This is a genomic window from Clostridium beijerinckii, from assembly GCF_008705175.1.
Lineage (GTDB): Bacteria > Bacillota > Clostridia > Clostridiales > Clostridiaceae > Clostridium > Clostridium beijerinckii.
In genome coordinates this window covers 5,573,258-5,630,928 of the sequence record NZ_CP043998.1, presented here as the reverse complement: position 1 = coordinate 5,630,928, position 57,671 = coordinate 5,573,258, and the positions used below count along the sequence as shown (strand labels likewise).

The following is a 57,671-nucleotide window of genomic DNA, read 5'->3' as shown; positions in this document are numbered from 1 at the left end:
GTGTTCAAGGAATAGCTTTTAGAAACTAGTGTAATAATATTATAATTTTCAAGTCGCTGGTAGTGAAAATAAGAGGTGAAATATGATGGAGTATATAAAAGCACATAAATATTCATCTAATCACAGAAATCAATTGTTAAGAGATAAAAAATGTGGTTGCTTTTATTGTTTAAAAATTTTTAGTCCAAAAGAAATTGTAGATTGGGTTGAGGATATTGGTGGTACAGGTATTTGTCCGTATTGTGGTACAGATTCTATAATTAGCGAAAGTTCAGGATATCAAATAACAAAAGAATTCCTAATAGAGATGAAAAACTATTGGTTTAATAAAAACAATAATGAATAATATATTTAATATAGTACATTATCTTAAAGAAAGTCTGATATTTACATAATAGTTATAATTTAAAAAAGATAAATTTTGATTTATAAGGAAGGTGAATCATGAAAATATTTTTACGTATGCACCCAAAGAATCGTTTATCCTCTGTACAACCAAAAAATTAATTTTGTACAGAGGAGTGTATATTAAATGAATAGATTAAATAAGCCAGTTATTACGAAAGAAACAATCAAAGCAATGGAGGACATGTCATTTTTTACCCATGCTATGATTTTTGACGATTTACTAATTGTTGCACAAAAAGAAACAAATTGCTTTGTATTAAAGACAAGTGATGGGCTAATAGTAATAGATGCTATTTGGCCAGCAAAGGAAGCTTTTGATGCAATAGTAGCTGCGATTAAAGATGTAGGTTGGAATCCTTATACTATAAAAAAGCTGGTTTTAACTCATGGACATGTTGATCATACAGGCTGTGGAAAATGGTTTGTTGAGAAATACCATGCTTACACATATCTTTCTAAAATAGATGATATTTTTTGGGAGGAACATCCTACTAAGCCTGATAGACCAGAAACGTGGAAAGATTATAAAATTGATGTTTATGTTCAAGATGGTGATACCATAATATTGGGTGATAAAACAATATATGTTTATGGTACTCCTGGTCATACTCCAGGAGGATTAAGCTATATATTCCCTGTAAAAGATGATGGTGAAATCCACATGGCAGCATTATGGGGGGCTACAACTCCACCATGGACAAAAGATGAAGTACAACAATATCTTAAGTCCTTAGATTATTTTATTAGTGAAGCAATTAGTAAAAAAGTAGATGTGGCTTTAAGTAATCATACAGCTATAGATAATGGTTTGGAGCGTATTATGTATTCAAAAGTAAGAATGGATTATATGCCTAATATTTATATTATTGGACAAGATGGATTTCAAAAATATTGTCAGGTGTTTAGGACATTGAGTTATGATCTGTTGGAAAGATTATAAGTATAACACCAGGTCAAGAAAGTTCAATTTTGCCATATTGCTGTCACAAATCTCTTGCAATATATAAACACAAAGTAGTTAAACATTATTTATCCCCTATTAAATAAATATTAACCAGTATTCAGAATGGTCTATTCACAATAATAGATCATTCTTTTTTTATTATAATAAAGTTAAATCAATGTATAATTTTTATATATGTAAGTAAAGCAATATGATAACTACAAAGTTGCAATTGAAAATATTAAGTTATACAATAAAAAAATAAATATTGAAGAAAAAATTAGAGTAATTGTACAGTTATAGCATGTTTTATTATTGGAAGAGTTGGGGGAAGATTAGATTGAAAGGTATTTGTACATTAGAACAATTACAAGATGAAGCTAGAGCGGATTTGGGATACAGAAATGCAAATAAGGTTCCATTTCTTAAGACTAATGTTTATAAGGTAAGAAAGAGGATGGAAAAGAATAAGTCAGGAGGTTCAAAAGTAAAAGAATATGTATGGAATCACAATTTGAGGAAAAAAAATTTATCTTCATTAATCAGAGAGATCTATGATTGTGAAGAGCATTGCTTTTTGTATAAAATCTTTGGAATAGAGCAAACCAAGTTAAAACTTGAAATTTCATTTGCTGGAGTAAAGTTGCCTAAAGAAGCATACAGTGCTTCTTTTAGTGATTATCTTGAAGTTGAAAATTTGAAATTGCTTTCTTCAGTTGAAGATTTTGAAATAGTAATACAACCCGATTCTATTGATGAGCCTGTAAATATTGCGAGAGAATGTAATATGATAGGCGATATTATTACAATAGATCATTTTGCACCTGGAATCTTTTTTAAATGTGACTTTGATTATGTACCCAATATAGATGGTTGGACTATTATTGAGTTTTCAGAACGAACATTAGAGTGCAATGCATATGGATTACCAATAGACAATGATTATCCCATGTGGGTAGAATATTTGCTTACAAGTTATGTTATGTACAACATTGGAAATGAAAGATTGGCTTTTTTTTCTGCTTTTGCGGCACTAGACCAATATATAGAAATGCTATATGCAAATCTAGAAACTGCGTATTATAACTTACTGCCAAGAATAGGAAATGCTGAAGTATTTGATAAATACTGTGATAAAATTGAAAGATATCAAAATATGAATAGGCGAATTATAGATGAGAAATTTAAAGATGTAATACACGAATGTGTTGTAGATTTTGAGAAATATGGTTATTTGTATAATAAGCTATATGACTATGAGAAAATGCGGAACAAAGTTGCTCATTGCGAAGAAGGGTATTCAGATGGTAATTATTTAGATTTAGTGTTTGTTATTATTGAGATTATTTATTTGACAGGGACAGGAACAGAATTAGTAGATAATATTTTTGAGATATATGAGTAAGAGCACCTTCGGGTGTTTTTTTAATATCTATGGATTTTGTGTCTTTAAAACCAATTATATCAATAGTTAAGAGGCTGTTGGCTTATAAAAATATGATTAGGAATGAGCATGCGCAGCCACTTTGTTCTCTATAGAGCTAGATAATTTATGGTATATGGAAGTGCCAAAAAGGAAATTTTAAACAAGCTCCATTAATAAAAATAATTTCAATAAATGGATATAGCGTTGAATAAAGAAAAGTTGGATTTTAAGATTATAGTAATGGAACTTATCTAAAATAATGTTTTTTGGGAGAGCAATTATACCAATAGAAAATAAATATTGTAAAGGGGAAATTCGCTGCGCTCACCCCTGTACAATATTTATTTTCTATGGAGCTTAAGTATTTGCTAAAAAAACAACATAAGCTTGTCCTATAATTTTAGCAGTTAATTCTGTAGTTTGTGGAATATTAAAAGAAATAAAATAATCCTGGAGAGGACCTCTCCAGGATTATTTTATTTCAATTTCAAGCTGCATTGGTCTTGTATCAAGATAATGTTCATATTCTATTTTATAGTATATGATTAACTTTCTTCTGCCCTCATATGGTAGTGTATTTACAAGTGAATCAAATTGAGCTTTTGATACAAAGCCTTTTTCTTTTATAAGCCATGTTGCAAATGTCATTAGATTTAATCCTTTCATATAGAAACTTTTAGAAGGGGATAGAGATGCGTATTTCTCTAATCCCATTCAGTCTGTAGGTAATTTATAAAGTATTGATATTTTTCGTGATAATATAAATCAGTTCTTTTAGATTCTTCTTTTGATAAAATAGAAAGCCATTCTTTATAGTGTCCGTAGGAATTAAAAGCTTCTTTAGTAGTAAGCCATTTTGTAAATGTGAAGTTTCTCATATTTTTTCAAATCCTCTCTTAACCTTATATTATAATTATTGCCAATTACGCGAACAAATATTCGTATGCGTTTGTACTTATTTGTATATATTTTTTAACTATTTAAGTATAAGAAATTTGATTGTTGGCTAGAATATTTTACAGATAAGGAGTGGAATAATAATGGAAAATAGAAATAGAATAAAAAAAGAAAAACCACCAACAAAGCAACTTCATGTGGAATGTGAAATCAAGTTATATGAAGACTTTGAGGCGTATTGTCATAGGAATGGAAAAGATGTTAGTAAAGCGATAAGAGGGTATATGAAACTATGTATTGGAGAATAAATTATAAATAATGAAAGTACCTGAAAAGGTGCTTTTTTTGTACATAAATAATGTCTAAAATTTATGTAAGTGGGCATAATAAAAATATGGTAGGAGAGGAACTAAAAAGAAAAGGTGGCCATAAAAGTGGAAAAGAGAAAATATGAATCAAAAACATTAATAGCAGAGTACAGATATTTAAGCGAAAATAAAGAATTCAGATTTTCTGAAACAGCGTATAGACTAAAGAATGGATCAATAATTATTGAGTATAATGGTGAGCCATTAAGTCTTTATGGATTGAAATTAAGTTATAACAAGAATATAGCAAGAAAAGGAATATTCAGTGTTACAAGTGATGATTATGAATTTTGGAAGTCATTTAGAGGCAAAATTGAGGGTAACAGTTTTGTAGATTATGAAGCTGAAAGAAATGAAGATATAGAAAAAGCCAGGGAAGAATATTATAAACAAGTAAATGCAGAACATGAAAATATATTAGAAAGTTTATCATGCGAGGAGCTGTCATACTAAATACATAAGGGGAGAAATCCCCTATATATAAAGAGATAATAAGGACAAGCACTTAGCACTAGGAACCTATGATTAAAGAAAATAATATAAGCTATATTCTTAAAGGTTCAACCGATAAATTAAAAACAGCATGTCCAATCAAGCGGTATAATATCACATAGATTTTTCATATTAACTTTACCTATTTATTTAAAAGGCAGGTCAAGACCAAAAGCGAAGCGTGTCTTGAGCTACATTTTAAATAAATGTACCATGTTATATGAAAAAACTATATAAAATGTATAATCTAGAGTTTATCAATGGGGGCGGTCTTGGACTGGCTTTTCTAATACTTCTGCATAATTAGATATAGGTAACAGCTCTGAAAATCGTATCATTAAAAATAATTTCCATGTAATATAATTTATTATTTTTAGTGATTGGATTTTTAGAGCGGAAAGACAATATAATCAAACATTATAGTAATGAACTTAAGCCAGTACAAGATAGGCATGCCGTCACATTACTAATACTTTCTTATATAATTGTGATGGCATGTCTAAGCCCCCAAAAATTCTTGTCAGATTGTCTGACCAACTAAACCCGTAATTTATATTTTCCAAACCAGGCGCAATAATTTTATAATGAACTAAAAAAGAACCATAAACAAAAATTCCATTCAGAGGGATGGATCCGTATTCTTATACTAATTTTTAATGAAACAATCCAGTTACATATTCATACATTTGGATATAGTCATTCAAATATCCATCCCGAAGCGCCCCACCGGGAACCCAAATAAAGGACTAGTCTAATGTATAGAGATACTTAGCTTATAAGAGTCTCCGATTTTTGAGGAGACTTTTATAAGCTTTAGTATCTCATGCTGATGACATGTCCTTTTTTGGGTGGTGGTTAAGGCGTTCAAGTGATTATTAGATAAAAGACCTTGTCCTTTAGAAAATACGTATATAGGAATACATGTAATAACTATACAGTCTATAATATAAAAATATAATTATTTAGATATATAAATATTCAGCTTAAATACTATATGTAGAGATATAACAAAAACTAATGGAGTGGTGTAGCTACAAGGAGCACGCAGTGCTCCTTATATATTTATTCCTTGCTGCCGCAGGCCATGTAATCCATGAGAAGTGCAAGCTGCATACCTATCACTATCGTTTATATACATAATGAATACACTGAAAAATAATTAATAAAAACTATATGCAGCTTGCACTTCTCTTCATTTGTTTAAGCGCAAGCGAGTTATAATTTAAGGTAATAGAAAAGCTTTATAGTAGATACTTTGGTTTGATTTATACCATATCAACATACTTCTCTATAAATATTTTAAATAAGATTATAAGCCTGTCTATTACTTCCTTTGACTTGAAAGCGGAGCCTTGAAGTCTAGCTGCACTCTAAATTAATATTGGAATAAAGGAACAATGCAATGGCTTGGAGCGGAGCTTTAAGGTGTTGCGTATTGTTTCTTTTTGGCCTTTGAGTTTAGAAGTAAATTTAGAGTTAAGTGAGAGAAGAAAACATTAAAATCCGAGCAAAGCGAGAGCTAATCAAAAGATATTAATTACTTCAAGCTGAAGATATAAGCTGCAAAGAGGGAACTTTAATTTTTAGAAGTCATTAAAATCGTATCTAGAATTTTGGATTGAGGAGTATTAATATCTTCTTTTTTAACAGAACTTTACTAACAACAATGTTAACGTATATAAAAAAAATGTAATTATAGTTATAATATATTTATAATATGCGACAGAATAGTAAATTGTTATGAAAGTAATATTTGTTTAAAATTTAGAAATAAGATTGAGATGGTGAGCATAGTGGGAATATTTGATTTTCTTAAATATGATAAGGATGGATATGATAGAAGCGGATTTAATAATAAAGGAATTCATAAAAATGGAACAAAATACGATAATAACGGATATGATATAAATGGTTTCTCGGTACTTGGAATTCATAGAAACGGTACAGCTTATGATAATAATGGATATGATAGAAAAGGATATGACAGAAATGGAATCCATAAATGTGTTACAAAAAGTAATCAAGATGGAATAAGTAAATCGGGATATGATAAAAACAGATTTAAGGGTAATGAGGTTCATATAAATGGTACAAGGTATAATAAAGATGGTTATGACGGATATGGGTATAATCAAAATGGATTTAATACATGCGGATATAATGAAAAAGGTTATGGTAAAGATGGGTATGATAGAAATGGGTATAATGAAACAGGTTATAATAGAGATGGATATAACAAGGATGGACTTAATATAAACGGAACATATTTTGATGATGAAGGATTTGCTATTGACGGATATAATCGAAAGGGATTCAATAGACATGGTTTCAATCGTGGTGGTTATGATAATGATGGATATAATAAAGAGGGTTATGATAAATTGGGCTATAATAAAAATGGAATAGATATGGATGGCTTTAATCGTGATGGGTATGATAAATATGGATTTGATAGGCAAGGGTTTAATTCAAATGGTATAGATAGAGCTGGTTACGATACTGAAGGATTTAATTCTGATGGATATAATAGAAAAGGCTATGGAAGAGATGGATTCAATAAAGAAGGATATGATATTGCAGGATATGATAGATTAGGATTTAATAAAGATGGTTTTGATAGAGCTGGTTATGATAGAGATGGATATGATGCTAGAGGATTTGATGAAAATGGTTTTGATATGGAAGGATATAATATTAATGGTGAATTTAATGAATATATAGATTCATATTTAAGTAAGAATAAGGATATCAAAAAGCAAACTACAAATTTAATTTATACGATAGAATATAAGGATATAATGCTTGATGTAACGAGAACAATGAAATTTATGAGACAAGGTGAATATAAAGCTGCAAGTAATAGCTTAAGGACGGCAAGTGAACAATTAGTAAATGTAATCTTAAAGAAAAATAATGACTTACCTCAAATAAGAAATAGTGATTTATTTTCTAAACTAAATTATATTGAAGATAATGGATTGCTTGATAATAATTATTTACAAGCGTTACATAATATTAGATTGCTTGGAAATAAAGGTTCACATGCAGGAGAAACGACAACTAGAGAGGAAAATGAATTATTATTAAATGATTTTAAGAAAGTACTTAATAGTTGGATTAATAATGTTTCTTAGAGATTTCTATTACTAGTAGAGTTAGGCAATAAACATTCAAAATTAATGTTTATTGCCTTTTTACTCATGCCACTTTATGAGAATCATCAGTAGAACTCTCTGTATCAATAGCTACTCCAAGTTTAGCTGATATTATGGTATTTAACTTATTAATTGATGAAGATAGGTTGGCAATTTGTTTTTCTAAGCGTATTAGCAGATATGCTGCTACAGCAATAGCAAAGCCATTGTTAACTATAAGATTAATTAAATCTGTTAATTCCATAATCACATCACCTCCTACAAAGGATATATGAAATAAAGCATATTAGTTCATGTTAGAGAACAAATAATTATCTGAAATTAAAATAGATAAAATAAATTATTGAGTGCCGCCTTCATTTACGATATGGTTATGATAATGTTCTATAGCAATATCAACTATGGTACTGACACATACATTGATATCTGGATGTATGCTCTTTAATTCATTAATTTTTCTTATAGTAGAACTTCTAAGGGTGTAGCTTCTTTTAATATTCGGAGTTTCACCATCAATGGCAGGAGTGGCACCATTAGGAAGAGGAGTTTTTCTATTATCAAATAAGTCTTTTACAGAGTTTAAATTATTTTGAAAATTACGGCTACTAGTTAAGGTAGTATTAGTTTGAATATTATTTTTAGGATTTTCTTGAATAGTAGTATTATGGGATTTATATTCAGAATTAGTTTGAATAGTATCAGAATCATCATCAAAAGAGAAGGAAAATATGCAGTCACCAGCTATAGGAGTTTCGCTAGTAAATCCATATACTTCACCTTCATCATATTCAAAATCATTTTTAGGAACTTTTGATGTTTTTCTTCTAGCCATAAATTATATACCCTCCGTAACAGTATTTTTATGTATCCTCGTAAAGGATATATGGTTATTTATTAGAGATTCTAAAATTCTAAAGAATTTAGGAATATATATTTTTTAGAATTTAAGAATATTAGAACCTAGGAATATAAGAATTTGCTTGTAAAATGCGGGATAAGAGATTAGGCATACAAATTTAATCATGATTTTAATGTTATGTTACAGTATAAAACATATATCAATAATAGCAGCCGCTAAATTCTAAAGCTGTAAATAAATTATTGGAGTGTGTTGTAAAAATGATTAGAAATGAAATTAAACTTAATTCAGAAGAAGTAGAGTGCTTTGATAAAAAGCAGATTGCTTTAGCAATTAGAAATTCTACTTTTAATGATGAACTTCAATGTTCTTTAATTACGGAAGGGATACTTAATAAATGTGAAGGATGTTCTCTAAAATATATTTGTGATGGAATAGATCAAGTTGTTGATAATTATGTGGAGAAAACTACAGAGGTTGTGAATAATTTTAATTTTGAGTAGGTAAATGAAATATTGTATTATAAATAAAGATAACAGCTCCAATGATTAAGCTTAGAGCTGTTAGACTTTTAAGCTTAATAATAGAATGAAATATTATTAAGTATTTTCATTAAAATGTTTTTCTTTTTTTGAATAGCAGTAGAGTAACACATATTTTTAAAATAAGCATATTCTTTTACAGTGTAATTTTTGTAAAATACAAAATCTATAAGTTCAAGTTCCTCTTCGTTTAAATTCTTAAGGGCTAATTGTAAATCTTCATAATCACACATTTCACATAATGAAGTTTCAGTTGAGAGTTCAAGTTCGGGAAAATTATTTTCCACATCATCATGTAGGCTTAATGCATTACTACCTTCAGTAGATCTTCTAGTTTTAGTTCTTTTTATTAAATCACTCATATTATTTTTAATAGCATTAGTAGCATAGGCAACAAATCTATGTTTTTCTGAATTGTACATAGAAACTGATTTGAAGAGTGAATGGTAGCATTCCTGTATAATATCATTAGCATTATATCCATCAATGAAAGTCCTTTTAGAAATATTATAAATAAAAGGTTTAAACTCATAAGCTAATTTTTCTTTTGCTTCTTCATCATTGTTATTACATCTGGTAACTAAAGTTTCGACATAATCAAAATCCATATAAACCTCCATCTTCAATATAAGAGTTATGAATTAAAGTAATTATTTTACATATATTGTGTTTTGTATTAAATTTACCTCTATATATAGTATATATGGCTAGATTACATATAACTTATATATGATTATAAAAATAATTAGATTTATGTTGTTACTTATGTTTTTGATATTGAAGTTCTTGGTTGCAGCATAGCTGCTTTTTTCATAAGTGTATAACTTATATGAAAAGTAAAAGAAATTAGAAATTATGGAGAGGATGGTGTAAAAAATGAGTGATTTTATAATAGCTGTCGGTCATACTGCTAGTGGGAATGTTGGATGTGGAGTTGTTGATAGGCTTGATGAGAGCAATTGTACCAGAGTTATAGGGGCTTTAGTTGTAGAGTATTTGCAGCAGAGAGGACATGAGGTTAATTTACTTAGAATTGATAAGAGTAATAGTTATAACTGTGAAGATTGTTATGAAAGAGCAAATCAAGCTAATGAAATAGCAAAGACACAAGATATAAATCTTTATGTAGAAATTCATATTAATGCAGGGGGAGGGACTGGTCCTGAAGTATTAGTATTTGGAAAATCAGAAGTAGCTAATCAATATGCTACAAAAGTATGCAATGAATTATCAAGTATTTTGAATCTACCTAATAGAGGAGTAAAAACAAGAAATCTTATTGTCCTTAATAAAACTATTATGCCTGCAATTTTAGTTGAATGTTTATTTGCTGATAGTGATGATGCTGATGTTTACAATGCAGAAGTAATTGCTAGAGCTATAGTTAATGGATTGGTCGGAGCAGATGGTTCTAGTAATGGAGAATGGAAACTTGGGTGGAATTGTAATGATGTTGGGTGGTGGTATTGCACGGATATAGAGAATAAATACTATTATACATCGCAAAATGGCTGGCAGGAAATAGAGGGAGAGTGGTATATCTTTGATGAGAGGGGATATGCTTTGCAGAATCGTTGGTATCAGGATAAAAACAATAACGTCTGGTATTACTTGGATGAAAATTGCAAGATGGTTAGAGGAAGCAAAGAGAAACCTTTGTGGAAGTGGATAGATGGAAAGTGCTATGTTTTTAATGAGCGTGGGAAGAAGATGTGTAGGGATGGTGTTGCTATTAATTAGGAAAGGTGGGATGAAATGAACATATCTATGGAATAAATAATTAAATATGGCTTTAAAACAAACTAGATTCTTAAATTTTAATAGATACAAGAATTTAGTTTATTTATTATATAAAATGTTTAAATAAATAGGAAATGATTTAAGTATGGTTATTTTTGGTTTATAAAAGTAATTACATAAGATATAATTATAATATAAAGTGATGAAATAATTGGGAAATATGATTAATATAGTCATATTTAACGTAATAACGGATTGAGGGGAGCGAAATTACAAGTATATGTTTAATAAAGAAAGTATTCCGTTTGCACCAATGTTAATTGAATCAATGAGATCATTGGGATATTCTTTCCAATCTGCTATAGCTGATTTGATAGATAATAGCATAAGTGCAGGTGCAACTAGAATTGATATAAGGTTATTACCAACAGAAAATCCTTATTTAATAATTTTGGATAATGGATGTGGAATGAATTCTTCTGAAATTGAAGAAGCGATGAGATATGGTAGCAAAAATCCTCTTGATGAGCGTAAAAAGGATGATTTGGGTAGGTTTGGATTAGGCTTAAAATCTGCATCTCTATCGCAATGTAGAAAGTTGACAGTAGTAAGTAAGAAAGATAATACAATGTCATCATATTCATGGGATTTAGATTATATTGCACAACAAGAAGCTTGGTTGCTACAAGGGTATTCAAAAGAAGAAATAAATGAACTTCCTGAAATCAATTTATTAGATGGAATTAAAAATGGTACATATATATTATTACAAAATTTTGATCGGATAAAAGAATCAACTAATGATTTAAATACAACATTAACTAAAAGTATGGATGATACAATAGAACATCTTTCTTTAGTATTTCACAGATTTTTAACGAGTGGTCTCGATATTTATGTTAATAATTCTAAAATAGAAGATAAAGATCCATTTTTATTAACAAATAAGAAAACACAGTTTAAGAGGGAACAAAAATTCAGTATAAACGGATCAAATATAACAGTAAAGCCATATATATTACCTCATATATCTGCATTGACTAAAGAAGATATAAAGAAAGTTGGAGGTAAGGAAAGATTAAGAAATGAACAGGGATTTTATGTATATAGAAATAAAAGACTTATTATATGGGGAACATGGTTTAAGCTTGGAAGAAAAGAGGAACTCAGTAAATTAGCACGAGTGAAAGTAGATATCCCAAATGATTTGGATTATATGTGGAATATAGACATAAAAAAAAGCTCAGCTAAGTTGCCGGATATAATAAAAAGAAATTTATACAACTGTGTAGAACAGTCTATATTTAGTAGTGAGAATGTACATAAATATAGAGGCAGAAAAGAAGCAAATAAGGATATAAGTTACATATGGGAAAGAAATAACATTAGGGGTGAAATTGAGTATAAGATAAATAGAGATATTCCTCAACTTAAATTATTGCAAGAGTCATTAAATGATAAAGAATTAAAAGTTTTAGAAAGTTTATTAGAAAAATTGGAAGAATCACTTCCTATAAATGCGTTATATGTGGATGCATGTAATGGAAAGGTTAAAGATGATAATAGCAATGATACAGAAGAATTGTATGCAGATGTAATGGAACAAATTGAATATGCAAAAATTCAAGGAATGGATTATAAGATGTTATTGAAGGCTTTTTTAAAAACAGAACCATATTGTAATAATAAAGAATTAACAAAGAAAATTCAGGAGGTTTTAGAAAATGAATGATTTATGCAATCAACTTTATAATTTATTAATATCAACAATAGTGGATGAAGACATACAGGATGAAAAAGATATAGATGAAAATATAGAGCAGTTTAGGATGCTTCCTAAATTTAAAAGTATCAGTGAAGAAGACATAGTTAAAATTAGGAATAGAATAAAATCAGAAAGATCAATTAAACTTAATTTAGGCTCACTGCTAGAAAGTGAAGAAAAATACGAAAAGTGGTTTTTAAAAGCAAAATCAGAACTGGACATGCAGTACTGGGAAAGATATAAAAAATATTTGTTACAAGATCAACATTTTGCTGTAACTGTAGTGAATACTATGGATGTTATGTTAGATACTTTAACTGATCTATTAGGAAATCCAAATTTAGAAGGGCATTTTCAAAGAAGAGGATTAATAATAGGTGATGTACAATCAGGAAAAACTTCAAATTATACTGGATTAATATGTAAAGCAGCTGATTCTGGATATAAGGTTATTGTGTTATTAACAGGAACAATTGAAAAATTAAGAAAGCAGACACAGTTACGTATGGATGAAGGATTCGTAGGAATGGATAGTGCGGCTATGATTAAAAAGAAACCTAATAATATTATAGGTGTTGGTAAATATGATCCTAGCATTCATCCAATGGTTTTAACATCTACAATGAACGATTTTAAAAAGACAATTGCAAATAATTTAGGATTCAATTTAAAAACGATTAACCAGCCAGTTATTTTTGTTATGAAGAAAAATGTTTCAAGTTTAAATAATTTAAATGAATGGTTAAGAACTCTTAATCAAAAAGAATCAACAGATATTATTGATACTTCTTTACTAGTTGTAGATGATGAATCAGATAATGCTTCAGTTAATACAAATCCCGAAGATAAAGATCCTACATCTATTAATTGCCAAATTAGAAATTTATTAGGATTATTTAAAAGAGCAAGTTATGTTGGTTTTACAGCAACACCATTTGCAAATATATTTATTGATCCAGATACAAATGACGAAATGCTTAAAGAGGATTTGTTTCCTAAAGATTATATATATTCACTTGATGCACCATCAAATTATATTGGTGCAAGAAATATATTTAGTGATGCAGGCAAGCATACAGAGATGCTAGTGAAAATTAACGGAAAAGATATAGAAAAGTGTTTGCCAAGTAACCACAAGGGAGATTACGTAGTAACATATATTCCAGATGATTTAAAGCAAGCTATTAATTCTTTTTTAATAGCTAATGTAATCAGAGATTTAAGAGGAGATATTAATAAACATAGATCTATGCTTATTAATATAAGTAGGTTTACAAATGTTCAGGAACAGTTAGGTAATATTGTTAATGACTATTTAAAAGAGATGCAGTCAGCAGCAAGAGTTTATGGAAAGATGACTGTAAATGAAGCTTTATTGGATAAAAACATTTCGTCATTGCATGAAACATATAATCAGACATATAGTAATATAGAATTTGAGTGGGATATAATTCAAAGAAATTTATATAAATCAATAGTGCCTGTTGTGGTAGCAGTAGTCAATCAAAAACATAAGAACGGTCTTAACTATGAAGAATATGAATCAGATGGATTACGAGCAATAGCAGTTGGAGGATTAAGTCTGTCACGAGGACTAACATTAGAAGGTCTTGTTATAAGCTATTTTTATAGAAATTCAAAGATGTATGATACGCTTATGCAGATGGGAAGATGGTTTGGGTATAGAAAAAATTATGAAGATCTCTGCAGAATATGGATGTCTGACGAGAGCATAGAGTGGTATGAACATATTAGTATGGCAACTGATGAATTAAGAAGAGAAGTAAAAAGATATGAAAATTCAGGTCTTACTCCAAAGGATTTCGGATTAAGGGTAAGGTCAGATATAAATTCACTTATTGTGACAGCAAGAAATAAAATGCGTACAGCATCTTCTATGGTGGTAAGTATAGCATTAAGTGGTGAAGTCATTGAAACTCCTAACATATTTAACAGCGTGAATAAAAATGACAATAATTTAAATACGATTAATAATTTTAAAAAAGATATGAAGCAAGAAAAAATAGTTAAGTATGGGAAAAAGAATTATGGATATAAAGATGTAAAAAAGGAAAATATAATAAATTTAATTAAAAAATTTGAAATATCATTATTAAACAATGCTTTTGATGTTGAAAGTGTTACAGAGTTTTTGCAGCAATATGAAGGTAATGAATTGGATAAGTGGGATGTTGTATTCTTATCGGGGGAATCAGGTAAGACTTACAAAATTGACCATAGTATTGAGACACATTTGGTAGAAAGATCTTTTTCGGTGGAAAAAGATGGTAAGATATTAAGAATGTCAGGAAAGAAAAATAGACTTGGAAGCGCAGGAGATGGCAGATATGGATTATCAGATCTACAAATAGAAGAAGTTAAAAAGCTTCATAGTATGGAGTCTGATGGCAAAAAGAGTATTAGTCAAAAATATTATTTTCAGTCAGTCAATAGAAAGCCACTATTATTAATTTACATGATAAGTTTAAAAGATGCTACAGGTGAGAATAGCGAAATAATTGAAAAATTTAATAATACACCGTTAGTTGGTCTTGGAATGGGAATACCTAAATTAAAAAACTCATCAACAAAATTTGCAAAATACACTATTAATAAAATCCAACAGGAATTATTAAATGATTATGATATAGGGGAGGAAGAATAGTGGTTAAAGCTAAATTTGAAAATGAGAAAAAAACTAGGACTTTTAGAAGAATAGATGATGAGCATCAGCTCGATATATTTTTAGGATACAATGAAGAAGGCAAACCAACAATGATAATAATAGTTGGTGAAAAGGAAGTAACTATTGAATCTTCTCGTTCAATTGAAGTGAAGTTATTTAAGAGGGATGATTCAAGACTGAGTATATCATTTTCACTGCTTGATATTTCAATGGAAGCAATTTTTTATAAATTCTGTGAAGACATTATTGAAAGCAGTAGAAGTATAAATAAATTAAATGCCTTAAATTATATAGTAGGGCGTTGGAATTCTTGGAGATTAATGTTCAAAAAGAATGCAAATGAATTATTAAATGAAAATCAAATTTCTGGATTATTAGGAGAGCTAATTTTTCTTAAAGAGTATATGATTCCAAAGTATGGAGAAAGTGTTGCAATAAAATCATGGATGGGGCCAGAAAAAAGCCATAAGGATTTTGAAGTCGAAGACACATGGTATGAAATTAAAACAATAAGAAGTGGAGCATTAACAATTAAAATAAGTTCTGTTGAGCAGCTAGATTCTGAAAGTTTAGGACATCTAAATGTTGTTATTTTGGAGAAGACAAATGAAAAATGCAGAGAATCAGTTTCACTGAACAACTATATAAATGGGTTGCAAGAAATGTTAGATGAGTTTGAAAATGAACTTATATTTAGAAATAAACTTGGACAAGTTGGCTATTGCTATGATGAAGAATATGATAAATATAATTATAGATTTATAGAAAATAAAAGATACGCTGTTAATGAAAACTTTCCAAGAATAGAAAAAGAGAATTTACCAAATGCAATAGTAAAAGCAAGTTATGATATTTTGATCAATGAAATTCAGGAGTATATAGAAATGGGTGATTAATTTGGATTTGAATGAGTATAGGGAGACAGTATTAGAAGATGTGAGACTTGCATCAGAAGCTGAAATGAATGATGTTACTAGTGAGTTCAATAAATATATGACAAATAATTTGATAGAGGCTGAGGAATTCGAAGATTTTACTGAATGTTATTTTGAAGGAGTAGGAAAACGTAATAAAAAAATTCAGATTGACGGATATGATTTTGATGAAGTAGATAAAAGCCTGATATTAGTAATAAGTGATTTTTCAAATGAAAAAGATATAGCAATAATAAATAATACACAGATAGATAAATTATTTTCTAAAATGGAGGCTTTTTTAGAGAATTCTGTTAATGATTATATAATTGATAATTATGAAGAAAGTAACATGGGATATGAATTGGCATATTTGATAAAGGAAAGATTGGATGAAACAGTAAAGTTTAGATTTTATATTATCACTGATAAGCTAATGAGTGATAGAGTAAAATTGGTGAAGAAGGGTGAAATTCACGGAAAGCCCGTGGAACTAAATATCTGGGATATAAACAGGTTTTTCAATCTTTCGCAGGCAAATATGAAAAAAGAGAGTATAGAAATAGATGTGACTAAATATTTAGATAAAGGTCTTCCATGTATTTTAGCAGTAGATTGCAGAAATGAACAATACAAATCATATTTAACAATGATGCCAGGAGATATTCTTGCTAAACTTTATATAGAATATGGAGCAAGATTGTTAGAGGGAAATGTAAGATCTTTTTTAAGTATTAGAGGAAAAGTTAACAAACAGATAAGAAATACAATATTAAATCAGCCTGAAATGTTTTTTGCATACAATAATGGGATTGCAGCAACAGCAACAGTAGCGGAATGTGAACAAAATGATGGAGGATTATTTATTACAAAGCTTATTGATTTACAGATTATTAATGGTGGACAGACCACAGCATCTATTGCAAATGCAGTGTTACAGGACAAGAAGGATGTTTCTAATATTGTTGTTCCAGTTAAGCTTTCAATTGTGGACAATGATAAAGCTGAAGAGATCATACCAGTTATTTCAAAATGTGCAAACAGTCAAAATAAAGTTGATGAAGCTGACTTTTTCTCAAATCATCCATACCATATACGAATGGAAGAGTATTCAAGAAAAACATTTGCTCCAGCAACAGGCGGAAAGCAATATCAGACAATCTGGTTTTATGAACGTGCAAGGGGACAGCATACGCAAGAACAGATGAAATTATCAAGAACTGAAAGAAACAAATATTTATTAAAAAATCCAAAATCACAATTAATAAAGAAAGTAGATTTAGCTAAATATGTTAATACTTATAATGGATATCCGCATGTTGTGAGTAAGGGTGCCCAGTTTAATATGCGTTTTTTTGCTGAACAAATAGACAAGCAATGGAAAAAATCAGATGAAGAATTTAATGTATTTTATTACCAGAAGGTAATAGCATTGGCAATAATTTTTAAGGAAACTGAAAAAATTGTTACAAATCAGGAATGGTATAAAGAAATAAAATCTTATAGAGCTAATATTGTAACTTATAGTTTGGCTACAATTTTTAACCATATTAGAAAAGAATTGAAGGATTTTAGATTTGATTTTAAAAGAATATGGAATTCTCAAAATATATATAAGGAATTAGAAGATCAAATAGTAATAACTACTAAAGAAATATTTGATTTTATTACAAGTGATGAAAGACCAACGCTTAATGTGACCGAATGGTGTAAAAAGGAAGCATGTTGGACAAGAGCAGAAAAGGAAAAATGGACTTTTAAAAATGAATTTTTGATGACGCTTATAAGTAAAGATGATGAAATTGAAGAAAAAAGCAGTGCTTATAAAAATAGAAAAATGGAGAATGATATCAATGCAGAATTACATGTAATGCAACTTGGAATGGCTTATTGGAAGGAACTTTTCAAGTGGGCTACTGAAAGAAAATTGATATCACCAATGGAAAATGATATTTTGAAAATAGCCTCTGAGTTTGAACTAACAGGAAAATTGCCATCTGCAAGACAATCTAAAATATTAATGAATATTAATGCAAAGATGATTGAAGAGGGGTATACATATTAATAATATAGGATTGGATTTATATATGAATTTCTGCTAGAATGATATAGTATTTAATATAGTAACAGAAAGGTAGGCATAATAGTGTTTAGAGTCATTGAGGCATTCAGTGGAATAGGAAGTCAGGCTAAGGCTTTAAAAAACATAGGTATTGAATTTGAAATTTTAGCCACAGTTGATTGGGATATAAATGCTATTATCGCATATGATATAATTCACAATGGGGTTCCAGACCTGGATAAATATAAATTAAAAACAAAAGAAGAATTAATAAAGGTATTAAGTAAATATACTTTAAGTTCAGATGGAAAAAAGCCATTAGATGAAACTGCGATAAAAAGAATGAACCGAAATGTGATGGAGCATTTAGTAGCAGCGATAGATAGAAGCAAGAATCTGGTTAGTATAACGGATGTAAGAGGAGAAAATCTGCCAAATGATATAGATTTATTTACTTATTCATTTCCGTGTCAGGATTTATCTATAGCAGGTGCATGGCATGGAAATAATAGTGGAATAGATAGAGATGCGAATAATAGATCAGGAATGTTATGGGAAGTAGAACGAATATTAATGGAACGGAATGATTTAGGATTAACTATGCCTAAATTCTTACTTATGGAGAATGTGAGCAATATTTTATGTAATACACATAAAAGCAACTTTGAAGAATGGCAGAATAACCTTGAATACATGGGATATTATAATAAAATATATAAATTAAATGCTTCAGATTTTGGGATACCACAAAAAAGGGAACGAGTTTATATGGTTAGCGTTTTATGCGAGGGTAATATAAAAAAGGCGGTTAAAGAATATATAGATAATAATGATTTATCAATTCCCATGTATATTAATAATATTAATGTAGAGAGAGTAGGACTTGAAGATATTTTAAGAGTCGATTATTCTAACGAAGTATATAAAAAAGAGGCAGATGAGAGTCAACCTAATGATACAGAATCAAGAAGGAAAATTTATCAAGAAAATGATCTTTTATATGATGGTAACCAAGTATTAAGAGATGTAGTCACTACAATAACTACAAAGCAGGATAGAAATCCAAATTCAGGAGTAATTGAATATAGTGCTCAGAATGAAAACAAAAGTAACTATAGATACCTTACTCCAAGGGAATGTTTTATGCTAATGGGATTCGATGAACATGATTTTCAGGCGTTAATAGATAACAATTTCCCTGTAACTAAAAGCATGGACTTTTTTGTGGCAAGTAAATTGTATAAAATGGCTGGAAATAGTATTGTAGTTAATGTTTTGGAAGCTATATTTAGGCAGATTGAGGATATTAAGAATAATATATTGAATAATTAGTAAAGTGGTATATATTTTAAAAAATTTAAAAAGCAGAGACAAGCTGTTTGATAAAATATAAATTAACTATATATAATATTAAATTATAATTAAGAACTGTAATATAGAATATTTTATTTGAAAAAGAGTTCTAAATATTTGTAAATGAAAAACTCGGCAGAAATGTCGAGTTTTTTTGCATAAGTTTGCAATTATCTATAGTGAATTTTATTATAAATAATGGGTTTATTAAAGTTAAGACTAATTCTAAAGAACATTAACATATTGTTTGTAATATGAAAATTTTGGAGTATCTTTGATAAAAAAGCAGGGTAAATAGGAAAAATATAGAATTTAGTTATATATGAGTATTATTTATTGTAAATACTAAAGAAATAAGTGGAATTAAATATTTATGAAAACAACAATATAAATGCTAGTGAGGTGTTACTATGCCAATAATAAAGATTAATCCAGAGTTTTTTAACAATGATGCTCAAGCAAATTTTGATTATAGTACCCATGCAAATCCTGGATTTAATATTATAGATATTGCAAATTCTAAAAGTAATATTTTATTTGAAGGAATTAGGGGAACTGGAAAAACTCATATTTTAAAATCAATAAGAGAGGAGACTTTATCAAATTTTAATAAATATAGAATATTGCCTGTTTATATTTCTTTAGCAAAGATATCAGAATATGAATCATTGGATGAGCAAATGTTTAGAATACATTTATATACTAATATAGTAAAAGCGACTGTAGAGAGTATTAAAGATAATGTAGATTTGATTAGGAATTCGGACAACCCGTTGTTACTAAAGGCAATAAAATGTGAAATGCCAATATTAAACATGTATTATGATGAATCAATAGTGCAATTCTTAGATGAAATACAAGTTCTATTAGAAAAATTAGATAATGATCTGCTTGCTGGTAATATAAATTTTCAAACAGAAGATTCGAATGAATTATCGGTAGGAATAATGCCAAAAGCATTTAGCTTTAATGGAAAAAAAAATAAAAAGCAACAGTTGCAGTACATGGTAGATAGACTTTCTCATCTAAATGCATCTAGATATATAGTTGAATTTTTTAGAGGAATAAGAGAAATATTGGAGTTGGAATATAGTTTGTTACTGATAGATGAAATTTCTGGAGTATCAAATAAAGCACAAACAGAAGTTTTTAGATTGTTAAGATTAATACGAGGTTCGACTGATTCTAATGAAAAAAGCAATTTTGTATATTTCATAGGAAGCGTATATCCTCCACAAAAAACTAATTATCCTGCAAAAGCATATGGTAGTGAATTCGATTTTATTGCAGGGGAAGATTGTAGTATGGAATATTTAGAAATGAATGTTTTGAATGAAGACTATGAGGAATTCTTTAGTTATATTACCCGAAGAAGATTGGAAAAGATACATCCAGAATCAAATGGAAATTATTTGTGGATGTTTGAGGATGAGAAGACTTTTCTTCTAGCAATATTTGCGTCTAATGGATTGCCAAGAAGATATTTTGAAATATTGAAGAATGCATATAGTATATCTAGCAAAAAACATTCAACATCATTGCATTGTGAGAAAATAGACTATAATTCTGTAAGTTTAGCTATACAAAATATAGTAGATAGTCAAATATTAAGTGAAAGTCAATTGACTGATATCGATTTTGATTACTTAGAAAAATATATATTACCTAAACTATCACAAAGAAATTCTAGTGCGGAAACAAAAAATGAATCAAGAAGTGATGATAAAAAGTTACCTGTTCATTTATTTTTAAGTGTTACTAGGACAGATAGAAAAAAACTTGCGAATTTAATATATAGGGGAGTTATTCATAATTTAAGCAGGACAAGAAAACCCAAAACAGTTTCATCAAATGATCAAGAAGCAAAAGGGTTAATGTTAATGTTAGATTTGGCAGTTGCATTTAATTATAGAGTTTTCAATATACAAAATGCTATAAATTATTTTGAGAATGATCTGAGGAATAATGCTAAGAGAGGATATTTATACTATTCAGATATTACATTGCCATAATAAAAAGGAGCTCATAGCTGTTAAAAAATAGTTGTGATAAGTAATTGAGTGGAATATGCAGCAATTATACTTGCTACTATGTTTAAGTAATGGATCAAGCATTTTATGTTTTTATAAGAACGATAAAAAGTCAAAAGAATGTATAAATTATTAAGAGGAGTTGTAATTAGTATGTATAAAAAATATGCACAGATTTTCACTAATGATTCTAGACCTATTGAAGAGGAAGATAACTCTATGTGCAAAGGATTTGCACACGATATAGAAAAAATAATATTTTGTAAGTCATTTAGGCGTTTGGAACATAAAGCACAAATTTATTCTCATGAAAAAGGAGATCATTTTAGAACTAGATTAACTCATACCCTTGAAGTTTCACAAATTGCTAGGATACTTGCCCAATCACTTAATGTAAATGCTGAATTGGCAGAGGCTATCTCTTTGGGGCATGATGTTGGGCACACACCATTTGGGCATCAAGGTGAACGTACAATTGATGATATAATGTCTGGAAAAGATAATCTTGATTGTTTAATAAATTGTCAAACACAATTTAGAATGAAAGATGAAGAGGAAAAAGAGTTAACAGCAATAAACGGAAAGATTAATTTTGGTGGTTTTAAACATAATTATAATAGTTTGAGAATACTTGATTGTATGGAAAGTAGTTTGTCAAATAAAAAAGGATTAAATTTGTGTTGGCAAGTAATTGAAGGGATTCTAAAGCATACTAAGATTAATGTAGTAAATAATCATAAGGAATATGATGTATTTGATAATTTTAATAAAAAGATTAATGATATTGATATATGTAGATTCTTAAGTAAAGAAAATTTAGAATTCTATAAAAATAAACTGCATCTAGAACTTGCTTTTTCTGTCACAATTGAAGGGCAAATAGCATGTATAGCAGATGAAATAGCTCAACTTCAACATGATTTAGATGATGGCTTCAGAGATAAAGAATTAAAGCTTGATGTAATTGAAATAATTGATAATATTACTGAAACACTTAAATCTTTGTGTGATAAGTATGAAAATGCTAAAGAAGAAAGTTGCCTAGAGAACATTCGAAAATTACATAAAAAATTAAAAGAACATGGTGAAAAATTTGATTCTAAAAATGAAAATGAAATTAATTACTTAATTGAACATATACGATATTTCTTTTTAAATGATGTATTAGAATATTCTAAGATAAATGTAAGCAATTTAAACTATGAAGAGTTTAAAGATAGCCAGCAAGTTTTTAGTAAAGTAATTGATTTTTCTCCTGCTGGAAAAGAGTTAAGCGAGAAAATTAAGGATATTATAGGATATAGTATTTTGAATTCATATAGTGTTACTAGATTTGACTTAAAAGCGAAGCGAATTGTGAGAGAACTTTTTAAGGCATATTATGAGAATCCATTATTGATGCCTAAAAATGTATTGTCTCGCATTTTAGATGAAGTTCAAAAAAACCAGAAACGATTATATCCGATAAAGTTTAAGTTTCCTGATATTTATAAAAGGTCAATGATTTCCTTAGATGATATAAATTTTGATACCAGTGACAAGTATAAAATCAATTTACTTCTTTCAGTCTTAAAACTTGAGTTATTTAATATAAGATTCAGGTTTTATTTTGGAAGTGATACAATTTATGAAAGTGAATGGAACAATTTTTATCTAACTCGTGGAAATCATGATAAATGTAGAACTAATTTAAAAGCTAAACCATACGATTTTATTAAAGATACTAGCTTTTATGGGATATATAGCGATGAATCTAAACTTAAAACTTATAAAGATAATAATGTTTTTGATTGGGCAATGGTTTTGTTTAAAAAGTGTTTGATTGAAAATCACTTTGTTTATTTAAGTTCTATTTCTGATTATATATCGGGAATGACAGATAATTTTGCAAAGGCAGAATATGAATCTATATACTTGATTTCAAAGTAAGTGTTTAATATTTTAGATATCAAATATAGATTTACAGTTAGTTATATATAATAGTTAAAATGGTGAGATTACTAGATTTAAGAAATGGTCGGAAGAAGTAAAAGTTCCACCCTTCTTCCGACCATCAACAAGATATGCAATACTATTTTAAAATACAATATGTAAAGAAATGATATTTTTAATCTAAGGTATGATTTATTTTTAGTGGCAAGTAGATATAATAAAATATCCTAAGTTATGAATTAGTAAAATTATTAAACACACTAAACATGTGGAAGCAGTAGCTAAATTAATTAGAAAATAGCTTGGATTATGTGGAGGCAATTCTATCAATTTGCCACCGCTAATGATTAATCTAATAAGCATTGCTAGATAAGAAAAAAATAAAATAGAAGATAATAGAAAAAAAGAGACTTTATTTTAATAAAATAAGGTTTTTCTTTTTATGGTTTTTAAATAATGGATTAGGATAAAGAACAAGGAAAAATTATGTTTGAATTGGTGACGGAAAAAGGCTGGGGTGAGGAGGGAGGAAAGATTTTTTTTGAAACTAACAAGTCTATTAATAATTATAATATAGATAATGAATATTTTGTTTTAAATCTAAAGTGGTAAATTAATGTAGCATAACATTCAAAGAATATAGTCAAAACAATATTTGAGAATAACTAAGCAATTAATGGCGAGTAAATAGACGAATTTAAGTATAGAATTATTTATGAAAGACAATGATACGTATCATTCATAAGAGTAATAAATTATGATAATTTACTATGAAAGGAAGTGAAAAACTGACTTCAAACTTTAAGGTTTAATAAGCTATGAAAGTCGGGAATGGTTATGGAAAATACATGCAATAAAAAGAAATTAAAGGTTGCTATTATAGGATGTGGAGGTATTGCAAACGGAAAGCATTTACCAGCAATAAAAAAGAATCAAAATATAGAAATGGAAGCATTTTGTGATTTGATAGAGGAAAAGGCTATAGAAGCAAAAGCTAAATATGGCAAAGAAGAAAGTAGGATTTATACTGACTACAAACTTCTTTTAGCAAAAGAAAAAGATATTAAGGCCGTTTACGTCTTAACTCCAAATAAATCACACAGTTATATATCTATTGAAGCAATGAAAGCTGATAAGCATGTTATGTGTGAAAAACCAATGGCTAAAACATACGCTGAAGCTAAAGCTATGCTCGAAGTAGCGCAAGAAACTGGCAAAATCCTAACTATAGGTTATCAAAATAGATACAGAGCAGATTCAAAATATTTGAAAGCTGCATGCGAAAATGGTGATTTAGGTGAGATTTATTATGCAAAAGGACATGCAATAAGACGTAGAGCTGTTCCAACTTGGGGAGTATTTTTAAATGAAGATGAACAAGGTGGAGGTCCATTAATCGATATAGGTACTCACGCTCTTGATTTAACACTTTGGATGATGGATAATTATGAACCAGAGTGTGTACTAGGATCTGTATACTACAAGTTAGGGGATCAAACATGTACAGGAAATGCTTGGGGCGATTGGGATAAAGAGATGTTTACAGTAGAGGATTCAGCTTTCGGATTTATTAAGATGAAAAATGGCGCTACAATAAATCTAGAATCAAGCTGGGCACTAAATAGTCTTGATGTTGATGAAGCTAAAACTTCTTTATGTGGTACAAAAGCTGGTGCTGATATGAAAGATGGTTTGAGGATAAATTCTGTTAAGTATAATAAACAATGTATAGAAAAGCCGGCACTAGATGCTACTGGGGTTGCTTTTTATGATGGAGAAGAAGATAATGCTCCTGATATAGAACAAAGTACGTTCTATAATGCAATCATTAATGGTGATGAATTAGTGGTTAGGCCTGAACAAGCTTTAATAGTTACTCAAATATTAGAAGCAATATATGAGTCTGCTAAAGCTGGTAAGGCTGTATATTTTAAATAATTAATAATATTATATTTTATGGAGATGAATTTATATGAAATTAGGTGTGTTTAATCCAGTTTTACAAGATAGATCTTTTGAAGATGCTTGTTCTTTTTTGGAAAGTAAAGGTGTACAAACAATTGAAATCGGTTGCGGAGGTTATCCAGGGAAACACCATTGTGACCCAGCAATTTTATTAAAAGATGAAGAAAAGTTTACCGAATTTAAATCTATTTTAGAAAGAAGCTGTTTAGAAATCAGTGGATTTAGTTGTCATGGCAATCCAATTCATCCAAATAAGGAAATAGCAAAAAAATTCGATGATGATTTGACTAATGCAATTTTAATGTGCGAAAAAATGGGAGTAAGAATATTAAACTGTTTCTCTGGCTGTCCTGGTGACAGTGAAACTTCCCAAAAACCCAATTGGGTTACTTGCCCATGGCCAGAGGATTTTATTGAAATATTAGATTATCAATGGAATAAAGTTTTAATTCCTTACTGGAAGGAAAAAGTGAAATTTGCAAAGGCTCATGGTGTAGATAAAATAGCCATTGAAATGCATCCTGGTTTTTGTGTATATAATCCTAAAAGTTTATTAAGATTGCGTGAAGCTGTAGGGCCAGAAATTGGTGCTAATTTTGATCCAAGTCACTTAATTTGGCAAGGAGTTAGTCCAGTGGCAGCAATTAGGGAGCTCGGAAAGCATAATGCTATTTTCCACTTTCATGCAAAGGATACAAAGATAGATGAAATAAATTGTCCAATAAACGGCGTGCTAGATGTAGGCCATTACGGTAAGGAAATTGAACGTTCTTGGATTTTTCGTTCTGTCGGCTATGGACATGATATTGGCTATTGGAAGGACATTGTTTCTGCATTGAGAATGGTTGGATATGATCATGCGTTGAGTATAGAACATGAGGATAGTTTGATGACAACAGAAGAAGGGTTGATAAAAGCAATAAATTGTTTAAAAGATGCAATTATTTTTGAAACTAAAGGTGATATGTTTTGGGCATAATTATAAAAATTTGATAGGGAGAAATAAAACAATGTGTAATGAGATGTTCAATTTAGCAATAGTTGGATTGGGAGGCATGGGAAATTGGCATCGTGAGCTAATTGAAGGAATTGATAATTTGACTGTTTGCGGTACTTATGATATTAAAGAAGATAGACAAGCGTTTGCTAGAGAGCATGGAATAAATCCGTATAATTCTTTTAAAGAGCTTTTAGAAGATGAGAAAGTAGATATCGTTTTATGTGCAACACCAAATGATGTACACAAAGAGATAGTAATCAGTTCATTAAAAGCTGGCAAAAATGTAATTTGTGAAAAGCCAGCAGCAATGTCATCTTTAGAATTTAAGAAGATGGTAGATATAGCAGAAGAAATGGATAAAGTTTTGGTTGTTCATCAAAATAGACGTTGGGATGAGGATTTTTTAACTGTAAAAAAGATATATGATGAAGCTATCTTAGGAAATGTCTTTAGAATAGAGTCTAGAGTACATGGATCTCGTGGCATACCAGGTGATTGGAGACAAGAAGAAGAACATGGTGGTGGAATGCTTTTAGATTGGGGTGTTCACATTATTGACCAGGCATGCATGATGATTAATGAAAGGATAAAATCAGTATATGCTAGATTTACTCATGTTACCAATGAACTTGTGGATGATGGATTTACTGCTGAGTTAGAATTTGAAAGCGGATTAATTTACGTTGTAGAAGTTGGAACAAGTAATTTTATAAATTTACCGCGCTGGTATGTGTTAGGTCAAAATGGCACAGCTGTAATAGATGATTGGAATTTAAGAGGCAAAGTCGTTCGTATTACTGATAGCAGTAAAAATGATGCAATTCCTATTAGAACAGCTGCCGGATTAACAAAAACTATGGCGCCTAGGACAGAGGAAACAATTAAAGAAGAAGCACTTAAAATTGTTAATTCTGATGTTAAGGACTTTTATAGAAATGTTATGGGAGCTATAAGAGGAGAAGAAGAAATTCTTGTAAAGAATACAGAGGTAATGAGGGTTATTAAGCTTATGGAGAGTATTCGTGAATCAGTTATCAAGAAGAAAGTGATAGAGTTATAGAAATTAATCAAGAAGCTTAATTGTAATTATTTTGGAGGAGATATTTATGCATGGGAGTTTTGAAAAAACAGTATTAGAATCTGAATTTCCTTTTAGATTGTTTTTTAATGATGGATATTCTAATACACCACATCACTGGCATGAAGATATAGAAATTATTTATCTTGTGGAAGGTACACTAAAGGCATGTATTAATAGAGATACTTATAATTTAAAACAAGGGGACATACTTATAATTGGTGGTGGAGAAATACATTGTTTTTTTAAAGAAAAGAATTTCAGTAATAGAGCTGTAATACAATTTAGAACTTCCATATATGATAATTTTCTTTCAGGAACAAAAGATGCTAAAATAATAAAACCTATGTGGAATCAATCAATACATTTAACCATGGGGAATGAAATTCATGCACTAATGGAGAGGCACATAAATGAGATTATCAATGAATATAGTAAGGCTGAGGAAGGATATAAGTTAATAATAAAAGCTAGATTATATGATCTGGCAGGTATACTACTTAGATATATACCTAAGCAAGCATATTCATCTGAAGACCTAAGCCGTGAAAAGGAAAGATTAAAGAAAATGGATAGTGTATTTCAATATGTGGATAGTAATTATCAAGAGCATATTGATTTAGATGATATTTCAAAATCTATAGGTTTTAGTAAATATTACTTTACAAAGTTTTTCAAAGAAAATACTGGGGTAACATTTTTAGATTATCTAAATAATTATAGAATTAAAAAAGCAGAGTGGCGTATAATTGAGGAAGATGAAACTATTGCAGAGATAGCCTATAACTGTGGATTTAATAGCATTAAAACTTTTAATAGGCTATTTAAAAATATAGTAGGTTGCACGCCTATGAAATATAGAAGAGATAATAAAAATTAAATATTAAAGTTGAGAGGGAAAGGGTATGGGTGATAGAAAAATTGTAATTAAAAAAGATATAGTAAATGCGCTGCAACAACTTGGTATAAAAAGTGGACAAAATATTATAGTTCATACTTCAATGAAAAGCTTTGGATTTGTTTGTGGAGGCCCACAAATCATAATTGAAGCATTAATGGAGCTAGTTGGAAAATATGGAACTATAATTATACCTACACAGACATGGAAAAACATGGATCCGGCATATGGTGTACATTGGGAGGAACCAATAGAATGGTGGGATATTATAAGAGATAATTGGCCGGCTTATGATAAGGATATTACTCCAACAAATTCAATGGGAGCAGTAGCAGAAATGTTTAGAAAGTGGCCAGGTGTTTTAAGAAGTGATCATCCTGTAAGGTCTTTTGCTGCATGGGGAAAAAATGCACAATATTTAATAAACAACCATGATTTAAGCGATATTTTTGGTGAAAGTTCTCCAATAGGGAAATTATATGATTTAGATGGATATGTATTACTATTGGGAACTGGATATGATAAAAATACATCTATTCATTTAGCAGATGAAAGAGCTGATTATTCATCAAAGCATATAGAGAAAAACAGTTGTGCAATGATGAAAGATGGCGAGCGTAAATGGGTTACGTATTCAACGTTATATGTTGATGGTGAAGATTTTATAGATATAGGAATTGATTTTGAGAAAAAGTATAGAGTTGAAAATACAAAAATAGGGAATGCGGATGTAAGATTCATGAGACAACGAGAAATTGTAGATTTTGCAGTTGAATGGATTGAAAAGAATAGAAAATAATCATATAGAATAATATTATAATGAGCAAATTAAAAAATCACGACAATTAATAATAAAATGTCGTGATTTTCTATATTTACAATAATAGCAGCTAAAGTTTCTTATATATTTAGTTAAATATTATTTCGCGTTCAATAATTATTTAATATCTAAAACAATTTCTCCCGCTTTAACATTACCAGTTTTCTTAATGGGTATTACTTTTTCATTTTACAAAAAATAGTGCAAGACTAACTTCGGCTAAGATGAATTTACCCTTTCCGACAAGAAATTAACCTTTCATTTTACCAGATTTTTTTACTATATGTATTGACTTAGAGTTAACTCTAAAATCTATAATTAAATTAGTACATTAGCTTATAAATAATTTGGAGGGACTTAAAATGGAAAAATCGAAAGTATATTTTACTAATATGCAAGCAACAGCTAAGGAAAATTTGCTACAAAAGTTAAAACGTTTAATTAAGAGTGCAGGAATTGATCAAATTGATTTTGAAAAGAAATACGCAGCAATTAAGATTCACTTCGGCGAGCCAGGAAATGTAGCGTTTTTGCGCCCTAATTTTGCTAAAGTTGTGGTAGATACTATTAAGGAATTAGGAGGAAATCCATTTTTAACAGACTGCAATACTCTATATGTAGGAGGCAGAAAGAATGCGTTAGATCATTTAAATTCAGCATATGAAAATGGATATAGTCCGTTTTCAACAGGTTGCCATATATTAATTGGAGATGGTTTAAAAGGAACTGATGAAGCTTTGGTTCCAGTTACTGGTGGGAAATATGTAAAAGAAGCTAAAATAGGTCATGCGATTATGGATGCAGATATATTCATCTCATTAAATCATTTTAAAGGACATGAGTTAACAGGTTTTGGAGGCGCTTTAAAAAATATAGGTATGGGATGCGGTTCGCGCGCAGGAAAAATGGAAATGCATAGTAGTGGAAAACCTAGCGTTTATGAAGATAAATGTGTTGGCTGTGGTATGTGTGCTAAAAACTGTGCACATAGTGCAATAAGTTTAACAGACAAAAAAGCACTCATCAATCATAGCAAATGTGTTGGATGTGGTCGTTGCATAGGAATTTGTCCAATGGATGCGGTTATGCCAGCATCAGATGAATCAAATGATATTTTAAATAAGAAAATAGCTGAATATTCATGGGCAGTATTAAATGGAAGACCAAATTTTCATATCAGCTTGGTAATTGATGTATCACCATATTGTGATTGTCATGCAGAAAATGATGTACCGATAGTTCCAGATGTAGGTATGTTTGCATCCTTTGATCCAGTAGCATTAGATGTAGCCTGTGCAGACGCAGTAAATAAGCAGCCAGTTATGAAAGGTAGCCTTCTTGAAAAGAGCGGTTGTAAGCACAATGATCACTTTACTAATGTTAGCCCAGAAACAGATTGGAAAGTTGCTATTGACTATGCTGTGGAATTAGGCTTAGGCAGTAAGGAATATGAGTTGATAACAATTTAGAGATAAACATATTTCTGAAGTTTTAAAAATTATATGTTTTAATTTTAGTAAGCTACAAATAAAAAAATATAAATTTATACCTGCAGAGATGCAGGTATTTTTGTTTAATAAATTAAAAAATATAAATTAAATCAAATAGAAAAGCGTTATATATTTTGTAATTTAGTTTTTGTAGTGTAATTTTATTAAAAGAGCTAACGTTCTAGAATGCTAAATGTAAATTTATTACAGTTATGTATTTAGAGTTTTGAATAATAAGCATTGGATTATTGAATACTAACTTTGTAAATAATTTTAACTGAGATGAATGGAGGCAAGTACAATGTTTAAACACGAAAAACCATTACTTAGAGATGTAAAAGTAGAGAGACCAAATCCACAATATGCTGTGTTAATGCAAGAACAGCTAGGTGGTGCAAATGGTGAGTTAAAGGCAGCACTTCAGTACCTTTCACAAAGTTTTAGGGTAAAAGATCCTGAAATTCATGATTTATTTTTAGATATTGCAGCTGAAGAATTAAGTCATATGGAAATGGTAGCACAAACTATAAATTTACTAAATGGACATGAAGTTGATTATACTAAAACTCCTGGAGGAGAAATAGAAACTCACGTATTGACAGGTCTTGCGCCAGGACTTATTAATGCATCAGGACATCCTTGGACTGCAGATTATGTTAATGTTACAGGAGACATTGCAGCAGACTTATTATCTGATATAGCAGCTGAGCAAAGAGCAAAGGTTGTATATGAATATCTATATCGTCAAATTAATGATAAATACGTAAAAGAGACAATAGATTTTCTATTAAATAGAGAAGAAGCTCATAATGCACTATTTAGAGAAGCATTAAATAAGGTGCAAGATAGAGCATCAAATAAAGATTTTGGTGTAACAAAGGATTCTAGATTATACTTTGACTTATCAACTCCTGGAAGGTATTTTGACAATCCTGAGCCAACACCTCCTAGCTTTAAAAATCCACGTGAAGATAGTAGGAAAACTACTAGGTCTTAGCAAATATGATCCTATGCCGAAATTATGTATTATTAATTTTGCATAGGATTATTTTATTATATTGAAGTAAATGGATTATATTAAAAAATCCATAAGTTGTATTTTGAAAAATTAATATATATTGCGATTAAGCTTATAAATTATATTAATAACGCAGCTTGTAGCTTACCAGAGACTTAAATGTAAATTTACTATCACAACATATATAGGATAGTAGAGTTTTATAAAAGCGTATTAAATAATATTATTATTAAATAAATGACATTACATTTTAAAATAAAAGTTATAAATTATATGGACAAGTGCAATAAGTTTGTGGTAGTCTAGAGTTGTAAGTAGTCGTTAATAATAAGGATAGTATTTTGTTGAAAGAATTTTAATAAAGATATAATAGAAAGTTTGTTGGTAGGAGGATAAAGGAATGTATTTTAAAGAAAAGCATGGGTTTCCAGATGATTTTTTATGGGGAAGTGCATCTGCTGCATACCAAGTAGAAGGGGCTGCAGAAGAGGATGGAAAAGGAAGAAGTAATTGGGATGAGTTTGTAAGAATTCCAGGAAAAACATTCAAAGGAACAAATGGTGATGTAGCTGTTGATCATTATCATCGATATAAAGAAGATATTGCATTAATGGCGGAAATGGGATTAAAAACATATAGATTCTCTATATCTTGGCCAAGAATTTATCCAAAAGGAAAAGGTGAAGTTAATGAGAAGGGATTAGAATTTTATGACAATGTAATTGATGAATGTCTAAAATATGGAATAGAGCCAATGGTTACAATATATCATTGGGATTTACCTATAGCTTTACAGGAAGAATATAATGGTTGGGAAAGTAGAAACATAATTGATGATTATGAGAATTATGCTATTACTTTGTTTAAACGCTATAAAGATAAAGTAAAGTATTGGATAACATTAAACGAACAAAACATATTTACAAGTCTTGGATGGGTAATGGCAGTGCATCCACCAGGAAAGAAGAATGATTTAAAGATGTTCTATCAAGTAAATCATCATGCAAATTTAGCTCATGCAAAAGCAGTGCTTGCTTTTAGAAAAATAGTGCCAGATGGTAAGATAGGGGCAAGCTTTGCGTTTTCACCTAGCTATGCAATAGACTGCAATCCAGTAAATAATATAGCAAAAGCAGATTATGATGATTTACAATCATTTTGGTGGATGGATGTTTATGCATACGGAAGATATCCAAAAGCTGCATTAAAATATCTACAAGGTCAAGGGGTAGCACCTGTATTTGAAGATGGGGATGCGGAACTTATGAAGGCAGCAGCTCAAGTAGATTTTATGGGAGTTAATTACTACCAAACAGCGGTTGTTGAGTATAACCCAATTGATGGCGTTGGAATGGCTGAAATGAATACAACAGGAAAAAAAGGATCAGCACAAGTTAGTGGAACTCCTGGATTATTTAAAAATCCTCCAAACCCATATTTAAAAACTACAGACTGGGATTGGACAATAGATCCTATGGGGATAAGAATGTGCTGTAGAACTATTACAAGTAGATATGATTTACCAATAGTTATTTCTGAAAATGGATTAGGTGCATTTGACAAAAAGACTGAGGATAATAAAATTCATGATGACTATCGTATAGCGTACTTGAAGGCGCATATAGAAGAATTAAAAGAAGCTATTAATGAGGGATCAGAAGTGATTGCATATTGTACATGGTCTATAACAGATTTATTAAGCTGGTTGAATGGCTATCAAAAAAGATATGGTTTCATTTACGTAGATCGTGAAGAAGAAGAAGGCGCTTCAATGAATCGTTATAAGAAGGATAGCTATTATTGGTATGAAAATGTCATAAGGACAAATGGAGAAGAATTATAAAATAGGTAAGTTTATAGATAAGCTTAAAGGAGTTGTTGATTTTATCAATAACTCCTTTAAACTTATCTATTTTGGTTTATAAATTAATGTTAAAAAGAATTAGCTGATTAATAACTTTATATAAGATTATAAATACCAAATTTTTTAAATGGAATACAAAAATAGAAAGGAATTAGCAAGATTGTGTAGAATTTAATAACTATATTTTATTTCAATAATAATATTATTGAAAAATAAAAGAGATTTGAAAATAAAAAATAAGAAATTTGTTGTTAAAGGGAGGGGATTTATTGAAGAATTTAAAGATTAGAACAAAGTTAATGTTGATGGTAATAATACCATTAATTGCGGTTATATTCTTGTCTATAGAAGGAATACTAAAAATCACAAATACTTATGGTACATTAACAGATATGTATTATGAAAAATTATATAAGGTAAATAGCCTCATACTAAATGCAGATAGAGATATGTATCAGGCTCTTGTTGCTCAGAATAATTTAAGTGATACGAACATAAGTGAACCTGATAAGAATAAGAATATGAAAGATTTAAAAGATAACATAGGTCAGGCAAAAGATAGAACAAGCAATGCTATAAATGTGTTAATTCCAATTAAGGCATCTTTGCAAGATATTAAACATAATGAAAGCAACAAAAATGTGTTTGAACTTTATGATGAATTTCAAAGCAATTATCAAGGCTGGTTAGATAGTTTTGATGTAGATACAGGAGAGGTAAAAAATAAGGAACAGTTTAATAAAAAGTTTGCTGAATCTAGGGAGGATATAAATCAGATAACAGATGTAATGGAAAAAGCAGCAAGTGAAACTCAGGGCAACATGAAGGAATCTATAGATTTTACTAAAATTCAATTTATTGTGTTGGGAATTTTCTCTGTTTTAATAACTTTGTTTGTTGGAATAGCAATATCAAGAGATTCATCAAAAGTGTTATTTAAAATAAAGAATTTAGCAACTAGACTTTCGAATTACGATTTTTCAGAGGATTTAGTTTTAAAGAGATATGATGAATATGGACAAACAGCAGATACTTTGAATAGGGCACAGCAAAATGTACGTGAACTTATAAGTGCAATAACTGAAAATATACATAATATAAATTCGTCCAGTGAAAATTTGACTATATCTGTAAATGAAATAAGTAGTAATTTAATTGCAGTAAATGAAGAAACAAAGAAAATAAATACGAGTGTTCAAGAAAATAGTGCAATTGCAGAGGAGATATCTGCATCTGTAAAAGAAGTAAACTTGACCGTTAATATATTATCTGAAAAGGCAATGGATGGAACAAGTAATGTCACAAATATAAAAGCACGGGCAAATACCGTAGAGAATAGTAGTAATAAGGCAATTCAATCTATAAGTAAAGTATATCGTGAGAAGGAAGAAAAGATTATTAAAGCTATTGAAGAAGGAAAGGTAGTGCATGAGATTGGGATTATGGCCAATGCTATTTCTGCAATAGCTGAGCAAATAAACTTGTTATCATTAAATGCTGCAATAGAAGCTGCGAGGGCAGGAGAACAAGGAAGAGGATTTGCTATAGTGGCAGAAGAAGTTAGAAAACTTGCAGATCAATCTTCAGAAGCAGTTGAAAATGTTAAAAAAGTTATTGGAAAAGTAGAAAAATCTTTCAATGACCTATCTTTAAGTAGTAATGAACTTTTACAGTTCATGGATGTGGATGTAAATAAACAGTTTGAGGAATTTTCGCATATAGGAAAGCAGTATTATAAGGATGCAGACTTCGTAAATTCCATGTCCTCCGAATTAGCAAGAATGTCTGAGGAAATTAATGAAGTAATAAGTCAAGTATCAGATGCGGTTCAACATATGGCCCAAATGTCTCAAAGATCTTCTGAGAGCACTAACAGCATAGAAAATAGTTCGAGTAATTCAATCTCTTCTATGAAGAATATTTCAGTTAATGCAAAAGAACAGCTTACTCTAGCAAAGAAATTAGAAGAGACCATAGAGAAATTTAAAATATAATTTCTAAGAATTTTAGTTATTAAATATGAAGAAATAGATGTACAATTCATATAAAAGATTTTAATTGCTTTAAGTGATTATTAACCGTAGATGAATTGTACATTAATTTATAATGGGGTAGTAATTAGTGTTTGATGAATTAGTAAAGTGCTCCAATACCTACTTTTTTGTTTAGTAAGGTTTGTAATTGTTTTATATTGAATAAAATTAGTATAGATTTTTAAATAATCCATGTATTAAAGCAGCATTTTTGTATTCATATAACAGAAAGCGAACTCTATTTCGACAATAAAGATAATGCTGATAAATAGATTTTAACTTAAATTTAGCATGTTTAACAAATTAAATGAATAATGGAAAATAAAGATGTGATAAGGTCAGAATATATAGAATTTATGTTATATAATATGTCAAAATATAGTTTTCGATTGCTCAAGATTATGGTATTATAGTTATAGGTTGTAGATTCCAAATGATTAAGAAAAACGACAAAAAATGTAATTATATGTTATATTGCTAATAAAAAGATAACATTTAATCATATGACGTGCGAAGAACAATAAAGGGGGACAAACATGGATATATTTTTAGTAATTGGTCTTATTGGAGGTTTAATAATTGTAGTTGCAGCCATGCTAGAAAAGGGAGCAAGTCTTCAAGTACTTATGAGTGCTGAAGCGATGCTGGTAATCATTGGTGGTACTGTAATAGCCTTGCTAAATTCTTTTCCAAAAGGAGAGTTTACTAAGCTTCCTAAGATTTTTGGTGTTCTTTTTAGTGCTAAGGGGCAAGAAGATCCAGCTGAAATTATAGCACAGCTTGTAGAGATGTCTCAGACAACTAGAAGAGATGGATTACTATCTCTTGAAAGTACTATACAAGGCTTAGAAAATAAGTTTATGAAAAAGGGATTAGAAATGGTGGTTGACGGTTTAGAACCAGATCTTATAAAAGAAGTTCTAGAAATAGAGATTGAGAGTATGGAAGATAGACACCGTCTTGGTGCTACAGCGTTTACAACAGCAGGTGGTACAGCGCCAACACTTGGAGTTTTAGGAGCTGTTATAGGATTAATAGGTGCTCTTGGAAATCTTAATGATATTGAAAAGCTTGGAGAAAGTATAAAATCAGCCTTTGTTGCAACTGTTTATGGTATCTTTACTGGATATTTAATATGGCATCCATTTGCAAATAGGTTAAAAAGAAAATCCCAAGAAGAAATAAAAAATATGAATATTATGCTTGAAGGAATTTTAGCTATTCAGGCAGGAAATAATCCAAAGAGTATTGAAAGAAAGCTAGTAGGAATGCTTGAGCCAAAACAAAGAATAAGATTTGAAGAAAATAATAATGATAACTAGTTAAAAGGAGAAAAGTGATGAGTAAGAAAAAGCAACATCATGAAGAGCATGTAGATGAAGCATGGCTTCTTCCATATTCAGACATGTTAACACTTCTACTAGCACTATTTATCGTTATGTTTGCCATGGGACAAACAGATAAGGCAAAACTTCAGTCAATGGCTAAAGAATTTAATATAATATTTGCTGGTGGATCTGGTGTTATGCATCAAGATGGTAACTCTGCAATTCCTATGGAGGAGTCTGGTATCAGTGATAATAAGGCTGAAGAAGATAAAATGACTGAAATTAAAAAGATGATAGAAGCGGAAATTAAAGAAGAGGGCTATTCTGATAAAGTTAAAGTTGATCTTAATAATGAGGGATTGGCAATTTCTATACAAGATGTTGTACTTTTTAATTCAGGTGAAGCAGATGTACTAAAAGATGTATCACCACTGCTTTTAAAAATTTCACATATGCTTTATGGTTTGGATAATGAAATCAAAGTTGCAGGATATACTGATAATGTGCCGATTAATAACGGGAAGTTTCGTTCAAATTGGGATTTAAGTGCTATGCGTGCTATAAATGTGTTAAATTATATGGTTAGTACAGGTGGTATTAATCAGGAGAAGATATCAATACAGGCTTATGGAGAGCATATGCCCAAAGCATCTAATGCAACAGAGGATGGAAGAGCTAAAAATAGACGAGTGGAAATTTTTGTGGTACGTAAATACCCAGTACCTACAGAGGAGAAATCAAATTAACTAGATAAGAGCTAAGAGATTAATAAGAAATTTTACATATAGCTAACTCAGAGCATTCAATCTATATAGATTGAATGCTCTTTTTATATAAAATTCAAGATATTTTGTGCAATTTGCATTTATGTGTAGTATAGTAGTGCATTTTGCATCAAAATCAATGACTTAAGTGACTTAAAAGATTGTAATAAAAAATTTAATATAGAATATAGAGAGATTAACGTTTTATATAAGAAATATGCAAAAAAGGAGGGAATTAAGATGTCGGAAAGCTTTATAAATGAATCTATGTTAGATATGTATATTTTTGAAACAACTCAGCTTATAGAACAATTAGAACAATTAGTTATTGATGGAGAAAAAGAAAATGGATTCTCAAATTCGATAGATGAAATATTTAGAATTATGCATACAGTCAAAGGATCATCAGCTATGATGCTTTTTAATAACATTTCTGGACTCTCTCATTCTGTTGAAGATTTGTTTTATTATCTTAGAGAAAATAATCCGGATGAAGTTGATAACAATATATTAAGCGATATTGTATTAGATTCAATTGATTTTATCAAAGGCGAAATTTCTAAAATTCAGCAAGGAAATACACCAGATGGAGATTGCGCAAATAAAATTACTAGCATAAAGGAGTTTTTAAATGAACTCAAAGGAATAGAAACAATTGATAGTGATACAGCTCCTAATGAGAATAAATTTGAGCAGCAAAAATTTTTTATAACCAGCGCAAAAAGTAAAAGGGACGCATCTAATCAAAAATACAAAGCTAAAATTCAATTTTCAGAAGATTGCGGAATGGAAAACATAAGGTGTTTTGGTATTCTTCATAAACTATCAGAAGTAGCTGAAATAATATGTAGCTCACCAGAAAATATAATAGACGATGATGAAAAAGCCTGTGAAGAAATCAGGAAGAATGGGTTTAAAATATATTTTTCTTCAGATTTAAATCTAGAGGATGTAAAAACAATTCTGAATGAAACTGTTTTTTTAAGTGCACTTGATATTAGCTTAATGGGGGAAGACGATGACGCCTTTTTAGATAATAAAGAAGTTATTGAAGAAGTTGCGATAGAAAAAGAATGTAGTAAGAAGGAAGAAGAAAAGAAAACTGAAAAAACATCTTCTCATCAAGGATTTATAAGTCTAAGTGTAGCTAAGGCAGATAGGCTTATGGATCTTATTGGGGAGTTAGTAATTTCGGAATCAATGGTTACACAAAATCCAGATTTAATTGGACTTGAAATTGATAATTTTCAAAAATCAGCAAGGCAACTTCGGAAAATTATAGCAGAAATGCAGGATACAGTAATGTCAATAAGGATGGTTCCGCTTTCTGCAACTTTTCAAAAGATGAATAGAATAGTCAGAGATATGAGCAAGAAAATGGATAAGGAAGTCAAATTAACGATTATAGGGGAAGAAACAGAAGTAGATAAAAATATAATTGAACATATATCAGACCCTTTAATGCATTTAGTTCGTAATTCTATTGATCATGGAATAGAGACAGTAGAAGAAAGAATTGATAAAGGAAAACATCAAGTAGGAAATTTGGTGTTAGAGGCTAAAAATGCAGGTAGCGATGTCCTAATTATAGTAAAAGATGATGGAAAGGGTCTAAATGAAGAAAAGATATTAGAAAAAGCAAGAAACAATGGATTACTTACTAAAGATGAAAGTGAAATGAGTAAAAAAGAAATATTTAATTTGATATTTTTACCGGGATTCTCCACTAAAGAAGCTGTATCAGAATTTAGTGGCAGAGGAGTAGGGATGGATGTTGTAGTAAAAAATATTGAAAAGATAGGGGGAACGGTTAGTATAGATAGTATGTTGGAATTTGGTACAAGTATCACCATTAAGATACCATTAACTCTTGCAATTATAGACGGAATGAATGTAAGAGTTGGAAATTCCAGATACACTCTTCCAACTAGCTCTATAAAAGAATTTTTTAGACCGAAAGAAAGTGATATTATAAAAGATCCAGATAATAATGAGATTATTATGGTTAGAGGTCAATGCTATCCTATACTTAGATTAAACGAGCATTTTTCTATAAGAACTGATACAGATAAATTGTCAGATGGAATTCTAATAATGATAGAGCAGGATGAAAAGTGGGTATGCATTTTAGTAGATGAGTTATTAGGACAACAACAAGTAGTTGTTAAAGCTCTCCCAGATTATATAAAGAATATTAGAAATATTAAGGATTTAGCTGGATGTACTCTTTTGGGAGATGGAAATATAAGTCTAATAATTGACATGGATGGATTGATGACAACAGTATAGATATTAAAAACTTAAGTTTAATTAAAATAAGTGGTTAATGGAGGGAAAGAATATGAGGTGGTTAAACAATATAAAGGTTGGAGCAAAATTAATAATTGGGTTCATAGTAGTGGCTTTATTAGCTGGAATAGTTGGTGTTATAGGAATTACAAAAATAAAAAAAGTGGATCAGAACTATACTAGCTTATATTTAGATTATGGAGTATCAATTGCTGATATTGCTAATGTATCCATATCATTTCAAAGACTTAAGATAAATTTGAATAATATTACAATGTATAGAGATGGAAGAGACATGAGTAATTATGTTAATAGAATAAAAAATTACGATGCAAAGATTCAGGAGAGTTTGAAAAAATTTGAAGAGTCAATTCAAGGTGAGGAAGCAAAAACTGAATTTTATAATCTTAATGCGATGTTAGATAAATATGATGGAATAAAAGATAAAATTATAGATTTATCTCTTTCAGGTAAAAATGATGAAGCGCTTGCTTTAATGGGGCAGGATTCAACACAAAAACTATCTGACCAAATAAATAATTCTGTAGATAATCTGTTCCAATTAAAGGAATCAGCAGGCTTTAGTAAATCAAATGAGTATTCTGCAGAGGTTAATAATGCTGTTGTGACTATGATAGTTGTAATAATAGTAGCTATAATTATAGCCATATCACTTGGCATTATTATTTCAAAAGCTATAAGTAACTCTATAGCGAAGCTTATGACTGTAACAAGTGAAATTAGTAAAGGGAACTTAGATGTAGAGATTATTAATGATTCAAAAGATGAAATTGGAATATTATCAGAATCAATGAAAAGAATGAAATATAGATTAAATGAAGTAATTGGTCAGATAGGATTTGCGGCAGAGCAAGTTACAGTTGGATCTAGACAAATAGCAGACTCAACTATAGCTTTATCGCAAGGGGCTACAGAGCAAGCAAGTGCTGTTGAAGAATTGACAGCTTCTATCGAAGAAATATCTTCTCAAATATCAGTAAATGCTGAAAATGCTAAAAAGGCTAATATTATAACAGATAGTACTAAAACAAATGCGGGGAAAAGAAATAATGAAATGAAATTAATGCTTAAGGCAATGGATGAAATTAATGTCTCTTCTAATAATATATCAAGAATTATCAAGGTGATTGATGAAATTGCATTTCAAACCAATATACTTGCTTTAAATGCTGCGGTAGAAGCTGCTAGAGCAGGTCAATATGGGAAAGGCTTTACTGTGGTAGCTGAAGAAGTTAGGAACTTAGCAGCAAGATCTGCAAAGGCAGCTAAAGAAACTACAGAAATAATAGAGGAATCAATTGTTAAAATTCAAGATGGAACCAATATAGCAAATCAAACTGCAGATGCGCTCGAAAGTATTGTTAGTGATATAGAAGAGGTTGCAAAAATAATTAATGGTATATCAGATGCATCTGAAGAACAAGCTACAGGAATTTCACAAATATCACAAGGAATAATACAGATATCACAAGTTGTACAAAGCAATTCAGCGACTTCAGAAGAAAGCGCAGCTGCAAGTGAGGAACTAGCAGGACAGGCAGAAGTTTTAAAGGAACAAGTTCAAATGTTTAAATTAGCAAGTGCTAGAAGTTCAATGACTAGCTTGGACAATAGCTATATGAACCATAGTATTCATGATGATATTAGTAAAAACACAAGAGATTTAAGTGAAACAAGAGATAAACACTTAGAGAGAAAAATATCAAATTCTAAAAAAATAATACTTAACGATAATGAATTTGGAAAATATTAGAGATAAGGTGATTATATGATTTCAATTACGGAAAAAGAATTTGCTCAATTATCCAACTATATAAAAGAGAACTATGGGATTAATCTCAGGGAGGAAAAAAAAATGTTGGTAATTGGAAGGCTCCATAATGTGTTAGCAGAGCATAATATAGAAGATTTTTCTCAATATTATCAATATGTAGTTTCTGATAAGAGTGGAAAGGCAGTTAGTACACTGCTCAATAAAATTACAACAAATCATACATATTTTATGCGTGAGAAAACACATTTTGACTACTTGAAGGAGAAAGTACTTCCTTATTTGATTAATTCAGTAAGAGACAAAGATTTAAGAATATGGTCAGCAGGATGTTCCTCTGGAGAAGAGGCATATACTATTGCTATGATATTAAGCGAATTCTTTAAACAAGAAAAGTTATGGTGGGATAAAAAAATACTAGCCACAGATATATCCGAAAAGGTATTAAGCATTGCTAAAAATGGAATATATCATAAAGAACAAATCGCACCCTTACCAGAGATGTGGAAGAAGATTTATTTAAAAAAATACGATGAGGAAAATTTCGTATTTTCAGAGAATATTAAAAATGAAATTATATATAGAAAATTTAATTTAATGGAGGATGTATTTCCATTTAAGAAAAAGTTCCATGTTATTTTCTGTAGAAATGTAATGATTTATTTTGATAATAGAACAAAGAATGAGCTAATCCGTAAATTTTATAACAGCATGGAGTACGGTGGATATCTTTTTATAGGGCATTCGGAATCACTAAGTGGTGATACAGCTGGATTTAAGTATATAATGCCATCTGTATATAGAAAGGAATAGACTTATCTTAAGATAATTTAAAGGGCTAAGAAGGTGAAGTTAATGAGATCAATTAGAGTTTTAATAGTTGATGACAGTATAGTATTTAGGGAAGCAATATCAAGAGGAATATCAACGGCACCTAATATAGAGGTTGTTGGAAAAGCGGTAGATCCCTATGATGCTAGAGATAAACTATTAGAATTAAATCCCGATGTTATGATTTGTGATGTGCAAATGCCAAAATTAAATGGTGTAGAATTCATTAAAAGGCTTCTTCCTCAATATAAAATTCCAATAATAGTTGTAAGTTCTATAAGCGATGTAGTCTTCGATGCTATGGATGCAGGAGCAGTAGACTTTTTAAGTAAGCCTGATGCTAGAACTCCTAATGGATTTGAAATTTTTATTAATGAGTTAATAATCAAAATTAGAGGAGCAGTAAATGTAAATCTATCTGCTAATTTAGGGCAAATTCCAAAGAGTGGTAGTAATAGGGGAATGGAAAAGAGCATAAATGTTAGAAATAAAGTGATTGCTATAGGAGCATCGACTGGAGGAACAGAAGCTATCTATAACCTATTAAAAAATCTTCCCAAAGATATTCCGGGGATAATTATAGTACAACATATACCACCAGTATTTTCTAAGATGTTTGCAGATAGATTGAATTTGCAAACGCATTTTACTGTTAAAGAAGCTCAGACGGGAGATACCATTGAGCCAGGTAAAGTTTTGATAGCACCAGGAGATAAACATATGAAACTTAAGAAGGCTGCGGATAAGTACATTGTAGAAACTATTCAAGGTAATAAAGTTAATGGACATTGTCCATCTGTAGATGTGCTTTTCGAATCTGTGGCTAAGGTGGCGTCAAAAAATGCTATAGGAGTTATTCTAACAGGAATGGGGCATGATGGAGCAGTAGGGCTTATGTCAATGCGAAGAGCAGGGGCAAGAACTATAGGGCAGGATCAGAAATCCTCTGTTGTATATGGTATGCCAAAAGTTGCTTTTGAAATTGGAGCCGTTGAAAAGCAAGTGGCTATTTCAAATATACCTAGTGTTATTTGCGATATGTTAAAATAAAAATGGACTATTTATACTAGTCCATTTTTTACAGCATAAACTGCAAGTTGAGTACGATCTCTTAAACTAAGCTTTGAAATTATTTCTGTAATAATATTTTTAACAGTACCTTCAGCAATAAATAAAGATGATGCAATTTCTTTATTATCTTTTCCATCAACAATCATAGATACTATTTTTAGTTCTCTTTCAGTTAATGAGATATTTATACCATTAATATCAATAATTTTTTTCTTAGCTTTTTTATTTTCTTTACGCAGATTTAATATCATAGGACTTAAGATATCTTTAGTAATTATGCCAAGCCCTAGTGAGGTGCTTTTTATAGATAGTATAAGTTCCTCAGTACTTATATCTTTTAAGATATATCCGTCAGCACCATTACTTATAGCATCTGTGACATCAGATTTATCATTAGATGCAGTTAAAACTAGTACCTTAACTGATGGAAGTTCTGCTTTTATTAGTTTTGTAGCTTCCGTACCATTACATATAGGCATAGACAGATCCATTAAAACAACATCAGGCATATATTCTTTACATAGATCATAAGCTTCATTTCCATTAGTAGCGCAAGCTACAACTTTTATATCACTGTTATTTTCAATTATGTTTTTAAAACTTTCTCGTAAAAGTTTCTGGTCTTCTGCAATAATTACTCTTGTCATATTCGAACCCTCTCTTTACCCAAATAAGCAATATATTAAATTTTCGTGAAAAATAGACAAATAATATTTATTAAATCTAATGAAAACACAGATTAACCGCTTGTAGATTCTAATATAAATTATAACATTTTACAAATACATGAACAATGTATAAAGCTAATCTTAATTAAACTAATAAAATTTTGTGTGTAAACTTTATTAGTTTAATTTTTAAATTGCAATTGTAAAGATTAGGGGACTATTCATGGTGAAAATCCTTATAAATGTCATCTATATGAAGTAGATTTTAAATAAAAATGCAATCGGCATATTTATACAAATTAATTGTGCAATTTGCATGATACTACATGACTTGTGGTACTACAAACCAATTTTAAAAACATTTAAAATAAAATTAAAGGAAAAGTGGTATTTTTATAGCATTTCATGGGGGTGAAATTATATGAAAAGAGTTTTAGTAGTAGATGATGCGGAATTTATGAGACTCGCTTTAAAATCTATTTTACAAAATTGCGGATTTGAGATCATAGGTGAAGCTGATACTGGTATAAAGGCCGTAAAACTATATAATTTATTAAAACCAGATATTGTGACAATGGATTTGACCATGCCAGAACTTGGGGGAGTAGAGGCAATAAAGATCATTAAGTCAATAGATGAAAATGCAAAGATTATAGTAATTTCGTCATTATCGCATGAAATCCAAGTTAAGGAGGCTATGCTAGCAGGAGCTATATCTTTTATAGTAAAACCTTTCAGGGAGGACATTGTATCTAAACAACTATTAAATATTGAAAGAAATATTAGAAAATAAAACTTTAATATAAGCATGTAATTGAAAGCATTAGGAAATTAACTTGAAATTTAAGATAACATCATAAGAGTAAATTTTATTAGATGGGATGGATTAAGATGTTTGAGGTAAGTAATCTGAAAATAAAAAATAAAATTGGGTTAATATTTACAGGTATTATAGCTATGGAAATTGCTTTGTTTGCCGCATTTAATATCGGAGTGGGAAACGTGGCAGATATAAAAGAAATGCGAATTAATATGATAATAATATTACTGTTTTCTATAATAATCACAGTAATCATGGGATTATTACTAATAAATTTCATCTACAAACATATAAGAAAAATTAATAATATTGCAAGGAAAATTGCTAACGGAGAATTTGACGAAGATATACAGGTAGATTTTATTGATGAATTCGGGGATCTAGCTAATTCACTTAAACAGATACAAAAAAATATAAATAATCTGATCGATGATTCTAATTTAATTGAAGATTGCATTAAAAAAGGTAATTTTGATATAGCTTTAGATTTATCAAAATACTCAGGGGCATGGGGAAATGTACATAGGAAGAGTTTAGCAACAATGAATGTGTTTATAAAGAATATTAGAGCAACTTCACATTACATAGAAAAGATAAGTAAAGGAGAATTCAATGAGAAATACACTAGGGAGGAAATAGGATCATTTAATGTTATAAAAATAAGCATTAATAAACTTATAGATAATCTCAATAATGTAATGGAAAATATTCATTGGTTCAAAGAAAGCTTTAGATTAGGGAATACAAGAGATAAAATAGATGCTACAAAATTTCAAGGCTCTTATAAAGAAATGTTGGAATGTATTAATGATACTACATGGATATCGATAGAAGTATTTATTAAGTTATTTGCAGTGCTTAAATCATATTCAAAAGGAGATTTTACAGCTGAGCTTGAAAAATTCCCAGGAAGGTATGGATTAGTAAATGAGCATATAGAAGACTTAAGAAATAATTTATTAAATATATCTAAGGAACAGATTAATATAGCCAATGAAATTAAATCAGGAAATTTAGCAAAAAGGATAGATTCATCCAAGTTTAATGGATCATGGGCTAAAATGATTGATGGAATTAATGATGTAATTGATGCGTTTGTTGAACCTATTAATATCACAGCTGATTACGTGAAAAGGATAAGTAATGGGGATGTACCAGAAAAGATTAAAAATGAATACCAAGGTGAATTTAATAAGATAAAGAACAATCTGAATACATTAATTGATACTTTAAATTTATTTGTTAAAGAAGTTAATTGGATGAATGATACATTTAAATTAGGTAATACAAGAGATAGAATAGATGTTTCAAAATTCGATGGAGTATATAGGCAAATGGCTCAAAGTGTTAATGATGGAATGTGGATATCTATAGATGTATTAATAAAAATATTTGCAGTATTAAAATCTTATTCAGAAGGAGATTTCTCAGTTGAGCTTGAAAAATTGTCTGGAAGATACGGAATTGCAAATGAAAGTCTGCATGGATTAAAATCTAATATTCTTAAAGTTGTTGATGAACAAATAATGGTTCTTTCAGCAGCGGCTGAAGGAAATTTAGATATTAGAGGTGAAAGTGAAAAATATACAGGAAGCTTTAAAGAACTCATAAGTATAATAAATAAAGCTGTTGATGCTTTTGCTAAGCCAATAGGAGAAATAAAAAGTGTTTTAGAAGAGATGTCAAAAGGTAATCTCAATGTTCGCATTGAGAATTCTTATAAAGGTGATTATGGAAATATAATGAACGCTTTAAATTTATCTGTACAAGAAATTAATCAAGTACTTACTGATATAAATATATCAGCAAATGAGGTGGCTTCGGCATCAATACAAGTCTCAAATGCAAGCCAAAACCTATCGCAAGCATCTGCGGAACAAGCAAGTGCTGTGGAGGAAGTAACTGCTTCGCTTTCAGAGATAGGAGAACAAACAAAATTAAATGCTATAAGTGCTAATGAAGCTAATGAGCTGGCTACAAAAGCAACAACGAATGCTATTAATGGAAATACAGAAATGAGTACTATGCTAAAGGCTATGAATGAGATTAATGAAGCATCTGAAAATATTTCTAAAATAATAAAAGTGATAGATGAAATAGCTTTCCAAACTAATATATTGGCTCTTAACGCAGCGGTAGAAGCCGCAAGGGCAGGACAGCATGGAAAGGGATTTGCGGTAGTTGCTGAAGAGGTTAGAAATCTTGCAGGTAGAAGTGCAAATGCGGCTAAAGAAACAACAGCTTTGATAGAAGGGTCAATAAGAAAAGTGAATTCTGGAACTCAAATAGCTAACAATACAGCAGAATCACTAAATTCAATAGTTAAAGATATCAGTAGTACTTCTGAGATAGTAAGAAAAATAGCAGCATCTTGTAACGAACAGGCAACTGCAGTATCACAAATAAATGAAGCGATTGAACAAATATCGAGAGTTACTCAGATAAATTCTGCGACATCCGAAGAAACTGCCTCTTCGAGTGAAGAAATGTCTAGCCAGGCAGAAACTTTGAAACAAAGGGTTGCTCAATTCAATCTAAAAAAGAGAAGTTCAAATAAAATATTTTTAGACAGCATAGAAGAAAAGGAAGCATCAAGGCTAGAAAATGCCATAGAGGAGAGAGAATTTGGACAAACATCTAATATAAGAAAAAAAATTAGTATTAATTTAGATGACACAGAGTTTGGAAAGTATTAGTATCGATTTCTAGTAGAAGAGAGGAAGTGTTAGCATGAATACAAACATAATTAATGATAATGCAGATATGGAAGAAGATACTCAGAAGGGAAAATACCTCACATTTATACTTGATGATGAATCTTATGGTATAGGAATAAATAATGTTACAGAGATTATTGGAATACAACCTATAACTTTGGTTCCAGAACTTCCAGATTATATAAGAGGAATTATTAATTTAAGAGGAAAAATAATTCCGGTGATGGATGTGAGATTAAGATTTAAGAAGGATTTTAGGGAGTATAATGATAGGACTTGTATAATCGTAATAGATATTAATGACTTATCAATAGGTCTTATTGTTGATAGTGTTTCTGAGGTTCTAATAATACCAGATCAAGACATTGTACCTCCACCTAATCTAAGCAAAGTTAGCAATAAGTACATAAAGGGGATAGGAAAAATAGATAATCAAGTTAAATTAATTTTAGATTGTAATAAGTTAATAAACGATGAGGATGCTGAAACCCTAAATAACATTGAACAATAGAGGGAGGACATTATTATGAAATGGTTCAAAAATATGAAAATAGGTTTAAAAATACTTCTGGGATTCTTATTTGCAGCTTTTATTGCAGGTATTACGGGGATATATTGCATTTCTAATATAAATAAAATTAGTGATCTTGATACTAAATTATATGATAAAATGACTCAGCCATTGGGAGATGTTATTGAGGTTTCAAATGACTTTAATAATATAAGAGCTAATACTAGAGACATTTTGCTTTCAGATAATACAGGGGAAATTCAAGATTATATTAGTGGAATTAAGGACAATAGCGATAAGTTTGATTATAGCTTAAATAAATTGTCAGAAACAACATTAACTATTGAAGGAAAAAAGGCTATTGAGGAGATAAAGGTTTCTAAATCAGAATATATGAATCTTATAAGTAAAATAACTCAACTAAAGAATCAAAATAAAAATCAAGAAGCAATTAATATTTTATATTCAGAGGGAAAACCAGTTTTAGAAAAGTTACAGTCAAATTTAAAAACATATACAGATTTAAAACTAAAGATAGCTAAAGAAACTTCGGATGGTAATAGCAAAACAGCAGATAACACAACATTATTAACAGCAATAATATTAATTATAGGAGTAATTTTATCAATACTAACAGGAGTATTTATCTCTTTATCTATAAGTAGACCAGTTAATAAGATAATAAGAATAGCAGATAAAATTGCAGATGGAGACTTCAATATAAGTGTTAATATAGAGAGCAAAGATGAGATCGGATTATTGGCTCTTTCTTTTAAAAGAATGGCTGAAAAATTAAATAATACTATCTGCAATATAAATTCAGCAACAGAACAAGTTTCAGCAGGGGCAAAACAAGTTTCTGATTCAAGTGTAGCACTTTCAGAAGGGGCTATGGAACAGGCTAGCTCCATTGAAGAATTAACAGCATCTATTGAAGAGATATCTGCCCAAACAAAAATGAATGCAGAGAACTCCACAAATGCTAATGAAATTGCTGTTAGCGCAAAAATAAATGCTCAAGAAGGATATGAGCAAATGAAAGCAATGAAAATAGCGGTAGAAGATATAAACAATGCTTCAACAAGTATATATAAGATTATAAAAGTTATTGATGAAATTGCATTTCAAACTAATATTTTAGCTTTAAATGCGGCGGTTGAAGCGGCAAGGGCTGGACAGCATGGAAAAGGTTTTGCAGTGGTTGCAGAGGAAGTTAGAAATCTGGCAGCAAGATCTGCAAAAGCTGCAAAGGAAACTGCAGAGATGATTGAGGGCGCTATTAGAAAGGCAGAAATGGGAACTAAGATAGCAAAACAGACATCTGAAGCACTAAATAAAATTGTAGAAGATACTGTGAAGGTTGCTGAATTCATAAATCAAATAGCAGTAGCTTCAAATGAACAGGCAGAAGGAATATCTCAAATTAATCAAGGAGTTATTCAGATATCAGCAGTAGTGCAAACTAATTCAGCGACAGCAGAAGAAAGTGCATCTGCAAGCGAAGAGTTGGCATCTCAAGCAGAGATGTTGAAAGATCAAGTTTCAAAATTTAAATTAAGGGAAACTAAAAGCTGTTTAGTAAATAATTCAATTAAAAACATAGATTTTGATATGATGTAAAAATATGAATGATTTAAAATTAGTTTCATGGAGTGAAGCCTATGATAAATGATATTAGAGTTTTGATAATAGAAGATTCAAAAGCCTCTTTGAATTTTGAGGTAGCACAACTTAAAAGAAGTGGTTTCAATGTAGACTATGAGCAAATAGAAAATGCAGAAGATTTAAGAAAGGCGTTAAATTGTAAGGAGTGGGACATAATTCTATCTGATCATGTAATGCCAAATTTTAATTCTATTGAAGCATTGAAAATATTAAATGAAACAAAGTTAGATATACCATTTATTATAGTATCAGGTGAAATTGGGGAGGAGACAGCTGTTGAAGCCATGCGTGCTGGATGCAAGGATTATATCATGAAGGATAAAATGGCACGTCTTGGAATGGTTGTAAAAAGAGAACTTAAGGATTTGCATGAAAGAGTTGAGAGAAAAAGAGTAGAGGAAGAGATGAGAAATCTTCTTATAAGGTCAAAGGAAGAAGCAGAAGCAGCAAATAAAGCAAAAAGCAATTTTCTTGCAAATATGAGTCATGAGATAAGGACGCCACTTAATGGTGTTATAGGGATGATTGAGCTTACATTAATGAATAGTGAGTTAAAAGATGAATTGAGAGAAAATCTTCTAATTGCAAAAGATAGTGCTTATTCATTGATTAATATTGTGAATGCGATACTGAATTTTTCAAAATCAGAAGCAGGAAAAATGGAATTGAGGGAATCGAATTTTAATCTTAAAAATTTGATATATAACACACTTAAAATCTATTCATACGATGTAAGAAAAAAAGGAATTACCCTAGAATACAAAGATTCAGATGAAATTCCGGATTTATTGTATGGAGATTCTGAAAAGTTACAACAAATACTTAATAATTTGATAAGCAATGCAATAAAATTCACAGATGAAGGAATAATTTCATTAATAATAAAAAAAGAGCAGATAATAGGGGAAAAGGTTATTTTAAGGTTTTTAGTTAAAGATACAGGAATAGGAATTAGTGAAGAAGATAAGAATTTATTATTTAAAAGTTTTAGTCAATTAAATAATTCTTATTCCCGTGAATATAATGGAACTGGATTAGGACTTGCATTTTCAAAACAATTGGTTGAAATATTGGGGGGAGGGATTTGCGTTGAAAGTCATATGGGACTAGGAAGCACATTTAGTTTTACAGCGGCTTTCAGACTAGTAAAGAGAGGAAAAGTGAATATTAATTCACATGAATTACAAGAGAAAAGAAATTTCGAAAATTCGAATGAAATAAATAGAAGCACAGAGTTAAACACAGAATTAAGAAGATTAGTTGAAAAAATGGATGAGGCAAATAATGATCTAATCAAAATTGAGAAGATAGCAGAGATTATAAATAACTCTATAGTTATTTCTAAATTTGATGAACTAGTGATGATGGGATTTAAGTTAAAAGCAAATGCACGAAGGGGAAATGAGGAAAAAGTAAAAGTGACTTTTGAGCAATTGAGAGAACACATTATTAGTCTAATGCATATATAAAATTTGGGTTGAAAAGAGGTTGGTATATGAGAATTCTTATTGCGGAAGATGATTATGTAAATAGACGGTTTTTATTTAAGTTTTTTTCACAATATGGCGATTGCGATATGGTAGTTAACGGAGAGGAAGCAGTACAGGCATTTATGTTTTCAGTGGAGGAGAAAGATCCATATGATGTTATATGTCTTGACATAATGATGCCAAAGTTAGATGGGTTAAAGGCACTGAAGATGATTAATTCAATTGAGAAAGAAAAACAAATAACCTATGAAAATTTGTCTAAAAAATTTGTAATTACGGCCTTAGATAATGCAAAAGATGTTCAAAATGCTTTTGAACTAGGGTGTGAAGTGTATGTAACTAAGCCAATAAATACTGATAAATTAATTGAGGTTATGAAAAAATTAAATTTAGATATAGATGATAAAAAATAATTTAAATTATATGGATATTTGGTATAGGCAAGGGTGTTTTAAAGTGTATTCGTATAGAAGATATTTTTATATAAAGGAAGTAACTTATTAAAAGTAATTTATGAGAGGGTGTTTTATTATGAATTTAAATTGGGACAATAATTTAGCAACGGGGATTGTAAATATCGATAATCAACACAAAGAACTATTTGATCGTATTAATAAACTATTGATTGCCATGAAAGAAGGAAAGGGTAAGGATGAGGTTATAGGAACTTTAAATTTCCTTGAAGATTATGTTATAAAGCATTTTACTGAGGAAGAAGAAATCCAAAAGAAAAATAATTATCCTAAATATAGCATTCAACATAAGCAACACGAAGAATTTAAAGATGAGCTTAAAGAATTGAGAAGAACCTTTGAAAATAATGGAACATCTGCATTATTTGTGATAAAGGTACAAAATAGAATGTCAACTTGGTGGAAGAGTCATATACGGGATTTAGATAAGGATTTAGGAAAATTTTTAATAGAAAATTCTAAATAATATTAAGATATTTTGGATAAGGGGGATACATATATGAGAAGTTGGGTTGTAAATTTAAATTTGAAGTTTGTAAATAAATATAATGTTCCATTCAATAGTTTCGTTATTAAGGCAGAAGAAAAGGAAGAATTTCTAGTGAAAATGGATAGGGTATTAATAAAGGTTATGGAGTTAGTCAAATTTGAAATTGATGATATATCACCATTTGATTACAGAGAATTACCAGAAGAGATTGTTAATGAATATATTTGTGTAGATTAATTATGCTAAACATTTAAAATCTTAGGGTGAGGAGTATATATAGATAATGATATTTGGGTATAGAAGTATAAATTATGAGAGGGTGTATGAAATATGTATGAAGTATTGAAAAAGGATGAAAGAGGATTAATAAATAATAAAATAGCGTCATCAATGGTAAAGTTTATTCATGAAGATAATGATTCGGTTATTATGGATATTAGCAGAATCAATATTAGTGGTGAGGTACTTATGCATTTTATGAATTCAAATTGGGATGCTGTGTTATCCACTGGAGTTGATAATATCGATAGACAGCATCAAGAATTATTTAGATTAATTAATAATTTGGTAAGTGCTATGAATGAAGAAAAAAGCAAGGTAGAGATTATTAAGGCGTTGGATTCTCTTGAAGAACATGCAATTCGTCATATTAATGAAGAAGAAGCAATTCAAAAGGAAAATAACTATCCAGGATTAGATATTCAGCAGATGCAGCACGAAGAATTCAAAGATTGCTTAAGGCACATAAGAAGCTTCTTAGAAACCAGAGAAATATCAACATTATTTATTATACATATGCAAGAAAAAATATTTAAATGGTGTAGAAAGCATATGCTAACCACAGATAAAGATTTAGGAGAATTCCTAATAAATAGTCGCAGAAATTAGCTGATAATTTAAAAGGATAGTACTAAGAACGAAAATAGAACCTATGAAATAGATACTCTGAAAAGAGCTATTTCATAGGTTCAGTTTAAATAATTCTTTAGTACCGTCTTTTTTTTATTTATATGAGTATAGACATCTCATAAAAGAAGCTTCTGATTTTTTTTAAGGCTATGGAGATGACAGTAAGTAGATTACTTAAATGCGGTTCGATATTATTATAATTGCTATTTTTCAATAAATTATTAATTTTAGTAGTTTCCTCATAGACATCAGTTATTCTATAATTTCCGGAAAGACCTTTTAAATTATGAATTATTTTTTGAATATTTTTTAAATCACTTCCAATCATGGCGGTCTTTAACTCTGATAGTGCTAGATTAAATTCATTAATCAATTCAGCATAAAGTTCTGACACTTGTTGAAGATTAAGTCCTAAATCATTTGAAAAACCAATTATGTCATAATTTTTATCGTAATTCATAAATTATATAGCTCCTCTTTCTTAAAATATAGTATGTCCTATTAATTGATATCTTCTTTATTAATTCTAGCTAACATAGCGCACACCTTTTCGATAAAGTTTGGAATATCAATTGGTTTAGTAATATAATCAGAAAATCCTAATGATAATCCTTTTTCTATATCTCTAGGCATTGCATGAGCACTAACAGCGATGATTGGGATATCTTTAGTCTCCTTATGCATTTTGAGTCTTTTGAAGACTTCATAACCGTCTATTCCAGGTAAATTTATATCTAGTAATATAATATCTGGCTTATGGGCAATGGCTAAATCTAAACACAGCTCACCAGAATTTGCTGAAAGCATTTTTAAATTACTAATTTGAGATAGAGCACGTTCAACAAGTCGTAAATTAGCAGGATTATCTTCAGCATATAATATTGTACGAAATTTATCGTTAGGGAAATAAGTTCTATTTTCAGATGTCATCATATTTTCAGAAGTTTGCAAAATAGATGATTCGATGCAAGGAAGTTCAATCCAAAAGTGACTGCCAGCACCTTTTTCGCTAGTTACAAATATTTCACCATTCATTAATTCAGTTAGTTGTTTGGCGACTGCAAGGCCAATACCAGTACCCTCAATTGAATTATTAATTCTGTTTAGACGATAAAATGGTTTAAAAATCAATTCTAAATCAGAATTAGATAAACCAATGCCAGTGTCAATAACATGAAATCTATACTTATCATTAACCTTATCATGATAAAAGATTACTTGGCCATCTTTTTTGTTGTACTTAATTGCGTTAGATAGCAAATTGAGCAAAATTTGTTTTAATCGTGTATGATCAGCCGAAACAAATTCATCTGAATTATCTATAGGATAATTAATAATTTTTATTTTATGTTTATCTGCAAATGGTTTTATTATGGATATAGCCTCTTCTATTACATGTTTAATCGGAACAGATTCAATTGAAATGCTCAGTTTTCCTGATTCGATTTTTGCTAAATCTAATATTTCGTTAATCAACTCTAGTAAGTGACTGCCAGCTTTGGATATTTCCTTAACACTCTGACTCTGAGAAGGAGTTAATGGAGATTCAGGGTCTAATTCTAGAATTTGAGAAAATCCTAATATAGCATTTAATGGTGTTCTAAGCTCATGACTCATGCTAGATAAAAATTCGGATTTTGCTTTACTAGCCTTTTCAGCCTCTTCTTTTGCCGTAATAATAGAACGAGCCATTTTCTTTTGTTCTGTAATATCACGAGTTAGAACTACTACTCTATCTTTATAGTTTAGATGAGGAGATATACATGCCTCAAACCATTTCAATCCATCCTTGGATTGGATATTAAAATCCATAGTAGTAGATTTTCTTGATTTAATGACATAATGTATCTTCTCTTTAGCAATTTTAGATGTACTTTCATCTAAAATATCATAGATAGAATTAAGATGACCGTGCATATGTAGTTTATACAAATAAGTATGGACGCTGGACCATAACTTAGTGATATATCCGTTTATATCTATCTCTGAGATTATGTCATTAATTGAATCAACAAGTGACCTGAAATCAACTTCTTTTTTTCTGAGTTCAGATTGGGTAATTAATAAATTTTTATTTGTTTCACCGATATGATGTCCCATTTCTATCAAATTTAATGCTATATCTTCTAATTCTGAAATCTTTAATAGTGGATCAGCTATATCGTATTTACCACTACTAATCTCCTGAACAATATTATTAATATTTAGCAGAGAGCCAGTAACAATATGGCTCATATTTTTTACTTTCTTATAAGTAATTAAGAAAAATAAAAGATAGGATAAAATTAATCCTAATATTGTAATGATTCCGATTTTCAATAAATTATTTCTTAGCATATCAGCATTAGAGTATATATTTTTTGTTGGAACAACTATTAATAATTTTAAATCCGTATTAGGTATAGCAGACCAACATGTAATTCTAGGTTCTTCTTTTAGTGTGAAATTTGAAAATCCAGTTTCGCTAGTTTGAATTTCATCCATTAATGAGGATAAATCATTATTGTTATACAAGTTATACTGATAATACCCGTTTCCATATTTTAAAACGAGTTGATCTAAATTCAAATCACTTTTTCCAACATCAGAAAGTGAAAGAATATTACCATCTTTTCCAATCAATAAGTTATAACCATTCCAAGGAATATCAATTTCTAAAACCTTATTGACAATTGAATCCATATTTATATCAATGCCTACAACACCTTCCAAAAAATTTCCGTTATAAACAGGACATATAGCAGAACTTATAAAATTGTTGTTACTTGAATTAAAATCATGAACAACCCATTTTACTTTTTGATCTGGATTATGATTAGCATCAGCTTCATAATAAAATTTGCTAGAAGGTGATTGTAAAGAAGAATTATAGCTATTAAAAACATCAATGTATGGGTAAGTTATATTTAAGGAATCAAAGGTGTTAAAATATATGGAATTAACTAATGGACAAGAATTCTTAATATTTGCCATTAATTTTTGTTGTGTTAATACCTTGGCTATTTTCTTTTCTTTATCATCTCTTGTAGCAGGCAGAAAATTATTATAAAAAATCGCTGCCTCATCAGCCGAATTATTCTCTTTAGTATAGTAAATATTATCATTTAAATATGATAACCTACTGTATTCTGTAGGAGTTAAAGAAGCTGGAGTTGATAAAGCATGTCCCATTTGCAAACTAAAAAACATTGTAGAATTTGAAATAGATGATAAGTGCTGATCAATTAAGTTGACTTCTTGTTTAATGATTTTATTAAGTTCACTTTTTGATTGATCTTTGTAAAAGGCAACTGAACTTTTATGAGACCAGTAATTTGAGATGAAATATATACAAATAAAAATTATTTCAATAATTATCAATGGAATTAACGCATTACGAATATAGGACTGCCAAATCCATTTATAAAGAGAAATGTTTTTATTAGTATTTGTTTTATTCATAATATCACCTCATCCACTATGCCTGGTAATCATAAACAGTCCAAGGTACTCGTAATTTTTGAAATTATATCATTATAATTAAATGGTTTAGTAATGAAATCAGCAGCACCTTTAGCCAACGCTTTATCATAGTATTCTTTATCGTTTTCAGCAGAGATCATAATTATAGATAGTTCACTATCATCCTTTATAAGATTTAGTTCATCTATAATTTGAAGTCCATCAACAAATGGCATCCTAAAGTCTAATAGTATCAAATTAGGTTTATATGTAGAATATAATCTTAAAATTTCTCTAGAGTCTGTTAATGTTTTTATATTATTATAACCAGATATGTTAAGCATTCTTTCAAGTAGTAAAACATTAGCAATATTATCATCAACTATCAAAATTTTTGACATTGATTTATCGACATTCATAATTTAATCCCCTCTCAAAAAAACTTAAAAGTCAACACCTAAATACTTACAAAATTAATACCTACTATGAATAATATAACATATTTTAGAAAAAAGTTTAACCAAATTTTAGTTTTTTCTTATAATTATTTCAGTATCTAATATTAAAATAATTATGAGATTAACAAACGAAGTTCAACAACTAAAAAATAAGAGAAGTGATGAATATATACAAAAGGAATAAATTACATATTTAAATTATATACATACTATATT

The 57,671-nt window shown here is 29.7% G+C and carries 48 protein-coding genes; 39 read left to right on the top strand and 9 right to left on the bottom strand.

What is annotated here, in order from left to right:
- Positions 1-82: 82 nt before the first annotated feature.
- The 3 genes from F3K33_RS24785 (at position 83) to F3K33_RS24775 (ending at position 2,756) form a co-directional block, all read left to right on the top strand.
- Positions 83-346, top strand: coding sequence for a hypothetical protein (locus F3K33_RS24785; protein ID WP_009168800.1), 264 nt, complete (start codon positions 83-85; stop codon positions 344-346).
- A gap of 186 nt (positions 347-532) precedes the next feature.
- Entirely contained in the window at positions 533-1,348 is an 816-nt protein-coding gene (locus F3K33_RS24780; RefSeq protein WP_009168801.1) for an MBL fold metallo-hydrolase, read from the top strand.
- 343 nt (positions 1,349-1,691) lie between these two features.
- The gene (locus F3K33_RS24775; protein WP_009168802.1) at positions 1,692-2,756 is read left to right on the top strand and encodes a hypothetical protein; all 1,065 of its coding nucleotides are present in this window, start codon (positions 1,692-1,694) and stop codon (positions 2,754-2,756) included.
- A gap of 492 nt (positions 2,757-3,248) precedes the next feature.
- On the opposite strand, the gene F3K33_RS24770 is transcribed toward F3K33_RS24775, so the two are convergent.
- Both F3K33_RS24770 and F3K33_RS26570 read right to left on the bottom strand, forming a co-directional pair.
- A complete protein-coding gene (locus F3K33_RS24770; RefSeq protein ID WP_009168803.1) occupies positions 3,249-3,425 on the bottom strand; it encodes a hypothetical protein in 177 nt (58 codons plus the stop codon).
- 56 nt (positions 3,426-3,481) lie between these two features.
- Positions 3,482-3,655, bottom strand: coding sequence for a hypothetical protein (locus F3K33_RS26570; protein WP_009168804.1), 174 nt, complete (start codon positions 3,653-3,655; stop codon positions 3,482-3,484).
- A gap of 162 nt (positions 3,656-3,817) precedes the next feature.
- Between F3K33_RS26570 and F3K33_RS26565 the strand changes: the two genes are divergently transcribed.
- The 3 genes from F3K33_RS26565 (at position 3,818) to F3K33_RS24760 (ending at position 7,668) form a co-directional block, all read left to right on the top strand.
- Positions 3,818-3,982 carry a hypothetical protein gene (locus F3K33_RS26565; RefSeq protein WP_009168805.1) on the top strand — a complete coding sequence of 55 codons (165 nt, stop codon included), beginning with the start codon at positions 3,818-3,820 and terminating at the stop codon, positions 3,980-3,982.
- A 126-nt stretch (positions 3,983-4,108) separates the two neighbouring features.
- On the top strand, positions 4,109-4,495 hold the full coding sequence (locus F3K33_RS24765; protein WP_009168806.1) for a hypothetical protein: 387 nt from the start codon (positions 4,109-4,111) through the stop codon (positions 4,493-4,495).
- Between the two features lie 1,832 nt (positions 4,496-6,327).
- Entirely contained in the window at positions 6,328-7,668 is a 1,341-nt protein-coding gene (locus F3K33_RS24760) for a DUF4145 domain-containing protein (protein WP_051144879.1), read from the top strand.
- A gap of 64 nt (positions 7,669-7,732) precedes the next feature.
- On the opposite strand, the gene F3K33_RS24755 is transcribed toward F3K33_RS24760, so the two are convergent.
- Together F3K33_RS24755 and F3K33_RS24750 are read right to left on the bottom strand one after the other, a co-directional pair.
- On the bottom strand, positions 7,733-7,933 hold the full coding sequence (locus F3K33_RS24755) for a YvrJ family protein (RefSeq protein ID WP_023977064.1): 201 nt from the start codon (positions 7,931-7,933) through the stop codon (positions 7,733-7,735).
- A 96-nt stretch (positions 7,934-8,029) separates the two neighbouring features.
- Entirely contained in the window at positions 8,030-8,521 is a 492-nt protein-coding gene (locus F3K33_RS24750) for a hypothetical protein (protein ID WP_039773035.1), read from the bottom strand.
- A 287-nt stretch (positions 8,522-8,808) separates the two neighbouring features.
- Here F3K33_RS24750 and F3K33_RS24745 point away from each other — a divergent pair, with 287 nt between their 5' ends.
- Positions 8,809-9,051: a hypothetical protein gene (locus tag F3K33_RS24745; protein WP_009168807.1), complete on the top strand. Its 243-nt coding sequence runs from the start codon at positions 8,809-8,811 to the stop codon at positions 9,049-9,051.
- Positions 9,052-9,125: 74 nt separating this feature from the next.
- Here F3K33_RS24745 and F3K33_RS24740 read toward each other — a convergent pair whose 3' ends face one another.
- Positions 9,126-9,698: a sigma-70 family RNA polymerase sigma factor gene (locus tag F3K33_RS24740; RefSeq protein ID WP_009168808.1), complete on the bottom strand. Its 573-nt coding sequence runs from the start codon at positions 9,696-9,698 to the stop codon at positions 9,126-9,128.
- A 268-nt stretch (positions 9,699-9,966) separates the two neighbouring features.
- On the opposite strand from F3K33_RS24740, the gene F3K33_RS24735 reads away from it, so the two are divergent.
- From F3K33_RS24735 to F3K33_RS24625, 23 genes are all read left to right on the top strand, one after another.
- Positions 9,967-10,830, top strand: coding sequence for an N-acetylmuramoyl-L-alanine amidase (locus tag F3K33_RS24735; RefSeq protein ID WP_039773032.1), 864 nt, complete (start codon positions 9,967-9,969; stop codon positions 10,828-10,830).
- A gap of 280 nt (positions 10,831-11,110) precedes the next feature.
- Complete coding sequence (locus F3K33_RS24730) at positions 11,111-12,562, top strand: ATP-binding protein (protein ID WP_039773031.1); 1,452 nt, start codon at positions 11,111-11,113, stop codon at positions 12,560-12,562.
- A complete protein-coding gene (locus tag F3K33_RS24725; protein WP_039773029.1) occupies positions 12,555-15,260 on the top strand; it encodes a Z1 domain-containing protein in 2,706 nt (901 codons plus the stop codon). Before F3K33_RS24730 ends, F3K33_RS24725 begins: the two co-directional genes overlap by 8 nt.
- Positions 15,260-16,177 (top strand): PD-(D/E)XK motif protein, encoded by a 918-nt coding sequence (locus F3K33_RS24720; protein ID WP_039773026.1) that lies wholly within the window; start codon positions 15,260-15,262, stop codon positions 16,175-16,177. The genes F3K33_RS24725 and F3K33_RS24720 overlap by 1 nt, the downstream gene beginning before the upstream one ends.
- The gene (locus F3K33_RS24715; RefSeq protein ID WP_051144877.1) at positions 16,170-18,260 is read left to right on the top strand and encodes an AIPR family protein; all 2,091 of its coding nucleotides are present in this window, start codon (positions 16,170-16,172) and stop codon (positions 18,258-18,260) included. Before F3K33_RS24720 ends, F3K33_RS24715 begins: the two co-directional genes overlap by 8 nt.
- Positions 18,261-18,341: 81 nt before the next feature.
- Entirely contained in the window at positions 18,342-19,589 is a 1,248-nt protein-coding gene (gene dcm, locus F3K33_RS24710; RefSeq protein WP_084670565.1) for a DNA (cytosine-5-)-methyltransferase, read from the top strand.
- Positions 19,590-20,020: 431 nt separating this feature from the next.
- Positions 20,021-21,622, top strand: a complete 1,602-nt coding sequence (locus F3K33_RS24705) for a P-loop NTPase family protein (RefSeq protein ID WP_039773022.1) — start codon at positions 20,021-20,023, stop codon at positions 21,620-21,622.
- Between the two features lie 171 nt (positions 21,623-21,793).
- Entirely contained in the window at positions 21,794-23,569 is a 1,776-nt protein-coding gene (dgt, locus tag F3K33_RS24700; protein WP_051144875.1) for a dGTP triphosphohydrolase, read from the top strand.
- 840 nt (positions 23,570-24,409) lie between these two features.
- Positions 24,410-25,510, top strand: coding sequence for a Gfo/Idh/MocA family protein (locus F3K33_RS24695; protein ID WP_039773107.1), 1,101 nt, complete (start codon positions 24,410-24,412; stop codon positions 25,508-25,510).
- A gap of 34 nt (positions 25,511-25,544) precedes the next feature.
- Positions 25,545-26,516, top strand: coding sequence for a sugar phosphate isomerase/epimerase family protein (locus tag F3K33_RS24690; RefSeq protein WP_039773020.1), 972 nt, complete (start codon positions 25,545-25,547; stop codon positions 26,514-26,516).
- A 31-nt stretch (positions 26,517-26,547) separates the two neighbouring features.
- Entirely contained in the window at positions 26,548-27,597 is a 1,050-nt protein-coding gene (locus tag F3K33_RS24685; RefSeq protein ID WP_023975985.1) for a Gfo/Idh/MocA family protein, read from the top strand.
- Between the two features lie 46 nt (positions 27,598-27,643).
- The gene (locus F3K33_RS24680) at positions 27,644-28,495 is read left to right on the top strand and encodes an AraC family transcriptional regulator (RefSeq protein WP_023975984.1); all 852 of its coding nucleotides are present in this window, start codon (positions 27,644-27,646) and stop codon (positions 28,493-28,495) included.
- A gap of 25 nt (positions 28,496-28,520) precedes the next feature.
- Positions 28,521-29,312: an AAC(3) family N-acetyltransferase gene (locus F3K33_RS24675; protein ID WP_039773017.1), complete on the top strand. Its 792-nt coding sequence runs from the start codon at positions 28,521-28,523 to the stop codon at positions 29,310-29,312.
- Positions 29,313-29,695: 383 nt separating this feature from the next.
- Positions 29,696-30,802: a DUF362 domain-containing protein gene (locus F3K33_RS24670; protein WP_012060987.1), complete on the top strand. Its 1,107-nt coding sequence runs from the start codon at positions 29,696-29,698 to the stop codon at positions 30,800-30,802.
- A 322-nt stretch (positions 30,803-31,124) separates the two neighbouring features.
- The gene (locus F3K33_RS24665; RefSeq protein ID WP_023975982.1) at positions 31,125-31,820 is read left to right on the top strand and encodes a manganese catalase family protein; all 696 of its coding nucleotides are present in this window, start codon (positions 31,125-31,127) and stop codon (positions 31,818-31,820) included.
- A gap of 421 nt (positions 31,821-32,241) precedes the next feature.
- Entirely contained in the window at positions 32,242-33,684 is a 1,443-nt protein-coding gene (locus tag F3K33_RS24660; protein WP_023975981.1) for a glycoside hydrolase family 1 protein, read from the top strand.
- A gap of 290 nt (positions 33,685-33,974) precedes the next feature.
- On the top strand, positions 33,975-35,699 hold the full coding sequence (locus F3K33_RS24655; RefSeq protein WP_039773015.1) for a methyl-accepting chemotaxis protein: 1,725 nt from the start codon (positions 33,975-33,977) through the stop codon (positions 35,697-35,699).
- A 575-nt stretch (positions 35,700-36,274) separates the two neighbouring features.
- Positions 36,275-37,060 carry a flagellar motor stator protein MotA gene (gene motA, locus F3K33_RS24650; protein WP_039773013.1) on the top strand — a complete coding sequence of 262 codons (786 nt, stop codon included), beginning with the start codon at positions 36,275-36,277 and terminating at the stop codon, positions 37,058-37,060.
- A gap of 17 nt (positions 37,061-37,077) precedes the next feature.
- Positions 37,078-37,812: a flagellar motor protein MotB gene (locus F3K33_RS24645; RefSeq protein ID WP_039773011.1), complete on the top strand. Its 735-nt coding sequence runs from the start codon at positions 37,078-37,080 to the stop codon at positions 37,810-37,812.
- 258 nt (positions 37,813-38,070) lie between these two features.
- A complete protein-coding gene (locus F3K33_RS24640) occupies positions 38,071-40,119 on the top strand; it encodes a chemotaxis protein CheA (protein WP_039773009.1) in 2,049 nt (682 codons plus the stop codon).
- A 52-nt stretch (positions 40,120-40,171) separates the two neighbouring features.
- Entirely contained in the window at positions 40,172-41,893 is a 1,722-nt protein-coding gene (locus tag F3K33_RS24635; protein WP_039773007.1) for a methyl-accepting chemotaxis protein, read from the top strand.
- 15 nt (positions 41,894-41,908) lie between these two features.
- Complete coding sequence (locus F3K33_RS24630) at positions 41,909-42,724, top strand: CheR family methyltransferase (protein ID WP_039773005.1); 816 nt, start codon at positions 41,909-41,911, stop codon at positions 42,722-42,724.
- 42 nt (positions 42,725-42,766) lie between these two features.
- Positions 42,767-43,792, top strand: coding sequence for a protein-glutamate methylesterase/protein-glutamine glutaminase (locus tag F3K33_RS24625; RefSeq protein ID WP_017212172.1), 1,026 nt, complete (start codon positions 42,767-42,769; stop codon positions 43,790-43,792).
- A gap of 11 nt (positions 43,793-43,803) precedes the next feature.
- Here F3K33_RS24625 and F3K33_RS24620 read toward each other — a convergent pair whose 3' ends face one another.
- On the bottom strand, positions 43,804-44,460 hold the full coding sequence (locus F3K33_RS24620; protein ID WP_039773002.1) for a response regulator: 657 nt from the start codon (positions 44,458-44,460) through the stop codon (positions 43,804-43,806).
- Between the two features lie 442 nt (positions 44,461-44,902).
- Between F3K33_RS24620 and F3K33_RS24615 the strand changes: the two genes are divergently transcribed.
- The 9 genes from F3K33_RS24615 to F3K33_RS24575 all read left to right on the top strand — a co-directional run bounded on the left by F3K33_RS24615 (position 44,903) and on the right by F3K33_RS24575 (position 53,535).
- The gene (locus F3K33_RS24615; protein WP_023975972.1) at positions 44,903-45,274 is read left to right on the top strand and encodes a response regulator; all 372 of its coding nucleotides are present in this window, start codon (positions 44,903-44,905) and stop codon (positions 45,272-45,274) included.
- A 98-nt stretch (positions 45,275-45,372) separates the two neighbouring features.
- On the top strand, positions 45,373-47,997 hold the full coding sequence (locus F3K33_RS24610; RefSeq protein WP_039773000.1) for a methyl-accepting chemotaxis protein: 2,625 nt from the start codon (positions 45,373-45,375) through the stop codon (positions 47,995-47,997).
- A 34-nt stretch (positions 47,998-48,031) separates the two neighbouring features.
- Positions 48,032-48,529 (top strand): chemotaxis protein CheW, encoded by a 498-nt coding sequence (locus F3K33_RS24605; protein WP_012060974.1) that lies wholly within the window; start codon positions 48,032-48,034, stop codon positions 48,527-48,529.
- A gap of 15 nt (positions 48,530-48,544) precedes the next feature.
- Positions 48,545-50,149 (top strand): methyl-accepting chemotaxis protein, encoded by a 1,605-nt coding sequence (locus tag F3K33_RS24600; protein WP_039772998.1) that lies wholly within the window; start codon positions 48,545-48,547, stop codon positions 50,147-50,149.
- Positions 50,150-50,190: 41 nt separating this feature from the next.
- A complete protein-coding gene (locus F3K33_RS24595) occupies positions 50,191-51,663 on the top strand; it encodes a hybrid sensor histidine kinase/response regulator (RefSeq protein ID WP_039772996.1) in 1,473 nt (490 codons plus the stop codon).
- A 26-nt stretch (positions 51,664-51,689) separates the two neighbouring features.
- Positions 51,690-52,097 carry a response regulator gene (locus F3K33_RS24590; protein WP_023975967.1) on the top strand — a complete coding sequence of 136 codons (408 nt, stop codon included), beginning with the start codon at positions 51,690-51,692 and terminating at the stop codon, positions 52,095-52,097.
- A 118-nt stretch (positions 52,098-52,215) separates the two neighbouring features.
- Positions 52,216-52,623, top strand: a complete 408-nt coding sequence (locus tag F3K33_RS24585) for a bacteriohemerythrin (RefSeq protein WP_039772994.1) — start codon at positions 52,216-52,218, stop codon at positions 52,621-52,623.
- Positions 52,624-52,656: 33 nt separating this feature from the next.
- The gene (locus tag F3K33_RS24580; protein WP_012060969.1) at positions 52,657-52,884 is read left to right on the top strand and encodes a hypothetical protein; all 228 of its coding nucleotides are present in this window, start codon (positions 52,657-52,659) and stop codon (positions 52,882-52,884) included.
- A gap of 93 nt (positions 52,885-52,977) precedes the next feature.
- Complete coding sequence (locus F3K33_RS24575) at positions 52,978-53,535, top strand: bacteriohemerythrin (RefSeq protein ID WP_242976408.1); 558 nt, start codon at positions 52,978-52,980, stop codon at positions 53,533-53,535.
- 118 nt (positions 53,536-53,653) lie between these two features.
- Here F3K33_RS24575 and F3K33_RS24570 read toward each other — a convergent pair whose 3' ends face one another.
- From F3K33_RS24570 to F3K33_RS24560, 3 genes are read right to left on the bottom strand one after another with little or no spacing between them, the layout of a single operon-like run.
- Positions 53,654-54,016: an Hpt domain-containing protein gene (locus F3K33_RS24570; protein ID WP_039772992.1), complete on the bottom strand. Its 363-nt coding sequence runs from the start codon at positions 54,014-54,016 to the stop codon at positions 53,654-53,656.
- Positions 54,017-54,057: 41 nt separating this feature from the next.
- Positions 54,058-56,997, bottom strand: a complete 2,940-nt coding sequence (locus F3K33_RS24565) for an ATP-binding protein (protein WP_039772990.1) — start codon at positions 56,995-56,997, stop codon at positions 54,058-54,060.
- Between the two features lie 29 nt (positions 56,998-57,026).
- Positions 57,027-57,416, bottom strand: a complete 390-nt coding sequence (locus F3K33_RS24560; RefSeq protein WP_023975963.1) for a response regulator — start codon at positions 57,414-57,416, stop codon at positions 57,027-57,029.
- Positions 57,417-57,671 lie beyond the last annotated feature (255 nt).

Excerpts from the sequence above, each read along its gene's own strand:
- F3K33_RS24570 (WP_039772992.1), bottom strand. The coding sequence starts at position 54,016 with ATGAATTACGATAAAAATTATGACATAATTGGTTTTTCAAATGATTTA.
- F3K33_RS24745 (WP_009168807.1), top strand. The coding sequence starts at position 8,809 with ATGATTAGAAATGAAATTAAACTTAATTCAGAAGAAGTAGAGTGCTTT.
- F3K33_RS24645 (WP_039773011.1), top strand. The coding sequence starts at position 37,078 with ATGAGTAAGAAAAAGCAACATCATGAAGAGCATGTAGATGAAGCATGG.
- F3K33_RS24705 (WP_039773022.1), top strand. The coding sequence starts at position 20,021 with ATGCCAATAATAAAGATTAATCCAGAGTTTTTTAACAATGATGCTCAA.
- F3K33_RS24780 (WP_009168801.1), top strand. The coding sequence starts at position 533 with ATGAATAGATTAAATAAGCCAGTTATTACGAAAGAAACAATCAAAGCA.
- F3K33_RS24690 (WP_039773020.1), top strand. The coding sequence starts at position 25,545 with ATGAAATTAGGTGTGTTTAATCCAGTTTTACAAGATAGATCTTTTGAA.
- F3K33_RS24610 (WP_039773000.1), top strand. The coding sequence starts at position 45,373 with ATGTTTGAGGTAAGTAATCTGAAAATAAAAAATAAAATTGGGTTAATA.
- F3K33_RS24755 (WP_023977064.1), bottom strand. The coding sequence starts at position 7,933 with ATGGAATTAACAGATTTAATTAATCTTATAGTTAACAATGGCTTTGCT.
- F3K33_RS24585 (WP_039772994.1), top strand. The coding sequence starts at position 52,216 with ATGAATTTAAATTGGGACAATAATTTAGCAACGGGGATTGTAAATATC.
- F3K33_RS24560 (WP_023975963.1), bottom strand. The coding sequence starts at position 57,416 with ATGAATGTCGATAAATCAATGTCAAAAATTTTGATAGTTGATGATAAT.
- F3K33_RS24725 (WP_039773029.1), top strand. The coding sequence starts at position 12,555 with ATGAATGATTTATGCAATCAACTTTATAATTTATTAATATCAACAATA.
- F3K33_RS24620 (WP_039773002.1), bottom strand. The coding sequence starts at position 44,460 with ATGACAAGAGTAATTATTGCAGAAGACCAGAAACTTTTACGAGAAAGT.
- F3K33_RS24740 (WP_009168808.1), bottom strand. The coding sequence starts at position 9,698 with ATGGATTTTGATTATGTCGAAACTTTAGTTACCAGATGTAATAACAAT.
- F3K33_RS24675 (WP_039773017.1), top strand. The coding sequence starts at position 28,521 with ATGGGTGATAGAAAAATTGTAATTAAAAAAGATATAGTAAATGCGCTG.
- F3K33_RS24630 (WP_039773005.1), top strand. The coding sequence starts at position 41,909 with ATGATTTCAATTACGGAAAAAGAATTTGCTCAATTATCCAACTATATA.
- F3K33_RS24600 (WP_039772998.1), top strand. The coding sequence starts at position 48,545 with ATGAAATGGTTCAAAAATATGAAAATAGGTTTAAAAATACTTCTGGGA.
- F3K33_RS26565 (WP_009168805.1), top strand. The coding sequence starts at position 3,818 with ATGGAAAATAGAAATAGAATAAAAAAAGAAAAACCACCAACAAAGCAA.
- F3K33_RS24595 (WP_039772996.1), top strand. The coding sequence starts at position 50,191 with ATGATAAATGATATTAGAGTTTTGATAATAGAAGATTCAAAAGCCTCT.
- F3K33_RS24625 (WP_017212172.1), top strand. The coding sequence starts at position 42,767 with ATGAGATCAATTAGAGTTTTAATAGTTGATGACAGTATAGTATTTAGG.
- F3K33_RS24785 (WP_009168800.1), top strand. The coding sequence starts at position 83 with ATGATGGAGTATATAAAAGCACATAAATATTCATCTAATCACAGAAAT.
- F3K33_RS24735 (WP_039773032.1), top strand. The coding sequence starts at position 9,967 with ATGAGTGATTTTATAATAGCTGTCGGTCATACTGCTAGTGGGAATGTT.
- F3K33_RS24640 (WP_039773009.1), top strand. The coding sequence starts at position 38,071 with ATGTCGGAAAGCTTTATAAATGAATCTATGTTAGATATGTATATTTTT.
- F3K33_RS24615 (WP_023975972.1), top strand. The coding sequence starts at position 44,903 with ATGAAAAGAGTTTTAGTAGTAGATGATGCGGAATTTATGAGACTCGCT.
- F3K33_RS24605 (WP_012060974.1), top strand. The coding sequence starts at position 48,032 with ATGAATACAAACATAATTAATGATAATGCAGATATGGAAGAAGATACT.
- F3K33_RS24695 (WP_039773107.1), top strand. The coding sequence starts at position 24,410 with ATGGAAAATACATGCAATAAAAAGAAATTAAAGGTTGCTATTATAGGA.
- dgt (WP_051144875.1), top strand. The coding sequence starts at position 21,794 with ATGTATAAAAAATATGCACAGATTTTCACTAATGATTCTAGACCTATT.
- F3K33_RS24750 (WP_039773035.1), bottom strand. The coding sequence starts at position 8,521 with ATGGCTAGAAGAAAAACATCAAAAGTTCCTAAAAATGATTTTGAATAT.
- F3K33_RS26570 (WP_009168804.1), bottom strand. The coding sequence starts at position 3,655 with ATGAGAAACTTCACATTTACAAAATGGCTTACTACTAAAGAAGCTTTT.
- F3K33_RS24575 (WP_242976408.1), top strand. The coding sequence starts at position 52,978 with ATGTATGAAGTATTGAAAAAGGATGAAAGAGGATTAATAAATAATAAA.
- F3K33_RS24770 (WP_009168803.1), bottom strand. The coding sequence starts at position 3,425 with ATGACATTTGCAACATGGCTTATAAAAGAAAAAGGCTTTGTATCAAAA.
- F3K33_RS24565 (WP_039772990.1), bottom strand. The coding sequence starts at position 56,997 with ATGAATAAAACAAATACTAATAAAAACATTTCTCTTTATAAATGGATT.
- F3K33_RS24670 (WP_012060987.1), top strand. The coding sequence starts at position 29,696 with ATGGAAAAATCGAAAGTATATTTTACTAATATGCAAGCAACAGCTAAG.
- F3K33_RS24680 (WP_023975984.1), top strand. The coding sequence starts at position 27,644 with ATGCATGGGAGTTTTGAAAAAACAGTATTAGAATCTGAATTTCCTTTT.
- motA (WP_039773013.1), top strand. The coding sequence starts at position 36,275 with ATGGATATATTTTTAGTAATTGGTCTTATTGGAGGTTTAATAATTGTA.
- F3K33_RS24590 (WP_023975967.1), top strand. The coding sequence starts at position 51,690 with ATGAGAATTCTTATTGCGGAAGATGATTATGTAAATAGACGGTTTTTA.
- F3K33_RS24665 (WP_023975982.1), top strand. The coding sequence starts at position 31,125 with ATGTTTAAACACGAAAAACCATTACTTAGAGATGTAAAAGTAGAGAGA.
- F3K33_RS24685 (WP_023975985.1), top strand. The coding sequence starts at position 26,548 with ATGTGTAATGAGATGTTCAATTTAGCAATAGTTGGATTGGGAGGCATG.
- F3K33_RS24660 (WP_023975981.1), top strand. The coding sequence starts at position 32,242 with ATGTATTTTAAAGAAAAGCATGGGTTTCCAGATGATTTTTTATGGGGA.
- F3K33_RS24580 (WP_012060969.1), top strand. The coding sequence starts at position 52,657 with ATGAGAAGTTGGGTTGTAAATTTAAATTTGAAGTTTGTAAATAAATAT.
- F3K33_RS24730 (WP_039773031.1), top strand. The coding sequence starts at position 11,111 with ATGTTTAATAAAGAAAGTATTCCGTTTGCACCAATGTTAATTGAATCA.
- F3K33_RS24635 (WP_039773007.1), top strand. The coding sequence starts at position 40,172 with ATGAGGTGGTTAAACAATATAAAGGTTGGAGCAAAATTAATAATTGGG.